Annotated in this window: 61 protein-coding genes (2 of these 61 running past the window's edge); 23 read left to right on the top strand and 38 right to left on the bottom strand. The window is 53.1% G+C overall.

Annotation, left to right across the window (positions count from 1 at the left end):
* The 15 genes from C2U53_RS18535 to C2U53_RS18470 all read right to left on the bottom strand — a co-directional run.
* Positions 1-736, bottom strand: the 5' portion of a protein-coding gene (locus C2U53_RS18535) for a phage tail tape measure protein (RefSeq protein ID WP_104446254.1). It extends 1,145 nt beyond the left edge of the window; the window shows 736 of its 1,881 coding nt (coding positions 1-736); it begins with the start codon at positions 734-736; the stop codon falls past the left edge of the window.
* The gene (locus C2U53_RS30765) at positions 733-876 is read right to left on the bottom strand and encodes a hypothetical protein (protein ID WP_371415067.1); all 144 of its coding nucleotides are present in this window, start codon (positions 874-876) and stop codon (positions 733-735) included. The genes C2U53_RS18535 and C2U53_RS30765 overlap by 4 nt, the downstream gene beginning before the upstream one ends.
* Before the next feature lie 47 nt (positions 877-923).
* On the bottom strand, positions 924-1,181 hold the full coding sequence (locus C2U53_RS18530; protein WP_104446253.1) for a putative phage tail assembly chaperone: 258 nt from the start codon (positions 1,179-1,181) through the stop codon (positions 924-926).
* The gene (locus tag C2U53_RS30350; RefSeq protein WP_104446900.1) at positions 1,168-1,401 is read right to left on the bottom strand and encodes a hypothetical protein; all 234 of its coding nucleotides are present in this window, start codon (positions 1,399-1,401) and stop codon (positions 1,168-1,170) included. Before C2U53_RS30350 ends, C2U53_RS18530 begins: the two co-directional genes overlap by 14 nt.
* On the bottom strand, positions 1,328-1,660 hold the full coding sequence (locus C2U53_RS18520; protein WP_104446252.1) for a hypothetical protein: 333 nt from the start codon (positions 1,658-1,660) through the stop codon (positions 1,328-1,330). Before C2U53_RS18520 ends, C2U53_RS30350 begins: the two co-directional genes overlap by 74 nt.
* Positions 1,660-2,001: a M15 family metallopeptidase gene (locus C2U53_RS18515; RefSeq protein WP_104446251.1), complete on the bottom strand. Its 342-nt coding sequence runs from the start codon at positions 1,999-2,001 to the stop codon at positions 1,660-1,662. The genes C2U53_RS18520 and C2U53_RS18515 overlap by 1 nt, the downstream gene beginning before the upstream one ends.
* Positions 1,998-2,291, bottom strand: coding sequence for a phage holin family protein (locus tag C2U53_RS18510; RefSeq protein WP_104446250.1), 294 nt, complete (start codon positions 2,289-2,291; stop codon positions 1,998-2,000). Before C2U53_RS18510 ends, C2U53_RS18515 begins: the two co-directional genes overlap by 4 nt.
* Before the next feature lie 9 nt (positions 2,292-2,300).
* Positions 2,301-2,756 carry a phage protein gene (locus tag C2U53_RS18505; protein WP_104446249.1) on the bottom strand — a complete coding sequence of 152 codons (456 nt, stop codon included), beginning with the start codon at positions 2,754-2,756 and terminating at the stop codon, positions 2,301-2,303.
* A complete protein-coding gene (locus C2U53_RS18500) occupies positions 2,753-3,880 on the bottom strand; it encodes a DUF2586 domain-containing protein (RefSeq protein ID WP_104446248.1) in 1,128 nt (375 codons plus the stop codon). Before C2U53_RS18500 ends, C2U53_RS18505 begins: the two co-directional genes overlap by 4 nt.
* A complete protein-coding gene (locus tag C2U53_RS18495) occupies positions 3,877-4,584 on the bottom strand; it encodes a hypothetical protein (protein ID WP_104446247.1) in 708 nt (235 codons plus the stop codon). The genes C2U53_RS18500 and C2U53_RS18495 overlap by 4 nt, the downstream gene beginning before the upstream one ends.
* The gene (locus C2U53_RS18490; RefSeq protein ID WP_104446246.1) at positions 4,581-5,093 is read right to left on the bottom strand and encodes a phage tail protein; all 513 of its coding nucleotides are present in this window, start codon (positions 5,091-5,093) and stop codon (positions 4,581-4,583) included. The genes C2U53_RS18495 and C2U53_RS18490 overlap by 4 nt, the downstream gene beginning before the upstream one ends.
* Positions 5,090-5,542, bottom strand: a complete 453-nt coding sequence (locus tag C2U53_RS18485; RefSeq protein WP_104446245.1) for a head completion/stabilization protein — start codon at positions 5,540-5,542, stop codon at positions 5,090-5,092. Before C2U53_RS18485 ends, C2U53_RS18490 begins: the two co-directional genes overlap by 4 nt.
* Positions 5,543-5,639: 97 nt before the next feature.
* Complete coding sequence (gpM, locus tag C2U53_RS18480; RefSeq protein WP_104446244.1) at positions 5,640-6,341, bottom strand: phage terminase small subunit; 702 nt, start codon at positions 6,339-6,341, stop codon at positions 5,640-5,642.
* A gap of 3 nt (positions 6,342-6,344) precedes the next feature.
* Entirely contained in the window at positions 6,345-7,367 is a 1,023-nt protein-coding gene (locus tag C2U53_RS18475; RefSeq protein ID WP_104446243.1) for a phage major capsid protein, P2 family, read from the bottom strand.
* Positions 7,368-7,427: 60 nt separating this feature from the next.
* Positions 7,428-8,228, bottom strand: coding sequence for a GPO family capsid scaffolding protein (locus tag C2U53_RS18470; RefSeq protein WP_104446242.1), 801 nt, complete (start codon positions 8,226-8,228; stop codon positions 7,428-7,430).
* A 172-nt stretch (positions 8,229-8,400) separates the two neighbouring features.
* On the opposite strand from C2U53_RS18470, the gene C2U53_RS18465 reads away from it, so the two are divergent.
* From C2U53_RS18465 to C2U53_RS18455, 3 genes are read left to right on the top strand one after another with little or no spacing between them, the layout of a single operon-like run.
* Entirely contained in the window at positions 8,401-10,176 is a 1,776-nt protein-coding gene (locus C2U53_RS18465; protein WP_104446241.1) for a terminase large subunit domain-containing protein, read from the top strand.
* Positions 10,173-11,222 carry a phage portal protein gene (locus tag C2U53_RS18460; protein WP_104446240.1) on the top strand — a complete coding sequence of 350 codons (1,050 nt, stop codon included), beginning with the start codon at positions 10,173-10,175 and terminating at the stop codon, positions 11,220-11,222. The genes C2U53_RS18465 and C2U53_RS18460 overlap by 4 nt, the downstream gene beginning before the upstream one ends.
* Positions 11,219-11,542, top strand: coding sequence for an ogr/Delta-like zinc finger family protein (locus C2U53_RS18455; RefSeq protein WP_104446239.1), 324 nt, complete (start codon positions 11,219-11,221; stop codon positions 11,540-11,542). The genes C2U53_RS18460 and C2U53_RS18455 overlap by 4 nt, the downstream gene beginning before the upstream one ends.
* A 311-nt stretch (positions 11,543-11,853) precedes the next feature.
* On the opposite strand, the gene C2U53_RS18445 is transcribed toward C2U53_RS18455, so the two are convergent.
* The 10 genes from C2U53_RS18445 to C2U53_RS18405 form a co-directional block, all read right to left on the bottom strand.
* Positions 11,854-13,878: a replication endonuclease gene (locus C2U53_RS18445; RefSeq protein ID WP_104446237.1), complete on the bottom strand. Its 2,025-nt coding sequence runs from the start codon at positions 13,876-13,878 to the stop codon at positions 11,854-11,856.
* Positions 13,875-14,678 carry a Dam family site-specific DNA-(adenine-N6)-methyltransferase gene (locus C2U53_RS18440; protein ID WP_104446236.1) on the bottom strand — a complete coding sequence of 268 codons (804 nt, stop codon included), beginning with the start codon at positions 14,676-14,678 and terminating at the stop codon, positions 13,875-13,877. The genes C2U53_RS18445 and C2U53_RS18440 overlap by 4 nt, the downstream gene beginning before the upstream one ends.
* Positions 14,668-14,997 (bottom strand): DUF3850 domain-containing protein, encoded by a 330-nt coding sequence (locus C2U53_RS18435; protein WP_104446899.1) that lies wholly within the window; start codon positions 14,995-14,997, stop codon positions 14,668-14,670. The genes C2U53_RS18440 and C2U53_RS18435 overlap by 11 nt, the downstream gene beginning before the upstream one ends.
* Positions 14,987-15,145, bottom strand: coding sequence for a hypothetical protein (locus C2U53_RS29975; protein ID WP_172740581.1), 159 nt, complete (start codon positions 15,143-15,145; stop codon positions 14,987-14,989). Before C2U53_RS29975 ends, C2U53_RS18435 begins: the two co-directional genes overlap by 11 nt.
* Positions 15,136-15,369, bottom strand: coding sequence for a DUF2732 family protein (locus C2U53_RS18430; protein WP_104446235.1), 234 nt, complete (start codon positions 15,367-15,369; stop codon positions 15,136-15,138). The genes C2U53_RS29975 and C2U53_RS18430 overlap by 10 nt, the downstream gene beginning before the upstream one ends.
* Positions 15,370-15,433: 64 nt before the next feature.
* The gene (locus C2U53_RS18425; protein WP_104446234.1) at positions 15,434-15,835 is read right to left on the bottom strand and encodes a hypothetical protein; all 402 of its coding nucleotides are present in this window, start codon (positions 15,833-15,835) and stop codon (positions 15,434-15,436) included.
* Positions 15,832-16,272, bottom strand: coding sequence for a hypothetical protein (locus C2U53_RS18420; protein ID WP_104446233.1), 441 nt, complete (start codon positions 16,270-16,272; stop codon positions 15,832-15,834). Before C2U53_RS18420 ends, C2U53_RS18425 begins: the two co-directional genes overlap by 4 nt.
* Positions 16,262-16,489 (bottom strand): phage filamentation protein Fil family protein, encoded by a 228-nt coding sequence (locus C2U53_RS18415; protein ID WP_104446232.1) that lies wholly within the window; start codon positions 16,487-16,489, stop codon positions 16,262-16,264. Before C2U53_RS18415 ends, C2U53_RS18420 begins: the two co-directional genes overlap by 11 nt.
* Positions 16,490-16,498: 9 nt before the next feature.
* Complete coding sequence (locus tag C2U53_RS18410) at positions 16,499-17,002, bottom strand: phage regulatory CII family protein (RefSeq protein WP_104446231.1); 504 nt, start codon at positions 17,000-17,002, stop codon at positions 16,499-16,501.
* A 32-nt stretch (positions 17,003-17,034) separates the two neighbouring features.
* Complete coding sequence (locus C2U53_RS18405; protein WP_104446230.1) at positions 17,035-17,256, bottom strand: regulator; 222 nt, start codon at positions 17,254-17,256, stop codon at positions 17,035-17,037.
* A 135-nt stretch (positions 17,257-17,391) separates the two neighbouring features.
* Between C2U53_RS18405 and C2U53_RS18400 the strand changes: the two genes are divergently transcribed.
* Together C2U53_RS18400 and C2U53_RS18395 are read left to right on the top strand one after the other, a co-directional pair.
* Positions 17,392-18,012 (top strand): phage repressor protein CI, encoded by a 621-nt coding sequence (locus C2U53_RS18400; protein ID WP_104446229.1) that lies wholly within the window; start codon positions 17,392-17,394, stop codon positions 18,010-18,012.
* A gap of 76 nt (positions 18,013-18,088) precedes the next feature.
* A complete protein-coding gene (locus tag C2U53_RS18395) occupies positions 18,089-19,138 on the top strand; it encodes a tyrosine-type recombinase/integrase (RefSeq protein ID WP_104446228.1) in 1,050 nt (349 codons plus the stop codon).
* 225 nt (positions 19,139-19,363) lie between these two features.
* Here C2U53_RS18395 and C2U53_RS18390 read toward each other — a convergent pair whose 3' ends face one another.
* Entirely contained in the window at positions 19,364-19,903 is a 540-nt protein-coding gene (locus C2U53_RS18390; protein ID WP_054177094.1) for a TetR/AcrR family transcriptional regulator, read from the bottom strand.
* Positions 19,904-19,984: 81 nt separating this feature from the next.
* On the opposite strand from C2U53_RS18390, the gene C2U53_RS18385 reads away from it, so the two are divergent.
* Positions 19,985-21,193, top strand: a complete 1,209-nt coding sequence (locus C2U53_RS18385; protein WP_043001242.1) for an MFS transporter — start codon at positions 19,985-19,987, stop codon at positions 21,191-21,193.
* Positions 21,194-22,006: a Cof-type HAD-IIB family hydrolase gene (locus C2U53_RS18380; RefSeq protein ID WP_043001243.1), complete on the top strand. Its 813-nt coding sequence runs from the start codon at positions 21,194-21,196 to the stop codon at positions 22,004-22,006.
* 96 nt (positions 22,007-22,102) lie between these two features.
* On the opposite strand, the gene C2U53_RS18375 is transcribed toward C2U53_RS18380, so the two are convergent.
* Positions 22,103-23,335, bottom strand: a complete 1,233-nt coding sequence (locus C2U53_RS18375; protein WP_104446227.1) for an MFS transporter — start codon at positions 23,333-23,335, stop codon at positions 22,103-22,105.
* 293 nt (positions 23,336-23,628) lie between these two features.
* On the opposite strand from C2U53_RS18375, the gene ybjG reads away from it, so the two are divergent.
* Both ybjG and deoR read left to right on the top strand, forming a co-directional pair.
* Complete coding sequence (gene ybjG, locus C2U53_RS18370) at positions 23,629-24,237, top strand: undecaprenyl-diphosphate phosphatase (protein ID WP_044264225.1); 609 nt, start codon at positions 23,629-23,631, stop codon at positions 24,235-24,237.
* 71 nt (positions 24,238-24,308) lie between these two features.
* On the top strand, positions 24,309-25,067 hold the full coding sequence (deoR, locus tag C2U53_RS18365; protein WP_043001246.1) for a DNA-binding transcriptional repressor DeoR: 759 nt from the start codon (positions 24,309-24,311) through the stop codon (positions 25,065-25,067).
* A 48-nt stretch (positions 25,068-25,115) separates the two neighbouring features.
* Here deoR and dacC read toward each other — a convergent pair whose 3' ends face one another.
* On the bottom strand, positions 25,116-26,318 hold the full coding sequence (gene dacC / locus C2U53_RS18360; protein WP_044256495.1) for a serine-type D-Ala-D-Ala carboxypeptidase: 1,203 nt from the start codon (positions 26,316-26,318) through the stop codon (positions 25,116-25,118).
* A 247-nt stretch (positions 26,319-26,565) separates the two neighbouring features.
* Between dacC and C2U53_RS18355 the strand changes: the two genes are divergently transcribed.
* Complete coding sequence (locus C2U53_RS18355; protein WP_061070336.1) at positions 26,566-27,192, top strand: glutathione S-transferase family protein; 627 nt, start codon at positions 26,566-26,568, stop codon at positions 27,190-27,192.
* Positions 27,193-27,197: 5 nt separating this feature from the next.
* On the opposite strand, the gene C2U53_RS18350 is transcribed toward C2U53_RS18355, so the two are convergent.
* Both C2U53_RS18350 and bssR read right to left on the bottom strand, forming a co-directional pair.
* Positions 27,198-28,313 (bottom strand): PQQ-dependent sugar dehydrogenase, encoded by a 1,116-nt coding sequence (locus tag C2U53_RS18350; protein ID WP_044264228.1) that lies wholly within the window; start codon positions 28,311-28,313, stop codon positions 27,198-27,200.
* 105 nt (positions 28,314-28,418) lie between these two features.
* Positions 28,419-28,802, bottom strand: coding sequence for a biofilm formation regulator BssR (gene bssR / locus C2U53_RS18345; protein ID WP_043001249.1), 384 nt, complete (start codon positions 28,800-28,802; stop codon positions 28,419-28,421).
* A 230-nt stretch (positions 28,803-29,032) separates the two neighbouring features.
* Between bssR and rimO the strand changes: the two genes are divergently transcribed.
* Complete coding sequence (rimO, locus tag C2U53_RS18340; RefSeq protein WP_043001250.1) at positions 29,033-30,358, top strand: 30S ribosomal protein S12 methylthiotransferase RimO; 1,326 nt, start codon at positions 29,033-29,035, stop codon at positions 30,356-30,358.
* Positions 30,359-30,445: 87 nt separating this feature from the next.
* On the opposite strand, the gene gsiD is transcribed toward rimO, so the two are convergent.
* The 5 genes from gsiD to iaaA are packed head-to-tail and all read right to left on the bottom strand — an operon-like array spanning position 30,446 to position 36,688.
* A complete protein-coding gene (gene gsiD / locus C2U53_RS18335) occupies positions 30,446-31,357 on the bottom strand; it encodes a glutathione ABC transporter permease GsiD (protein WP_044326543.1) in 912 nt (303 codons plus the stop codon).
* 2 nt (positions 31,358-31,359) lie between these two features.
* Complete coding sequence (gene gsiC, locus C2U53_RS18330) at positions 31,360-32,280, bottom strand: glutathione ABC transporter permease GsiC (RefSeq protein ID WP_104446226.1); 921 nt, start codon at positions 32,278-32,280, stop codon at positions 31,360-31,362.
* A 17-nt stretch (positions 32,281-32,297) separates the two neighbouring features.
* Positions 32,298-33,836: a glutathione ABC transporter substrate-binding protein GsiB gene (gene gsiB / locus C2U53_RS18325; protein ID WP_104446225.1), complete on the bottom strand. Its 1,539-nt coding sequence runs from the start codon at positions 33,834-33,836 to the stop codon at positions 32,298-32,300.
* Between the two features lie 28 nt (positions 33,837-33,864).
* Positions 33,865-35,736: a glutathione ABC transporter ATP-binding protein GsiA gene (gene gsiA / locus C2U53_RS18320; RefSeq protein ID WP_104446224.1), complete on the bottom strand. Its 1,872-nt coding sequence runs from the start codon at positions 35,734-35,736 to the stop codon at positions 33,865-33,867.
* Positions 35,723-36,688 carry a beta-aspartyl-peptidase gene (gene iaaA, locus C2U53_RS18315; RefSeq protein ID WP_043001255.1) on the bottom strand — a complete coding sequence of 322 codons (966 nt, stop codon included), beginning with the start codon at positions 36,686-36,688 and terminating at the stop codon, positions 35,723-35,725. Before iaaA ends, gsiA begins: the two co-directional genes overlap by 14 nt.
* A 184-nt stretch (positions 36,689-36,872) precedes the next feature.
* On the opposite strand from iaaA, the gene moeA reads away from it, so the two are divergent.
* On the top strand, positions 36,873-38,108 hold the full coding sequence (gene moeA / locus C2U53_RS18310; RefSeq protein WP_043001256.1) for a molybdopterin molybdotransferase MoeA: 1,236 nt from the start codon (positions 36,873-36,875) through the stop codon (positions 38,106-38,108).
* Positions 38,108-38,866, top strand: a complete 759-nt coding sequence (gene moeB / locus C2U53_RS18305) for a molybdopterin-synthase adenylyltransferase MoeB (RefSeq protein WP_054177088.1) — start codon at positions 38,108-38,110, stop codon at positions 38,864-38,866. Before moeA ends, moeB begins: the two co-directional genes overlap by 1 nt.
* Before the next feature lie 88 nt (positions 38,867-38,954).
* On the opposite strand, the gene fsa is transcribed toward moeB, so the two are convergent.
* Positions 38,955-39,617: a fructose-6-phosphate aldolase gene (gene fsa / locus C2U53_RS18300; RefSeq protein WP_043001258.1), complete on the bottom strand. Its 663-nt coding sequence runs from the start codon at positions 39,615-39,617 to the stop codon at positions 38,955-38,957.
* A 131-nt stretch (positions 39,618-39,748) separates the two neighbouring features.
* Here fsa and C2U53_RS18295 point away from each other — a divergent pair, with 131 nt between their 5' ends.
* From C2U53_RS18295 to C2U53_RS18280, 4 genes are all read left to right on the top strand, one after another.
* Positions 39,749-40,648: a glycyl-radical enzyme activating protein gene (locus C2U53_RS18295; protein WP_044264234.1), complete on the top strand. Its 900-nt coding sequence runs from the start codon at positions 39,749-39,751 to the stop codon at positions 40,646-40,648.
* 4 nt (positions 40,649-40,652) lie between these two features.
* The gene (locus C2U53_RS18290) at positions 40,653-43,085 is read left to right on the top strand and encodes a glycyl radical protein (RefSeq protein WP_043001260.1); all 2,433 of its coding nucleotides are present in this window, start codon (positions 40,653-40,655) and stop codon (positions 43,083-43,085) included.
* 146 nt (positions 43,086-43,231) lie between these two features.
* Positions 43,232-44,047, top strand: a complete 816-nt coding sequence (locus tag C2U53_RS18285) for a Cof-type HAD-IIB family hydrolase (protein ID WP_054177086.1) — start codon at positions 43,232-43,234, stop codon at positions 44,045-44,047.
* Positions 44,048-44,195: 148 nt separating this feature from the next.
* Positions 44,196-45,458 (top strand): DUF1479 domain-containing protein, encoded by a 1,263-nt coding sequence (locus C2U53_RS18280; RefSeq protein WP_043001262.1) that lies wholly within the window; start codon positions 44,196-44,198, stop codon positions 45,456-45,458.
* Here C2U53_RS18280 and C2U53_RS18275 read toward each other — a convergent pair.
* The gene (locus tag C2U53_RS18275) at positions 45,455-46,528 is read right to left on the bottom strand and encodes a LacI family DNA-binding transcriptional regulator (protein ID WP_043001263.1); all 1,074 of its coding nucleotides are present in this window, start codon (positions 46,526-46,528) and stop codon (positions 45,455-45,457) included. The two genes, C2U53_RS18280 and C2U53_RS18275, sit on opposite strands and share 4 nt — an antisense overlap.
* 285 nt (positions 46,529-46,813) lie before the next feature.
* On the opposite strand from C2U53_RS18275, the gene C2U53_RS18270 reads away from it, so the two are divergent.
* Both C2U53_RS18270 and C2U53_RS18265 read left to right on the top strand, forming a co-directional pair.
* On the top strand, positions 46,814-48,115 hold the full coding sequence (locus tag C2U53_RS18270) for an MFS transporter (RefSeq protein ID WP_043001264.1): 1,302 nt from the start codon (positions 46,814-46,816) through the stop codon (positions 48,113-48,115).
* A 17-nt stretch (positions 48,116-48,132) separates the two neighbouring features.
* Positions 48,133-50,496 (top strand): TIM-barrel domain-containing protein, encoded by a 2,364-nt coding sequence (locus tag C2U53_RS18265; RefSeq protein WP_172740580.1) that lies wholly within the window; start codon positions 48,133-48,135, stop codon positions 50,494-50,496.
* Between the two features lie 181 nt (positions 50,497-50,677).
* Here C2U53_RS18265 and C2U53_RS18255 read toward each other — a convergent pair whose 3' ends face one another.
* A complete protein-coding gene (locus C2U53_RS18255) occupies positions 50,678-52,273 on the bottom strand; it encodes an ABC-F family ATPase (protein WP_104446221.1) in 1,596 nt (531 codons plus the stop codon).
* 34 nt (positions 52,274-52,307) lie between these two features.
* On the opposite strand from C2U53_RS18255, the gene C2U53_RS18250 reads away from it, so the two are divergent.
* The 4 genes from C2U53_RS18250 to C2U53_RS18230 form a co-directional block, all read left to right on the top strand.
* Positions 52,308-53,795 carry a recombinase family protein gene (locus C2U53_RS18250; protein ID WP_104446220.1) on the top strand — a complete coding sequence of 496 codons (1,488 nt, stop codon included), beginning with the start codon at positions 52,308-52,310 and terminating at the stop codon, positions 53,793-53,795.
* 497 nt (positions 53,796-54,292) lie between these two features.
* Positions 54,293-55,138 (top strand): lysozyme inhibitor LprI family protein, encoded by an 846-nt coding sequence (locus C2U53_RS18245; RefSeq protein WP_104446219.1) that lies wholly within the window; start codon positions 54,293-54,295, stop codon positions 55,136-55,138.
* The gene (locus tag C2U53_RS18240) at positions 55,128-55,496 is read left to right on the top strand and encodes a hypothetical protein (protein ID WP_104446218.1); all 369 of its coding nucleotides are present in this window, start codon (positions 55,128-55,130) and stop codon (positions 55,494-55,496) included. The genes C2U53_RS18245 and C2U53_RS18240 overlap by 11 nt, the downstream gene beginning before the upstream one ends.
* A 264-nt stretch (positions 55,497-55,760) precedes the next feature.
* Positions 55,761-56,161, top strand: a protein-coding gene (locus C2U53_RS18230) for an IS1 family transposase (protein ID WP_223429336.1) whose coding sequence is annotated in 2 segments (ribosomal slippage) — positions 55,761-56,010 and positions 56,010-56,161 — 699 coding nt in all; it runs 297 nt beyond the window's last position. Because the reading frame shifts where the segments join, the coding sequence is not laid out codon by codon here.

Genomic DNA, 56,161 nt, shown 5'->3' with positions numbered 1-56,161 from the left:
CCGTGAACGACAGCCCCAGCTTTTTAGCGCCATCGAGCGCGCCAGTCATAAAGCCCTCGTATGCGCTGCTGGCTTCCGTTCCCAGCGTCCTGTTTAGCTGCCCCAGCACGGCCAGCTGTTCATCCAGCCCGACGCCGTAGTTAGTACCCACGCCGCGCGCACCTTCCATCAAATCTTTGATAGTGGACATTTCCGCGCCAAAGGTTTTGCGCATGTACACCATCTTGCCCGCCAGTTGTTCCGCAAACTGGACTTTGCCCAGGCGTTCCGCATCGGCGGAGAAGTTGCCAAACATCTGCCCCATAAATTCCGACGTATCGGCAGCGGTGGATTTAAGAGCAAAGGCCAGGGTATTGGCGACTTTCGTCACCTTCGGCAGCTCTTGCCCCGTCAGGCCAGCGATGGAGGCATTAATACTTTCGGTAGACTGAACAAAGTCCACTGCGCTAGCGCCGTAGGTTGTACTGAATGCCAGGGCATCGCGCTGCACCGTTTTTAGCGCGCCATCGTCAATCCCTTTTGCCGACGCATCATTAAGCGCATCAAACATTTCGATGGCTGGCGACAGCGCGCCCTTAATGGCCAGACCGACACCGACCAGCCCCAGCACCCCGCCGCCAATTTGCTTAAATGCCGCATTGGATTTATCAGCAAAGCCCGTGACATTACCCTGCACCTGTTTTAATGGGCGTGATAATTTATCAATCAGGCTTAATGTAAAATCTAACTGTTTCATTCAGTACCTTTAAATGCCTTGCCAATTCCGTTGGCGGTGGCTATGGACATATTTTCCCAATAACGATTATCCAGCCAGATGGCGGCAGCAATATCATCAATTGAGTCATTACCCTGCGGTAAATAATGGCGGCGTAAAATTAAATATTGTTCGAGCCCGTTACTCTCAAGACTCCGGACTCGATTGTTTAGTTTTTTACTTCAATTTCCAGCTCAGGCGCGTAAATTTCATTAATTTTTCCAGCAAGCTGAAGCGCTGCGCCCGGACGTTTTAAAATTTCCGCCAGCGCGTCTTTACTTTCTGGCGCAACAATACGGTTAAGGTAGTTATGCGCAGGCGACACTTTGTTATCCATCGCCATTTCATTAATGAATTTGTTGTAAGCGGTCTGGTTCGGTTCAAAAGCAATATCCACACCGCAAACTACCAGTTTAATTTTTTCCATTTAATAAATTCTCTCGTAGATTAATTTCATCAATTAGCTGGTTATGACGCGCAGCGCACTGCCCGTATATATCCAGATAAATAATTAACAGCTCTGCAGCGTCACGTCCCGTTGTTCCGGTCAGGCGCGGCAGCTGCGCGGCGCACTTAGTTTTCAGGTTTTCCTGATAACGTACGTTCGGCGCTGGCGGCGGCTTCGTTGTACATGCCGACAAACTCAGCAGACAGGCAAACGTTAGTGAATACCGGCTTAACCACTTCAGTGCGTATTTCACGCGGTGGCGCATTTTTCAAAGCCTCCAGCTGGTTTTCCAGTTTTCTCCCCGATTCGCTGGCCACATCAGCCAACTTTTTGCCGGTGGCGGTGGCCGTCTTGCTAATGGCCAGATCGATACTGTCACGCTGCCAGGTTGCCACCTTCCAGCCTCCGGCAAATGCCAGCACACAAAGCACTACAGCGACCACGGCCACACGGTTCATCAGCGCACCCCGTTATGTTCGAGGCTAAAGTGATTGCCGTCAGGGTTGGATTTAAAGCGCCCGCCCCAGCTGCCGCCGATGGATTCCCAGAACTCACCCAACGGCCGGTAATCTTCGGTGCGAGTCATGTACTGGCCATTAATGAACAAATTAAAGTCAACGGCCAGACGCTGGGTATGCAGGCTATTTGAAATACCGCTGCCCTTTTTCGCATTCAGCGCCGCCTGTTCCGGCGTTCGGTAGGCTTCACCAAACGTCAGGCGATAGCCTTTTTCTTCTGCCCAATGGATCAGATTGCCAATCATCACCGTAAACAGCTGCTGCTTTTCGCCTAACGTCATTGTTTATCGCTCCCCGTACTTTTCCCCGCCGCGCGGCGGCGTAACCACAATTCAACGGCCTGATAACCGGCAATCCCCAACGCCGCCCCCAGCCCCTGTACCGCCAGCGGACTGGCATCAGGGATCTGAATCAGCACGGCACCGGCAATCACTGCCACAAAGCTGCCCAGGATAACGCGGCTGATAAACAGGCGCGGTGTGATGGGGTCATTGCTGGCCAGCACTTTGGCCACAGCGATTAACGCGCCCATAATCAACAGCGAATAAAGGCTCTTTTCATGCTCCTGCATCCCTTCCCCTTAACCGATCAGGTTTTCAGTGGCTTCCGCTTCCAGATACGGGACACCGTTGATGTTTACGAATTTCGGACTGGTCACGAAATACTTAATTTTGTGCGTGGTGACACTGCCGCCCTTCGGATCGATATCCAACAGGTTGGACAGCTGCAGCTTATTGCCGAACGTTTCCACCTTGATTTCCTCGCTTCCAGCTTTCGCGTAAAAGAGAAAATCAACCGGCGCAATACCGCGCCACGAACCGGCTGCGCGGGCTTTTGCCGTCAGCACCTGCAGTACCTTCGTGCTAACTTCAATTTCCCCTTCTGCCGACACATCACCATCAGTGTGGCCATCAGGTACACCACGGGTCTGCGCGGCGGCGGTGTTATCGGTAATATCGAGAGAAATTTTCTCAATATGGATAAGATCGCCATCCATATAAGAGTCAAACGACTGGCCAGAAATGCGTTTGCTCATGCAGTAGCCTCCAGGCTGGCATCCAGCATCAGATTGATAGTGATCTGCAGCGGCACTTCATACGTGCGCACCACAATGTAAATATCCACCGCCTTTTTGCTCTTCCAGACAATGGTCACATCCCCATCCTGCGGCGGCTTCACTTCGCCAGGGAACGACACGCCATTTATGCTAGTGGCGGTGGACATTTCGCGCAGTGGCTTCATGAACAGCGACTGATTCGCCGCAATACTGCCCGGTGTACTGTTCAGCGCACGGTCTGCAATCTTGCTGATTGCCAGCAGGCGGATGCGGCGCGCGGCTTTATCGGCAATACGCAGCGTTTCGATGGATTGATAATCCCCGCCTTCAACGTCCAGCGTGCGGCCGTCAGCCCAATAAAAGCCGTCGTAATCCGGGTACCACATCGGCACACTGAAACGCTGCATTTCCAGCGCCTGAAGCGTGGCCAGCTCCAGCACTTCCCCTGCACCATCCACCGGCAGTTCATCACTGCCCAGGCTTACCAGCGCACCGGTTTTTACACGAGCCGGGCTATCGGCAATCGTCACAGCGCGATTGCAAAGACGGCCAGCCAGCACGGCGGGATCATTACCCCACAAACGCGGAACCAGCTGAATGGCCTTTTCTGCAATGCCATCCTGCAGCGTGGACATACGCACCAGGTAATCAGCCTGCGCTTCATCTTCCTGCATCCCCTGGATGGCGAGGATGAACCACACCCAGCGGCCGTACTTCGCAATCAGTTCCGAGCGCAGAGCAATCGCCTGGTTAATGGTGGCTTTCGTCGAAACATCGTCAGACAGCAGCACACCTTCAACAGAGCAAGACACCTGTGCTGCTCTTACCGCATCCACCCATGCATCCGGCTCCGCATCGACAGCCAGTACATGGATGAACCCCCACCAGTTCTGGCCAGCGTTCGACACTGCCGCCATCACATCGCTTTTCAGCTGGCTGTCACTTTCGCCCAGCAGCTTGTCAAAATCGCTCTGGGTGTTAACCGCCAGCGTTTTGCCTACGTTCACAGCGCCTTTCCCGACAAACAGCACACAGCGTTCAACTTCGTTAGTCTCGCCCTGCAGCTGGTTAATCTGGTTAACGCCAACAATTGGCCAGGTCATGCTTTCCCCTTAATATCCTGCGCGTTCACGTTCCAGCCGTAGCCAATGGCCTGCAGCTGCCGCGCCAGCGCTTTGTTAAATTCATCATCTGACATACCCAAAAATACGCGGGCAGGCAGATCGATAGTCCAGCTGGTTTTCACCGTTTTACCGCTCAGCTTCCTGATCAGCAGCCCCGCCTGGTCATAGGGCATTGAGGCGGTTATTTCGCCCAGGGTTGGCTTTTTCCAGCGCTTCCCCCTGCGTACCTGATACCCCAGCGCGCGCAATTTCTTTGCCTGCGCGGCCGTTGCCAGTTTTCCCGGCTGGCCTTTCTGCGACTGGCTGGCGCGGTTTACCCGCACATGCATTCCGTTTTGCTGGGCATAGCCCACGGTGCCAGCGGGTACAGGTTTTTCCCCGTTCCGATACCCACCGCCCTGCAGGTAGATTCTTACAGCCTGCATTTCCGGCATTTCCCGGATGTGCAGCAGCTTCGGCATATTGCGCAGCATCTTCCCTTTGCGCTTTGTTTTACGCCCTGGCCACGCAGTGCCATCCGGTGCGGCCTGATTGCGCACATTGCGCTTTGCTGCTGCGATAACGCCATATTTGGCCATTCGCCACAGCAGGCGCTGTCGCTTACGTGGTGGCAGCTCCATATCTGCCAGCGCCTTGCGCAGCTCAGCCAGCTGTTTTTTATTCAGCTCGCCGCCCGCAATCATTCCGCTTCACCAAGTGGCGCACCGGCCTGATCCACGGCGTACATATTGCCGGTGACTGCCGTCCAGATTTCAGTACTGGCCAGCGACCAGCGTTTACCCTCCCACGGGATAGCGCCGTTTTTGTCCTCACGGATCACCAGCTCTTCCGCCATTGGCACGGTCAGCACGATAGTGGCCGTTTCTTCGTCCTCCACCGTGACATCCCACTGCGGATCGGTTTCCGTTATCCCGACATCATCAAACAAATCGCGATCGGCCTCATCCAGCCACACGGCCATCAGCGCCATCAGCAGCTGCGGCGCGCACAGCCGATACGGGAAACGCTCCCAGCTCAGCACCGCGTCATAACGGATAACCGCCAGCCGGTACTGCTCCAGCCCCAAATCCTTAGCGGCCGGTATGAACTCCATTTCATCCAGTACGCTGTCAAAGCGCTGCATGGCCCGCCCTGGTACGCTCTGCTTAAAAAATGCGGTCAGTTTTTCAAGCTGCGTTTGTGTCTCGCTCATACCTTTTTCACCGTTGCGCGTTTAAGCCCTTTCATGCGACGGATCACCACCGAAGATTCCGCCAGCAGCCCGGCGCGGGTTTCCGGGCTTTCCTGCCCTGGATGGCTATCACGCCGCCCCACAGTGGCAAATTCCCCCATCAAATCCGCCTTTCCCCTGGCAAACACCGCTTTGGTGTACTGCGCGCACAGGCCATTCAGCCCGGCCATTTTTACCCCTGGCACATCTGCCGCCAGGGCGTAACCCTTTGCGCGCCAGCTGGCTTCAACGTTCTCCAGCTCGGCATTCACCTCCACTGCAGCGGCAAGCAGCGCCTGCGCTATAGTGGCGGCGGCAATATCAGACGGCAGTGACCGCTGTTCCTGAAAATCTTTGAGATTCAGATCTGGCCAAAAGCCGTTATTCGTTAGCGGTTCATCCTGGTAATCCAGTGGCTTGCCACTAAACATAAAATCTCCCGAAAAAGGCGGGCTGGCCGGTTTCCACGGCGCAGATGCACGGTCTGTGCGCTGCCCTCCACCGCGCCCGCCTGGCTTGCGGTAGTCGTTAACCCTGCGTCAATTTGCGCAGACGTGCGGCAATAGTCTGCCGGGCGGTTTTCACGCCAATTCTGAAATAATGCTTTTCAGCGATAGCCAGCAGCTGATCGGCCTTTTCCAGCGTTTCCACATCATCCACGGCCGCTGGCGTTTTCTGGCCATCTTCCCCGCGCAGCAGTTCCAGCCCGGCAAACTTGAACCATTTAGCTGTAACCTGCTCATGCAATCGCCAGGTATTCGCCACGCGGTCAAAGGTGCGTGAGAAATACGGTTCAATACTTTCCCCGCGCCCGGCAGACTCCTCCGCCCAGGCCAGCATCGTATCGGCCACAAACGTAGGGAAATTGCTGCGCAGCCGTTCCGGCGTGGCCTGCTGCTGGCTGATTGCGATATCAGCCCAATCCAGCGCCTTTTCCAGATCGCCCACGTCAAACAGCCAGATCACACACCAGGCCAGTATCGGGTTGGCGTAGTTCTGCTCGCTGGCCAGATAGGCTTCCACAGTAGGCATCCAGCGCGGCAGCAGCACATCACGCTTTAACACGACGCGATCAGCTATCACCGGCAGGCTTCTGGCCAATTCCACATCTTTTTCAAGCGCGGCAAGCAGTACATGCATGCTTTCGCTGCTATCCACTGCCTGGCTTTGTTTCAGGCGCTGTTCCGTGGCGATACGCTGGCTATGCCGTTGCGCGGGAGAAAGTACCATTTATCAGCCCTCCGGTTGTTCTGAGACCGTACCGATAGTTACCGCGCTTTCATCAATTGCGGCGTACAGCTCCGGCTCTTCAACCGCATAGCCTTCGTTGCGCAGATATTTGTTTTCGTACTGCTTACGGTCTTCAACAAACTCCGCTTTACGCTGGCGCGTGTTGCGCTGGGTGTAGATGTGCAGGTTACTCAGCGGCGTAACCACCATGCGTTTACCCGGCATGAACGGCGGGATAATGGCCTTACGGCCTGCAATAGTGCTGCCCAGCATCTGCGCCGCAATCTTCTCAGATGGACGGTCTGCAGCCTGATACAGTCGATACTGTTCCGCCGCCACCAGGTCAGCGCCAACCAGCACCACCAGGCGCGGGTCATTACGGAACTGTGCCGGGATTTTGGTGTTAATCAGATCAGATGCCATTGCATCAAGGCCGCGGTAGTCGCCTTTGTCGTCCAGCACAATCGGATCGGTCATAATCTGATTGCCATCGTTGAAAGACTTCATGCGGGCATGCCAGCCAATATTCACGTCCTCGCCCATCGGGTTTGCAGTCGGATCAGTGGTCTTAGCCACGCTGGTACCGTTGAAACCGATGCGCAGCATATCCAGCGCAAACGCCTGATTAGAGAAGGTCTGAACCAGGTTGAAAAACTCATTTTCTTCACGCCCGGCGTTAGCCCAAACAGAAAGCAAATCCCAGCGCAGCGCGGCACAGCTGTCAGTTTCAACCAGCTTGTAATCATTACCATCAACACCCACACGACGCATAAAACGCCCGGACTCATTACGGCCGGTGTGCAGCGCAGAAGAACCCACGGAAATAACCTGGCCGGACAACTGATCCACATCGGCGCAGGTAATCATGTTCAGGAATTCGACAGCCTCCAGCAGCGCCAGCCGCAGGCTAGTTTCTTGCGGATCGGTTAACGAAAAATAAAGGCTGGCATCTTCCTGACCGTAACTTTCAGCCAGACCGGAGCAATATTGCTTCATCAGGCTTCGTGCACGTTGATTTAAAAACATAAAACTCCCTCGCTATAACGCGATAAATTAGTTAGTCGTTAAGGTGTTACGCGTGGCGAATTAGATGTATTTGAATTTGCCTGCTTTCCCCGGAATATTGCGTGATTTATTACCACCGGGCTTTTTATCCAGAGCGCTAAAACGTTTAACGATTTCAGATGCATTATCGCGAATAGCGGAAAATTCTTCTGTATCCACGACCTCAGCAATTGTATCTACATCTTCCGATACAGAATTCAGCTGGGTTTCAATTTTACCCACGCGGCCTTCAAGCTCATTAAGAGCGCTAGCCAGTGCCTGAAGTTTATCATCACTCGCTGGCGCATCTTCCGGTGGCGTTTCATCTTCAAACTTCGGCTTAATACCAAACAATTTCTGCCAGTTCTTCATCTTCTCTTCCTGTTTAATTTTGCCATCTTGGGAAATTACGCAACTGTAATATCCCCGTTTCGATAATTTACGCCGCGTGCTAAAGCGCAGCCGTGTAGTGCCAACACTGGCGGGTGTATCAGTCACCGCCAGCCCCTTCAGGTATGTACGCCCGCTGCCGCGCCAGTTCTCTTCCGGTTCGATAGAGAAGAAAAGCAGCTGATCTTCATGATTGGCAAAAATCAGGCGCATATTCGGGCAAAGGCTTACATACAAACGAGCTAGCCCATCATCACCATCGTGCCAGGTGGCTTCCAGCACCTCACCAAAATTGCCACAATCATCTTCATGCTCTGGCCAGATTAATGCGACGTAGTGGCTATAGTCGTAGGTTTCCCCCATATCAATAATCCACTGCCGCTTAATATCCCGCCCATCAACGGTGTCCCCTTCGGTAGCAACACACAGCCAATCAGTTTTTAAATGCGACACATATTTCCTCCCCTGCCGATTTACTGAATATCCTGCTGTGAATTGAATTATTGCGAATTAAACCCGGCAGCGCATTACGCTTTATTCTGTTCAGTTCGGTTATACGCCATTACCGAACAGTCACGAATTAACCCCGCCGTTTTTTATCTCTGGCCACGGCATAATTAAATCTATGGCTAAATACTCAGAAGAATTAAAAGGCGTTGCGCGCGCTCTTTACCTGCGCCGCTATACACCTAAAGAAATTGCATCAGAATTAAATCTGCCGAATGCGCGGATCGTTTACTACTGGGCAGAAAAAAACGGCTGGGCTAATTTGCTCAGCCACGAAAGCACAGAAGAGGCGATTGAACGCCGCTACCAGCTGCTGGCCAGCCGCGACAATAAAACCGATCTCGACTTAAAAGAAATGGATTTGCTGATTGCCCACGCCACTAAGCTGCGCGCACAAAGCAATAAGCATAAAGAGAAGATGGCCACCGGCCAGGGGAACGGGCAAGCAGCTGCGCCGCGCGACTGTGACGACGACGAACCGCGCAGTAAGCGCAAATACAAGAAAAATGATATTTCATCACTTACACAGGACGATTTCGACACCTGGGCAGACGAGCATCTTTTTGGTTATCAGAAGCACCTTCGCCAGAACATTGGCCAGGCGGTGCGCAATATCCTGAAAAGCCGCCAGATCGGCGCAACCTGGTACTTTGCATTTGAAGCGTTTGAAAATGCGGTCATGACCGGCGATCCGCAAATCTTCCTGTCAGCGTCAAAAGCACAGGCGGAGGTTTTCCGCTCTTACATCGTCAACATTGCAGAGCAGTATTTTGGCATCACTCTGACCGGCAACCCGATCCGCTTAAGCAACGGCGCAGAACTGCGTTTTCTTTCCACCAACAAAAACACCGCGCAGTCATACAGTGGCCATTTGTACTGTGATGAATATTTTTGGGTGCCAAACTTTGCGCGCCTGAACGAAGTGGCCAGCGCAATGGCCACACACGACAAATGGCGCACCACCTATTTTTCCACGCCGTCCGCCAAAACGCACCAGGCGTACCCGTTCTGGACGGGTGAAGAGTGGAAACAGGGCAGCAAGAAACGTAGCGCCATCAAATTTCCGTTATTCGATGAAATGCGCAACGGTGGCCGACTCTGCCCGGATGGCCAATGGCGCTACATCATCACGATGGAGGACGCGATCGCCGGTGGCTTCAACCTGGCCAACATTGAGAAGCTGCGGAACCGGTACAACGAAACCACATTCAACATGCTCTATATGTGCGTTTTCGTGGACAGCAAAGATTCTGTTTTCAGTTTCTCCGACCTGGAAGCCTGCGGCGTTGAAATTGAGACCTGGCAGGATCACGACCCGAACGCGGCGCGGCCGTTCGGTAATCGGCCGGTATGGGGTGGCTTTGACCCGGCGCGCAGCGGTGATTTGTCCTGTTTTGTGATAATCGCGCCACCTGAACTGGCGGCGGAAAAATTCCGCGTACTGGCCGTATTCAACTGGAAGGGTATGAACTTCCGCTGGCAGGCAAAGCAGATCGAAACCCTGTTCAAAAAATACAACTTCACCTATCTGGGGGTTGATGTGACCGGCATCGGCCAGGGCGTTTTTGACAACATCCAACACTTTGCCATGCGCGTGGCCGTTCCGATTCGCTACGACCTGAACACCAAAAACCAGCTGGTACTGAAAGCCGCCGATGTGGTCGAAAGCCAGCGTATTGAATGGGATAAAAACCTGAAAGAGATCCCGGCCAGCTTTATGGCCATTCGTCGCACCACCACGCAAAGCGGCAATGCAATGACCTTTGTCGCAGACCGCAGCCCCGAAACTGGCCACGCGGAATCATTCTGGGCGATTACTCACGCCCTGCACAATGAACCGCTGAACTATGAAAATAAACCAAAATCCCGATGGGGAGTGAAGAAGGCAGCATGAAGAAAAAGAAATTTGTGAAACGCGGGCAGCGCGCCGAACCGTCAAAAAAAATGAGCATCATTTCTTTCGGCAAGCCGGAACCGATTCTGACCACCGGCACGGATTACCGTGATATCTGGTATGACAATGGCGCAGATCATTTCACCCTGCCGATTGACCGGCTGGCGCTGTCACAGCTGATTAACCTGAATGGCCAGCACGGTGGCATCATCCACGCCCGCAAAAACATGATTATGTCCGATTACCAGGGCGGCGGCCTGACGTATGACGAACTGGAAGCAGCAACCTTTGATTTTTTAACCTTTGGCGACGTTGCGATCGCCAAAGTACGTAATGGCTGGGGTGATGTTATCGGGCTGGAAGCGCTGCCCGGTCTATACCTGCGCCGCCGAAAGGTACGCGATGAAGATCGCAACCTGCCAGGTGATTACGTGGTACTGCAGGAAGGTGAGCCACTGATTTACCCGGAAGAGGACATTATTTTTATCAAGATGTATGACCCGCAGCAGCACATTTATGGCCTGCCGGACTACATCGGCGGGATACATTCCGCGCTGCTGAACAGCGAGGCGGTCATTTTCCGCCGCCGCTACTATCACAACGGCGCACACACTGGCGGCATTCTTTATACGCGCGACCCCAGCATGACAGATGAAATGGAAGAAGAGATTGAACAGCAGCTGCGAGACAGCAAAGGGATCGGGAACTTCTCCACCATCCTGGTGAACATTCCAGGTGGAGAAGGTGACGCTATCAAGTTCATTGAAATGGGGGATATTTCCGCAAAGGATGAATTTGCCAGCGTGAAGAACATCAGCGCGCAGGATATTCTGAACGCCCACCGCTTCCCGGCCGGGCTTGCGGGTATCGTTCCGCAGAATACTGCCGGGCTTGGCGACCCTGAAAAAGCAGAGCGCGTGTATAAAAAAAGCGAATCGCGCCCTATCCAGCGACGATTTGCGGCAGCAGTTAACAGCGATCCCGAAATTCCTGCGCGCCTGCACCTGAATTTTGCCGATGAATCAACTGATAAGGGTGCGGCATGAGGCAAAACAGGCTAAAATCCAGGCATAATTTGACGGCCGGAGAATGGAATATGCGCGTACTAAAAATTGAATGCCCGGAATGCGGCGCAAAGGCCATCATTCGTAAAACAAACCGGAAGCACCTGCAGATTGCGGATATTTACTGCGCCTGCTCAGATGTGGAGTGTGGGCATACCTTTGTTATGAATTTGACGTTCTCCCACACTCTTAGCCCCAGCGCTAAAACAGGTGATGCGTTGGTTCAGCAGTTGCTTAACTCACTTTCACCAAACCAAAAGCAAATGGCGCTGGACTTACTTAAAGCCGCTCCCGCTGCGTAAAACGCCCCCGCTCTGGGGGTTCTTTTCTTCATATGCATCCAATTTCTTTTGCAAGTCAGCCGTAAGCTCTCCCAGCCATTCCAACGCAACATCTTTTTCATCTCCAGAACATCGTCCCGTCGTTACCAATTTGGTGAATAAGGCAATACGCCGCAACGCTATAGCTTCAAACAATAAATCCTGCACAAGCATCCTCCCATGCAATCACTGTATGAATATACAGTATACTTTTAAGCTCTAAATGTGAAATGTAATTTTTCAAACCTTGTCTATTAATTGATATATTTCACACAGTTATACGACAAACAGGGCTATCCCCAGCCTGGCCACAGCTCCTGTGATGGTTCTCCTTTCCTTTCTTTCAGGCGCCCATTCCTGTAAATCAGCGCCCCACGGCCATAAATCAGCCCGCCGCCACGCATCAAAATGGCTATTTCATCATCAGAACCAACATAACCCCGTTTATTCAGTTCCAGTTTTAACCGCCTCCGGGCTCCACCCTCCGTACAGTTATTGACAGAACTCCAAGGGTGATTAAGGTCAAGGTCAAAACCAGCCTCCGCTGCCGCTTCGGCCAACTTCGCAACCTTCTGCCACTTCACCAGGCGCGTACAAATCTCTGAATCTGGGATATGCGGTGAATAAACACCCTGGACGCGCTGCACATCCTCTGCATACTCGTTACCCTGTTTTGTAATTTCATAAGCCAGGCGAACGGTCAGATCCTTACGCGCAACAAACGCCCCACCCTGGCATTCGGTGTATGCGCGCCAGTCTCCAACATCAGCAGCAAACCGCACGTTATCCATATCTTCCGTTGCCAGAATCTGCTCTTCCCCGGGAAGGCGGCGCAGCTCGCGCCAGACCGTTACCGGCGCGCCGCCGATTTGCTGAAACTGGCGAATGCGCCAGCGGGATGCCCATGCCGTTACAGATTTGGCCATATCACGCAGGCTTTCTCCGGTTTCATCATCTGTTTCACCGTCCAGGGAAAACCCATCAATATTTTTGGAAATGTATTTCGCGATATAACCGGTGGCCGAACCTTTTTCCGGATCGATAGGCTCAACGTGAAAACGCGCCTTAAGCGCGTGGGGTGTCTGTAACTCTTCTGAATCGGTGATTCTGGCGTAATAGCAAAGAATATCGCGCACCACATCAACATCCTGCGGACGCATAAAAAGTAGCATGTGCCAGTGTGGGGTGCCGTCATGGTGAGGCTCTACAACCCGGAAACCAAAGACATGAATACCTGCCCGGGAGATTGCCGCACGGGCTTTTGCCCATACGCCGCATAAATAGCGCTGGGTGTCCTGCGGGCTGCAGCCGTTCCACTGCGACACAAAGCCGCCCTTGCTATGTACGGCATGGAAGCGTGAAGGCGCTGTGATGGTGTAGAACTCCCCAGCCAGCCCCTCTTCGTTTGCGATATCTTCAAACCCACGCATGCGCACCATTAGTTCACAGCGTCGGATCGCCGGATTGGCCACGCTGCCATGAACCATATCGGCCAGCGATACCCGATCGCCCTGGTCATTAATCAGGTCGAATTTCTTGAAAAACTCCGCATTGCGTTTTTTCTGCTCTATCCACTCGCCCAGGGTGCTGCGGGAAACATACGCACTGGCCGCTTTCTGAACCTGGCCAACGGCGATCGCAAAATGTTCGCGCTGAACATCGCGGGCGCGCTTTAACCGCAGCCGCCACCACTCCGGGGCAATCATGCGCAAAATGCCAGATTCAGCCTTTTGCTGTTCCAGCAGACCTTTGGCCTCAAACTCTTTCCAGTACGGCGGCTGATTGTTCAGCATCAGAGAGCATTCACCCAGATTACGGTAAGCCTCCATAGTTCGCTGATACAGCTCCTTTTCATCATCCGTGCCAACTGGCAACCGGTCAGCAAATTCATACAGACATTCCGCCATCCAGCGCGATACCTGATCGGCCAGCTTTTTCAGGTCTGTGCGGTCAAGGGATGGCAAACGCCCAAGCGCTTTACCAAATGGAAGATCAGAAGCATCAGCGGCCAGGCTATAGCGAGCAGCCACTTTCCGCAGGCGTGGCAATACGTTCCCGCCGATAGTCTTGCGCAGGAACGTATTGGCACGACGACGGCCATCACGGCCAGCCAGTAGCTTTTCGTAGCGGGTGCCAAAATACCCGGCTAACCAGTCGGGTATCTCGTGAAGATATTGTGATCGCCAAGCGTAATCCTGCGGGTTTTTAGCCCACAGACGGCGCTCTGTGATTGTTGCACCTGCAGGCGTACCCGGTGCAAACGTGTCACGCCGCCAACTATCGACGGCATGGCTATTTTCATTAACGGCCAGCGTCATACGCCAGCCTTTAAAATAAGCTCAGCGGCAGTTTTCACGCTATCCGCAGCTGCGCCAACACTACGCGGCGCACTTATGCTTACAGCCTCAAAATCAGCATAAAGAGAACGCACAGTATCCAGATTACTGTTTGAAGCAATAACGCTAATTCCCTTCCCTGCCAGACGGCGGAGTTTACGCGCTAAGCGACCTTGATCCATATGGTTAAAACCGCGCTCATGGTAGGCGGTAAAGTTCCCGGATTCGGTCAAATAAGGCGGATCGCAATAAACCACATCAAACCCATCCCGAACCATATCAAGCGTTTCGGAATAATTTGCGCATACGAAAGTGGCGCGTTTTGCCTTTTCAGCAAACGCTTTTATTTCATCCTCAGGAAAGTAAGGCTTTTTGTATCTGCCATAAGGCACATTGAAACGGCCTGATTTGTTGTAGCGGCACAGGCCGTTAAAACCGTGGCGGTTCAGATAGAGAAACAACGCCGACCGCCATTCTGGATCGTCGTTATGGTTAAAAGAATCTCGGTTATCGTAATAGCCTTGCTCGTTGTTATATTTCTCAAACAGAAGCGCGGTACGGTCAATTAGATCAAACGTATTAGTGGCCGCTTCACGGTAAAACCCAATTAAATCTGGGTTAACGTCTGCAATCAGATATTCGTCATAATCGGTATTCATCATGACGGAACAGGAGCCTGCAAACGGTTCAATCAGGCGCTTACCTTCCGGCAGGTGCTGCTTTAGCTGCGGCATGATTCGGGCTTTGCTGCCAACCCACTTAAGCGGAGTTTTAACGGCCATATTCAACCCCGCTATTCAGCAAGTCAGATACGCCGCCAGATACAACATAGGTTAACGCTTCAAGCGGTGACATTGTGCGGATAGACAGAACCACCCAGCCATCAGTACCCGCGATGACTTCATTTACTGGCAAAACATGGGTAATGGCTGCAGCCCACTCCCGGCCAGTAAATTTGCCGTGTTTCCACTCGCACAGCGAAAGAAGATCGCCCACTTTGTAACCACGGTCATTCTTACGCAGTTCTGCTTTCTTCTGGCCAGCCACAACCGCGTTAAGGTATTTAGGGGCAATCTTTATGGTGTGAATTTTAATGGTCATGTTCATCCTTCCCCCCTTTAATTTCAGCATTGCGGCGTTCACGCAATTCAACCAACCCGGCCAACGTGCGTTTAAGATTCCCGTAAGCTTCCAACTGCCAAATCAAGCGGTTAAGTTCATCATCTGTAAGGCGATTGTTCAGTTCCATGCCGCACCACCTTTGCTACTGATAGCTGCCGCCTCTTCGCGAATCAGCTCAATAATTTCTACGGCGCTCAAACCTTCAATTGCGGCATGGGTGGCCAGCTTATCCAGGCGGGTAGAACACAAATCTGCTGCAGCTGCTTTGCCTTCCTGGGTGGCATTAAGCAACACTTCAAGAAAAGTGCGGCCGGTAGCGGTGTCAGGTCGGTCAGGTTGTTTTCCAAACATTCTGTTTCTCCAGGCAAAAGAATCCCCGGCCATCGAAGCGATGGCCAAAAATTCAGGTGGTTAATTAGTGAAGAAAGACGGTTTTTGTTACGGCGGTGTAGTTCGGTGCCGGTATGCGGTGCAATTCAAACGTATTGCGCCACCACTCCTGGATCAGCGCCTTAATTTCCCCGGCACCCAGCGCGCCAGCTGTATAGAAAATCGCGCGGATTCCTGCGATGGCTTCAATCTGCGATTCCTTATTTTCGGCCTCGCGGTATGCGCAGCACCAGAAGGCTGCATTGATCGCAAGCCAATGGCGCGAGTTAGTCAGGTGCTCAGTGTCATTAAAGAAGAAAGAGTGCAAACCAATGCGATCGCCCTTAACAATGCTTTTGGCCACAAAGGCCATCGCGTAATTATGGGGTACCGCCCATGCGGCAAGCTCCTGCGCCAACATCTTGCTATCAACGGATATAACGGTCATTCCTGAACTCCCTGCTGTTTTGCCAACATGTTTAACACTGCATTTGGTGCAACAACCATTTGCACCTCGCTGGTATGGATTGGATTGCACTTCTGCCGCGGCTCTTGCCGTGCAGCTGTGCGGCGGGAAAAGTCGCTATCACGTAACGAACCGAAACCCTCAAACGTAACGCGCGCATGGGAAATGCCCTGGCGCAGCTGAATCATCGCCCGATAATCGAGGCGCTCGAATAGCTCCCGCCAACTGCAGCGGCTTAATGCTGCTTTGAACACATCCGATCCGGAATTAACGCCAGCAGCGTGAAGCACTACGCCGCGCCATTCCGGTGTTAACTTGTCCCACCAATCCGCCGCTGCGCTGCTGTTACTAAAATGCTTACGGCGAATACGCGCCAGCTGCGCCAGGTTCTTTTCCTGCTGTGTCTGGTTAACGGCCATTGCGCCCCCTTGCAAAACTCAGCAGCGTGACGACCTTAGTTGAAACGAAGCGCAGGACATTGCCGCCTTTCTGTGGCAGGACTGCATCAGCATTGAATTTATAGGTGTGGCCAGGGTTCCAGCGCTGCCCGTTCGGCAGCTCCAGCCAGCCAGTGGAACCGCTGGCCAACTGCGGCGGCGGTGACTGGCGTTTGAGGTAATTAACAAATGGCTTCATGGTTATCCCTCACATCAGGCCAGGTGCACCGCTTGTCATAACTTCGACAGCAACGGTCAGAACTGACGCGGATTGGAAACGGCTTTCGACAGCATACGCCAGCACGGAAAGGCTGCGGATAGCGTCACGAGCACGATCAAGGATTTGGTTCTTACGTTCGGCGGTCATGCGTTCTTCTGATACCGCTTGCCCAGCAATCGCGCCAACGTTGGCGGTAGCTGTCAGCGCGCAATACTGCATATTTTCGCCAGTGGCGTTATTTACCGGCACAGACGGCAGGCAGTTGATTTGGCTTAACAGCCCATCAAGTAAGCGCGCATCTTCTGTAAAGTCGGTAATGGCCAGCAGCTCATCACAGGTAAGGCGATGCGGCTGCAGCGGGTTCAGCTTATTGCGGAGCATCTGCGGACGCATGCCAACGGCAGCGGCCACATCTTCCAGATTGTGTTCCAGCGCAAACACTCGACAAGCGGCATCAAAATGCGCATGTTTAGAAGTCAGGTAATCAAACATAGTCAGTACCCTCTCTGCGTTTCAAAATCGAATCAGTTAAGTACGATGTTGCAACCCGCCAGGGCGTCGATTGTCATGGCCGCGATATTAATCATCACTTTTTCTCGGCCTTTATCTTTACGTAAGCGATGGCGGGGCAAGCGGCCATCCTTCAGCATGGCATCAACGGTATCTTCAGATAACCCGGTTAATTCGATGTATTTCTCTTTCGAGATCGAAGGAACAGGCAGATTGATTGAAATGTTTGTGGCCATAGGGCAAGATTCCTCTTTTGTGCTTTAACCGTGACTAGCGGTGTTAAATGGTGAACAACCTGTTTTGAAATGTTCGCCTGCAAAATAACTTCTCAAATGCGAAGTGTCAACCAATAAGTTTCCCGAGGCGGAATTATGGATCTCAAAACCGGAGGCCAAGCCGTTATAACCAGGCTCCTTGAGGCATATGGATTTAAGACAAGACAGGCTCTATGTAATCAACTCAACGTATCGACCAGCACTATGGGTACACGCTGGATGCGCGATGTGTTCCCTGCTGATTGGGTTGTTCAGTGCTCCATTGAAACGGGCGCATCAGTTGAGTGGCTTTCTTTTGGTAAAGGCGAGATGTTCCCAAATGGAAGTAACGCAGACTCAAATGAAACAAAAAAATCCGCAAATGAAAACTTACTGAGTGATGTTGTTGCTGTACCGCGAAAGAAAATAGTTGATGGCAATCTGTACGATTCAAATTTTTACATGCTAGACAAAGCAATCATTCCTTCAAGTATCACCAAGCCAGTAGTCATTATTGATGATGGGCAGAGTTATATCGCAGAGCAAAACATCAGCGAAATTACAGATGGAACTTGGCTTGTAGAAATTGAAGGCCAGGTAAGCATCAAAGAACTGATACGCATCCCTGTAGGCAAAGTTCGCGTAACCGCATTACCTGGAAGCGCAAGCTTTGAATGTGGGATTAACGACTTAAAACCTCTAGCAAAATGCCACTACTACCTTATGACAGATGTTTAGTAACCACTTAATCAAACATTGACCCTGTTTATTTATACAGTATAAATAACCCCTATTAGTACAATTGGGGGTTACGATGACTGTACGTAAACTAGAAACAGGTAAATGGATTTGTGAATGCTATCCCGCAGGCCGTTCTGGTCGGAGGGTGAGAAAACAGTTTGCCACAAAGGGAGAGGCACTAGCATTCGAGCGCCATACCATGGATGAAACAGCAGCGAAACCGTGGCTGGGCGAAACAGTAGACAGAAGAACCTTAAAAGAGATTGTAGAACTCTGGTACAAACTACACGGTACATCGCTGTCAGCAGGTAAACACGTTTATGAAAAACTACTGCTGATAGTAGACGCGCTGGGCAACCCATTGGCTACATCTCTCACACCTAAAATGTTTGCGCACTACAGAGATAAGCGCCTTACTGGCGAAATTTATTTTAGTGAAAAATGGAAAAACGGCGCAAGCCCGGTAACAGTCAACCTTGAGCAAAGTTATCTAAGCGGTGCATACAGTGAATTAATTAGGTTGGGCGAATGGCAACAACCTAATCCGCTTGAAAACATGCGTAAGTTCACCATTGCTGAAAAGGAAATGGCCTGGCTTACTCACGATCAGATTGCAGAACTCCTGTACGACTGCCAGCGTCAGAACCAACTTTTAACGCTCGTAGTGAAAATATGCCTCAGTACCGGTGCGCGCTGGAGAGAAGCCGTAAACCTCACCAGATCTCAAGTCACAAAGTATCGAATCACTTTTACTCGCACAAAAGGGAAAAAAAACAGAAGCATCCCGATTAGCAAGGAACTGTATGAAGAAATCACAGCGGTGAAGGGCTTCAAATTCTTTGATGATTACTACTTTCAGTTCGCCTCGGTAATGGATAAAACCTCAATTATCCTGCCTCGTGGACAGCTAACGCATGTGCTACGCCACACATTTGCAGCTCACTTTATGATGTCCGGTGGAAACATACTCTCGTTACAAAAAATACTTGGCCACCACGATATAAAAATGACAATGCGCTATGCCCACCTAGCACCTGATCACCTAGAAACAGCTCTAAGGTTTAACCCACTCGCTACAATGAAGAATGGCGACAAGATGGCGGCAGCGGTTGACACTCCCTAATATTCATCACCACTTACTACCCATTTAACTTATTGATTATTATATAAGTACTTGTTTTTCATAACCCATTTATATAAATGGGTTTTTTGTTGCCTGCATTTCTCATCTCCCGTCTTTACCCCCCTCCTCAACCATACTGACTGATGATCGGCATGAAGAGCAGGATCGTGTGGCGCAAGACATTTGTGTCGCCGGGGAGACAACCACTATCGCCCTCAACGATGCTCACCCGGCGATGCGTTTAACCATCCGCAGGATCTCTTCGCGCGTCATCGGCGTCCGGTCAGTCACAAAATGCAACGTCATCCCTTCAATAAAAGCGTCCAGCGCCCGGGCGGTAATAGGATCAAACCACTGCTCAAGCGTTCTCTGACTGGTTTGCATCCAGTCCTGCATCACACTTCTTAGCGTCGGCTTACGATTCATCATCGCGTACAGCTGATACATCAGCTCCATATTATGCGGCGTCGTCACTTCTGAACTGTAAATGAGGGTGGTGATCGATTCGCAGGCCATTTCCGGACCGGTCACCCCGGCAAAAAAATCACGATATTGCTGCGCCATATCGCACGTAAAACGCGTGAACGCTTCTTCAATCAACGAGTCCATACCCTCGAAGTAATACGTCATGGATCCCAGTGGAACCCCTGCACAGCTGGCGATTTTACGATGCGTTACAGCACTGATCCCATGCTCAGCAATTGTCTCCAGAGTAGCCTGAAGTATCCTTTCCCGACGCTGCGGATCGTTTGGTCGTCTGCTCATAAATTCCCCTTCTGATTTATGTACAAATGTACACAAACTTGCTAGTGTTGTCGCTATTGTTGTACTTTTGGTGCTTCCCTGATGACATTGACTTCCTCCCGCAAAGCCCTGCAACGCCGAACCTGGGCGCTTTTTATGTTCTTCTTTTTGCCCGGCTTGCTGATGGCCTCTTGGGCCACGCGCACGCCCGCCATTCGTGACACGCTTTCGGTCTCGACGGCGGAAATGGGGGCCGTACTGTTTGGTCTCTCGATTGGTTCGATGAGCGGCATCCTTTGTTCGGCCTGGCTGGTGAAACGATTTGGCACCCGAAAGGTGATTCGCACCACCATGTCCTGCGCAATTGTAGGGATGCTGGTGCTAAGCCTGGCGCTTTGGCTCACCTCCCCGGTATTGTTCGCGCTGGGCTTAGGTGTATTCGGCGCCAGTTTTGGTTCCGCAGAAGTGGCGATCAATATTGAAGGGGCGGCCGTCGAACGTGAGATGAACAAAACCGTTTTGCCGATGATGCACGGTTTTTACAGCTTCGGCACGTTGGCGGGCGCGGGTATCGGGATGGCACTGACAGCCTTCGGCGTCGCGGCAACCACGCATATTGTACTGGCTTCGCTGGTGGCGATTGCGCCGATTTTTATTGCCATCCAGGCCATTCCTGACGGGACGGGCAAAAACGCCAACGACGGTTCTCATCACCAGGAAAAAGGCGTCCCCTTCTGGCGCGATATTCAGTTGCTGCTGATTGGCGTTGTGGTGCTGGCGATGGCCTTTGCTGAAGGGTCCGCCAACGACTGGCTACCGCTGCTGATGGTCGACGGTCACGGGTTTAGCCCGACATCCGGCTCGCTGATTTACGCAGGGTTCACGCTCGGGATGACCGTCGGGCGCTTTACCGGTGGCTGGTTTATTGACCGTTACAGTCGTGTGGCGGTGGTTCGCGCCAGCGCCCTGATGGGCGCGCTCGGTATTGGTCTGATTATTTTCGTCGACAGCGCCTGGGTGGCCGGCGTCTCTGTGATACTGTGGGGCCTGGGCGCATCGCTCGGTTTCCCGTTAACCATTTCTGCGGCCAGCGACACGGGGCCGGATGCACCGACACGCGTTAGCGTCGTGGCAACCACCGGCTATCTCGCCTTTCTCGTTGGCCCTCCGCTGCTCGGCTACCTCGGCGAACACTACGGTTTACGTAGCGCCATGCTGGTGGTGCTGGCGCTGGTGCTGCTGGCCGCCGTTGTCGCCAGAGCCGTCGCCAAACCAAATTCAACTACGCAAACTGCGATGGAGAAGGGATAAATGGGTATTAAGTTAATTGCAGTCGATATGGATGGCACTTTTCTGAGCGATCAAAAGACCTATAATCGCGAACGTTTTCTTGCACAGTATCAGCAGATGAAAACGCAGGGTATTCGTTTTGCGGTCGCCAGTGGCAATCAGTACTACCAGCTCATCTCTTTCTTTCCTGAGATTGCCCATGAGATCTCCTTTGTCGCCGAAAACGGCGGTTGGGTGGTAAGCGAAGGCCAGGATATCTTTAACGGCGATCTGGCGAAATCCGATTTTACCGCCATCGTTGATCACCTGTTAACCCGCGCCGATGTCGAAATCATCGCCTGCGGTAAGAACAGTGCGTATACCCTGAAAGCGTACAACGACGAGATGAAAGCCACCGCCGGCATGTACTATCACCGCCTCGAATTCGTGGATGATTTCAACAATATCAATGACGTGTTTTTCAAATTTGGCCTGAACATCTCTGATGACCGGATCCCGGAAGTTCAGCAAGCCCTGCACGACGCCATTGGCGATATCATGGTGCCTGTTCACACCGGCTATGGCAGCATCGATCTCATTATCCCCGGCGTACACAAAGCGAACGGGCTGCGCCTGCTCCAGCAGCGTTGGGGAATTGACGATAGTGAAGTCGTGGTGTTTGGGGATGGCGGAAATGATGTTGAAATGCTGCGCCAGGCGGGCTTTAGTTTTGCAATGGAAAATGCGGCAGATACGATTGCGAAGGCCGCGAAATATCGAGCTGGCTCAAACAACAAAGAAGGCGTCCTCGACATCATTGATTGTGTCCTGAAGAACGAAGCGCCATTTAATTAACAACGACTTGCGTTATTCACCAGGCTAAGGTGTTTACACCGCCATCCGATTTTATTGCCTGATGGCGGTGCGCTTAGCGGGCCAACAATGTCGCCATTACCCTTCCCGGGTATTCCCGGCCTGTTTATCTTTCAGGAAGATAAACATCAGCAACAGCCACAGCATGCCGCTCGCCAGATTAAACAGGCTGAACAGCCCATTCCCGCCGAGCAGATAAGCGTGCTTACTCAGTTCAATCCCGACGGTAAAGATCAGCATTTGCAGCATTCCCATCGCCGCAGAGACCGTGCCTTTACTCATGTCGCTGGCGAACAGGGTGAGGCGCACCAGTCCGGCGTTGGCCACACCGATGCCAAAGGCGTAAACGCTCAGACCAGCCGTCATCCACAGATACGCATGGGACGAGACGACGGTGGCCGCCGCGGCGATGAGCAGTCCCAGCACAATCGGCCAGCCGCCCATGATGATGAGCGAACGCACCGTACACCGAGCGGTCAGGCGCGCCAGCATCAGGTTCCCGGCGATCAGCGCGCCAAAAATCGGCACCTGTAGCAGGCCATACTCGTAGCTACTAAGTTGTTCGCCGCTGATGATAATAATCGGTGACTGGGCGATCCAGGCCAGCAACGGCAGGCTGACGAACCCCAGCGCCAGCGCGCCGGCGACAAAGCGCCCATTTTTCAGCACCAGTCTGTAATCATTACCCAGCGCCTTTAGCGATAGCGGCTCGCCGATCCGCGTGGCGGTCTCCGGCATCGCCCGCTGCAGACCAAAGAACGCGATCGCCGCCAGTGCGGCGAACAGCACAAACATGCCTTCCCACGGCAGGACATGCACCCACGCCGCTCCCACCAGCGGTCCAAGCAGTGGCTCTATCAGCGCGACGTTCGCCATCAGGGCGGTGATTTTAATACACACGGCCTCTTCAAAGGACTCCTGGATCGCCGCGTAGCCCACCGCGCCAATAAAGCACAGACTGATGCCCTGCAAAAAACGCAGCAGGGTAAATTGTTCGATGCTTTGCGCCAGCAGCGTTGCCAGGCAGGTGACAATAAACCACACCACGCCCGCTAACATCACCGGACGACGGCCAATGCGATCCGACAGTGGCCCTAATAGCCATTGCAAAAACATACCGCCGGCCAGATAGGCGGTCATGGAGGTGGGTACCCAGTCGATCCCCGCCTGATATTGTTCCACCACCGCCAGCATGCCGGGTTGGATCATATCGTTGCCAATGTAGGTGGAGAATTCGTAGAGCACCAGACAGAGAGGGAAAAGCAGCGCCTGACGTCCAAGACGGGCACCTTGTTGTAAACGGTTTTGCATGCAATCTCTTCGACAATAAAAAATCGCGCAAAGTGTAATGAAAGAGCCTCACCTGAGATAGTGAATTATGCGTGGTAAAAGCAAAATGCGCACATTTTTACCCGCTCATGAAAATCCTTCCCCGGGTTTAAGGTTAGTCTACGTTGACGCGGTTATGCTGAGTGAAAATCACGAGCGATGTCTGAAACACCTTCTTTTACAGGTAAATAAGACAATCCCTCTTTACCCTGCGGACGGACACTTTTATTCTCGGCCTGCCTGGATTTTCATTAAACGAACTGAGTCTGACTGCTATGCTGGAAAATATTAACTATTCGCTGTTCTACTTTATCAATGCCACGCCGGACTCGGCATCGTGGATGATTTCCCTCGCCATTTTTATCGCCAAAGATCTGATCAACATCGTCCCGCTGTTAGCCGTTGTTCTCTGGCTGTGGGGACCGCGTGAACAGGTTTGCGCGCAGCGGCAGTTGATCGTCAAAATGGCGATGGCGCTGGTCGTTAGCCTGCTGGTGTCATGGGTAATGGGACACCTGTTCCCACACGATCGTCCGTTTGCCGATCGCATTGGCTACAATTATCTCCAGCATGCGGCAGATGACTCGTTCCCCAGCGATCACGGCACGGTGATATTTACCTTCGCGCTGGCGTTTTTGTTCTGGCATCGTCTCTGGTCCGGCGTTCTGTTGATGGTGTTGGCCGTCACCATCGCCTGGTCCCGCGTCTATCTTGGCGTGCACTGGCCGCTCGACATGCTCGGCGGACTGCTGGCTGGGATGATCGGCTGCCTGAGCGCGCAGATGATCTGGCAAAAATTCGGTCCGGCCCTCTATCGTGGCCTGCAACACGGTTACCGCATCTGCTTCGCCCTGCCGATTCGTAAAGGCTGGGTACGTGACTAGACGAAGGAAAAAAGAGTAATATTAAGCGCACTGAAAGAGACAGAGCGCTTAATTATTCATCCAGGGGAATTATGGAAACACGTCGCGAAGAGCGTATTGGTCAATTGCTGCAGGCACTGAAACGCAGCGATAAACTCCATCTTAAGGAAGCCGCGACCCTGCTGGGCGTCTCTGAAATGACCATTCGCCGCGACCTGAATAACAACAGTGCGCCGGTAGTGCTGCTCGGTGGCTATATTGTGCTGGAACCCCGCAGCGCCAGCCACTATCTGCTCAGCGATCAAAAATCCCGCTTAGTGGAAGAAAAACGTCGTGCGGCGCAGCTGGCGGCAAGTCTGGTGCAGCCGCATCAGACGCTGTTTTTTGACTGCGGTACGACGACGCCGTGGATCATCGAAGCGATCGATAATGACATCCCGTTTACCGCCGTCTGCTATTCCCTGAATACGTTTCTGGCATTGCAGGAAAAACCGCTGTGCCGGGCGATCCTCTCCGGCGGCGAATTTCACGCCAGCAATGCGATTTTCAAACCGCTTGATGCTCAGGAAACCCTGAACAATATCTGTCCGGATATCGCCTTTTATTCCGCTGCCGGCGTTCATATCAGCAAAGGGGCGACCTGTTTTAATCTGGAAGAATTGCCGGTGAAACACTGGGCAATGTCGATGGCGCAACACCACGTACTGGTGGCCGATCACAGCAAATTTGGCAAGGTCCGTCCGGCGCGGATGGGAGATTTAAAACACTTTGACATCGTGGTAAGCGACTGCTGCCCTGACGATGAATTTGTCAGCTTCGCCAAAGCGCAGCGAATTAAGCTTATGTACTAATTGCCGTTTGCCGGACAGGCGTCAGCGCTATCCGGCAATTATCAGGACTTAAGAGAACCAGCTACCGAACCACTGATGAAATTTCATCAGTACGAAATCCCACATCCGGCCAAAGAAGCCGCCCTCTTCTACCGCCTCCATCACGATCAACGGACGCTGTTCAATCGATTTGCCGTTCAACTGGAAGTCAATCGTCCCGACCACCTGGCCCTTTTTCAGCGGCGCGGTGAGCTGCGGTTCCGTCAGCGTAAAGCTGGCTTTCAGGTTTTTCAGTTGACCGCGCGGAATCGTCACAGAACCGGCTTCGCCAGCCCCCAGATTCACCTCACTCTTGTCACCAAACCAGACGCGCTGGGTCACAAAGGTGGCATCCGGTTTGATAGGCGTTACGGTCTCAAAGAAGCGGAACCCCCAGGTCAACAGTTTTTCTGATTCATTAAAGCGGATACGGTCAGTTTTGGTGCCTAATACCACCGAAATCAGACGCATGTCGCCCTGGGTGGCCGACGCGACCAGATTGTATCCGGCCCCGGCCGTGGTGCCTGTTTTCATGCCGTCAACGTTCAGGCTGGAGCTCCAGAGCAGACGGTTTCGGTTGGGCTGGCGAATCTTGTTAAAAGTGAACTCTTTTTCTTTATGGATCGCATACTCTTCCGGCACATCGTGGATCAGTGCTTTACCCAGCAGCGCCATATCACGCGCGGTGCTGAACTGGCCCGGCGCATCCAAACCGTGTACCGTCTGGAAGGTGGTGTTCGTCAACCCAAGCTTTTTCGCATAACCATTCATCAGACCGATAAACGACTCCTGGCTCCCTGCGACATAGTCTGCCAGTGCGATACAGGCGTCGTTGCCGGACTGAATAATCACCCCTTTATTGAGATCGGAAACCGCCACCTGATCGCCGGGCTTCAGGAACATGACCGAGGAGCCGCGCAGCGCCGGGTTACCGGTCGCCCACGCGTCTTTGCCTATCGTCACCATGTCGGTCAGTTTAATTTTGCCCGCTTTGAGTGCCTGCCCCACCACATAGCTGGTCATGATTTTCGTCAGACTGGCCGGATCCAGTTTCTCATCGGCATTGCCTTCAGCCAGCACCTTACCGCTGGCGTAATCCATTAAAATCCACGCGCGCGCATCGACGCTCGGCGGTTCAATGGTCTGTTCCGCCGCCATCACTGTCGGCGCAAAGAGAAAGAGAAGGGCTGAACCCGCTGCGAAATTGCGAAGGGAAGAAACGTATTGCGTCATAAATGCCACCCGAGTATCCATTCAAAAAATATACGTCATACCACCGTATAATAAGTGCGGTGAGTAATAACGCACTAAGAAGCGTAAGTGAACCGTAAGTTGGTAAAGTTTTTAAAGTTTATGCAATAACCCCCCGCTATGCCGCAACGGAGAGGAATTTTTTGTTGGCTGTTGCGTAAATGTTAGCTTTATCTCACCATGTGGAGTGAACGCAGCCCTGAGGCTGTCCATTTTTTGAGGGGTAATTATGATTACGCTGTGGGGCCGGAATAACTCAACCAACGTCAAAAAAGTATTGTGGACGCTCGAAGAACTGGAATTACCGTTTAATCATATCCTGGCGGGAGGACAGTTTGGCCTGAACCATGATGCCGATTATCTGGCGATGAACCCGAACGGTCTGGTGCCTTTGCTACGTGATGATGAAAACGACCTGCTGCTGTGGGAGTCCAACGCCATCGTGCGTTACCTGGCTGCCCAGTATGGACAAAAACGCCTGTGGGTCGAGTCACCGGCACGTCGGGCTGAAGGCGAAAAATGGATGGACTGGGCGAATCAAACCCTCAGTCCAGCACACCGTGTGGTGCTTTTTGGTTTAGTGAGAACACCGCCGGAACAGCGCGATCACGCCGCTATCGATGCCGGGGCGAAACGCTGCGACGAGCTGTTCGCGATCCTCGACGCGGCGCTGGCCGACCAGCCCTGGTTCTCGGGAAAAGCGTTTGGCACCGGTGACATCGCCATCGCGCCGTTTGTCTACAACCTGTTCAACGTGGGACTGACATGGACACCGCGTCCGCATCTTGAGCGCTGGTACCAGCAGCTCAGCGAGCGCCCGGCGTTTCGTAAAACGGTCATGATCCCGGTCAGCTAAGCCGTTCAGGTACGCGGGCTGACTTTAAGCAACTCGCCATCGGACTCGTCGGTTAAGACATACAGATAACCGTCGGGCCCGACGCGTACGTCGCGGATCCGCTGTTTTCGCTCACCCAGAATGCGCCCCTCTTCAGCGACCGTATTGCCATTCACCCTCATCACAATCACATTCTGGTCCTTCAGTGCGCCAATGAACAGTTTCTGCCGCCACTGAGGGAAAGTATCGTGGTCATAAAAGGCCATCCCGCTAACGGCAGGTGATTTCTGCCAGTAGAAAATGGGCTGTTCGGTACCTGCCACCTTTTCGCCCTGCGCTTCCGGGATTTTCAGCCCGCTATAGTTAATGCCCCATGTCGCCAGCGGCCAGCCGTAGTTTTTGCCTTTTTCGGGGATATTGATCTCATCTCCGCCGCGCGGCCCGTGCTCATTGAGCCACAGCGTATCGCTCCACGGATTCATCGCCATCCCCTGCGGATTACGGATCCCATAAGACCAGATTTCCGGGCGCGCGCCAGGCTGATTAACAAACGGATTGTCCGCCGGGATTTTCCCCTGATCGGTCAGACGCACCACTTTCCCCTGCAGTTTGTCGAGGTCCTGTGCCGTCGGCCGCTGGTTGTTTTCCCCCAGCCCGATGAACAGATGCCCCTTACCGTCAAACACCAGTCGTCCACCGAAATGATTGCCGGTAGAGAGTTTTGGCATCTGCCGGAAGACCGTCTGGAAGTTTTCCAGCCGCGAAAGGTCGTCGCTGAGTCGACCATAGCCCACCGCAGTTCCTGCTTTTCCCTCTGCATCAGCCTGGGAAAAACTGAGCCAGACGCGCCGGGACTGGCTAAAGTCCGGTGCCAGCGCCACGTCCAGCAGACCGCCCTGCCCGTTTGCCCACACCTTTGGCACCCCAGGCAGCGGGTCAGAAAGCCCTTTTCCTGCCTGCCAGTGGCGCAACTGCCCACCCTTCAGAGTGATCAGCATGCCGTCGTCGCCCGGCAGAAAGGCCAGCGCCCACGGGTGGTCAAGTTTGGTTTGCAGCACCTCAACATTGACCGCAGGCGTTTTCGCCTGAGCAAACCAGGGGAAAATTAGCAATGTCATTACTGGGATAAGCGAACGACGCATAACGCCTCCTTGTTGACTCTGGTTAAAGCGTAGTCAGCAAAGAACGTCAGGAAGGCATTTTTACAAAAACTTAACGATGAAAGGGGGAGTCGCCTCCCCCTGGAATCAGGCATCTTCAAGCGTGGAATGAGCCTGCAAACTCTGAATGCTCAGCGTTAAGGTTGTCAGGCAGGTATTGAGTTTTTCTGCATTGACGGCAATAAAATTCGGACAGTCGTGGTGTCCGCTCATCAGGCACACCGCCGCAGCGGCGAGTGCGCCTTCGGCATGGTGCAAAGCATCCCACTCTTCCTGATCGAGATGCAGATTCAAGCGCAACGATTTATCGTGCAGCTCTCGGTTCAGTTCGAAAAAGTTCTCACGTAGATGATCATTCTCGCTGACTGACATGTATCCTTTCGCCATCCTTAGCTGCAGATACGCAGCGAGGTCGATCCTGGCGTTGATAAGCTTATTCAGCAGATCGGTTCTCAGTCTGTCAACGAACATACTTCGTTCCTCCTCTTCCAGCCATGGTGCAACATAATAGTATGGCTATTTTTTGTACAATGTGATGCCTGAGATCAATAATTCACCCGCCATTAACATAATTTACAAAGTCGCTATAAGCCAATACCGACTTTCCCGCCCTTATCGGGTGAGATAGCAATACAATTTTTGTGCGGAACTCTGTAGAATCCCTGCCCTGAACATTCCAATAACTGAACAATTTTTAAGCTATGAGCAAAGTAACCCACCAGCCGAAAATCGGCTTCGTTTCCCTCGGCTGTCCGAAAAACCTCGTCGATTCGGAACGTATCCTGACTGAACTGCGTACCGAAGGCTACGATGTCGTCCCGAGTTACGACGACGCCGATATGGTGATCGTCAATACCTGCGGTTTTATCGACAGCGCAGTGCAGGAATCACTGGAAGCCATTGGCGAAGCGCTGAACGAAAACGGCAAAGTGATCGTCACCGGCTGTCTGGGCGCGAAAGAAGATCAGATCCGTGAAGTCCATCCGAAAGTGCTGGAAATCACCGGGCCGCATAGCTATGAGCAGGTTCTGGAACATGTTCACCACTACGTGCCGAAACCGAAGCACAATCCGTTCCTGAGCCTGGTGCCGGAACAAGGCGTGAAGCTGACCCCGCGTCATTACGCCTACCTGAAAATTTCTGAAGGCTGCAATCATCGCTGCACCTTCTGCATCATTCCGTCCATGCGCGGCGATCTGGTTAGCCGTCCAATTGGTGATGTGCTGAGCGAAGCAAAGCGTCTGGTCGATGCCGGTGTGAAAGAGATCCTCGTGATTTCTCAGGACACCTCCGCCTATGGCGTGGATGTGAAGCATCGTACCGGGTTCTATAACGGTGAACCGGTGAAAACCAGCATGGTCAGCCTGTGTGAACAGCTGTCTAAACTGGGTATCTGGACGCGTCTGCACTATGTCTACCCGTATCCGCACGTTGATGACGTGATCCCGCTGATGGCGGAAGGTAAGATCCTGCCATATCTGGATATCCCGCTTCAGCACGCCAGCCCACGTATTCTCAAGTTGATGAAGCGCCCCGGCTCGGTTGACCGCCAGCTGGCGCGCATCAAGCAATGGCGTGAAATCTGTCCGGAGCTGACCCTGCGCTCAACGTTTATTGTTGGCTTCCCGGGTGAAACGGAAGACGATTTCCAGATGCTGCTCGACTTCCTGAAAGAAGCGCGTCTCGACCGCGTAGGCTGCTTCAAATACAGCCCGGTAGAAGGCGCTGGCGCCAATGCGCTGCCGGATCAGGTACCGGAAGAGGTGAAGGAAGAGCGCTGGAACCGCTTTATGCAACTGCAACAGCAGATCTCTGCGGAACGTTTGCAGGAAAAAGTTGGTCGCGAAATTCTGGTGATCGTCGATGAAGTCGACGAAGAAGGCGCGATTGGTCGCAGCATGGCCGACGCCCCGGAAATCGACGGCGCAGTCTATCTGAACGGTGAAACCAACGTGAAGCCGGGCGACGTAATCCGCGTGAAAGTGGAAAACGCCGACGAGTACGACCTGTGGGGCACCCGCGCTTAACTCTCACTGACCCAGCCGGATAAGGCATTTATGCCCCATCCGGCAATGCCTGATAACGACGCCAACGCGTCTTATCAGGCCTGTGGTTCACCCTTTTATCTTCGGGTCCAGCGCGTCGCGCAGGCCATCGCCTAACAGATTAAACGCCAGTACCGTCAGGAAAATCGCCACCGCCGGGAACAGCGCCACATGCGGCGCAATCACCATATCCGCCCGCGCTTCATTCAGCATCGCGCCCCACTCCGGCGTCGGCGGCTGTGCGCCCAGTCCCAGAAACGACAGACTTGCCGCAGAGATGATCGACGTACCAATACGCATGGTAAAAAAGACCACAATCGACGAGACGGTTCCTGGCAGGATATGACTGAAAATAATGGTCGCATCGCTGGCACCAATACTGCGCGCCGATTCGATAAACGTCTGGCGTTTCAGCACCAGCGTGTTGCCGCGCACCAGACGCGCAAATGCCGGGATTGAGAAGATCGCCACCGCGATAATCACGTTGGCAATGCCGCTACCTAATACCGCGACCACAGCAATCGCCAGCAGGATACCCGGAAACGCAAACAGCACGTCGCAGATGCGCATGATGACCCGGTCCCACCAGCCTTCATAGTAACCCGCGAGCAGCCCCAGTACGGTGCCAATAGCCGCGCCAATCAAAACTGCAAATACCCCTGCCGCCAGTGAAATTTGCGCGCCAACCAGCACACGGCTGAAGATATCTCTGCCCAGCGAATCTACGCCGAACCAGTGCATCATCGACGGCCCGTCATTCAGCCTGTCGTAATCGAAATAGTTTTCCGCATCGAACGGCGTCAGCCAGCGGGCGAAGATTGCCACCAGGATCAGCAGCAACACAAACAGGCCTGCTATCAACGCCACATGCTGACGGCGAAAACGTCGCCAGAATTCGTGCCACGGCGTGCGTACCCGCTCGGGTTTCACCATTGGCATGGCATCTAAAATCGCCTGACGGCGCCAGTTAAGTAAACGCATCCTTACTTGTACCTGATAGCCGGGTTAATGGCGGCATACAGCACATCCACCACTAAGTTGATAAGTATAAATTCCAGTGAGAACAACAGGACTTCCGCCTGAATCACCGGATAATCGCGCATCTCTACGGAGTCCACCAGCAAACGTCCGAGACCGGGCCAGTTGAAGACCTTTTCGACCACGATAGACCCGCCGAGCAAAAAGCCGAACTGTAACCCCATCATGGTGACCACCGGGATCATCGCATTGCGCAGCCCATGCTTGAGCACCACCCAGGTTTCGCTGACCCCTTTCGCCCGGGCGGTACGCATATAGTCTTCACTGAGCACATCGACAAATGAGGCGCGGGTAAAGCGTGCCATCACTGAGGCCACCGCCGCGCCAAGGGTGACAGACGGCAGAATATAGTGCTGCCAGCTATCGGCCCCGACGGTCGGCAACCAGCCTAACTCCACGGAGAACACCTGCATTAACAACATCCCCAGCGCGAACGCCGGAAAGGAGATCCCGGTAACGGCCAGCGTCATGCTGAGGCGCTCCGGCCAGCGATTACGCCATACCGCCGCGACAATTCCCGCCGCCATACCGAACAGAACGGCCCAGATCATACTGGTCAACGTCAGCCACAGCGTCGGCATAAACCGGCTGGCGATCTCCTCCGAGACCGGCCGACGGGAAACCATCGAGAGGCCAAAATCGCCCTGCAACACGTTAGTCATGTAATGACAGAACTGGACATGCAGCGGCCTGTCGAGACCGAGTTGCTGACGAACCAGCTCAATCACCTGCGAGTCGGCTTCCGGCCCGGCAATCAGTCGCGCCGGGTCACCGGGCAACAGGTGAACAAATAAAAACACCAGCACCGCAACAATGAACAGGGTCGGAATCAACCCCAGCAGGCGTTTAAGGATATAGTTAAGCATCCGATTTCCGCTGTGGCTTATTTCAAATCTGCATCATCAAAGCTGAATCCGGTATCTGGCATGATCCAGAAACCGGTCAGTTTGTTACTGTGCGCCGAGACCAGTTTTTCCACCACCAGCGGGATCCACGGCGACTCTTTCCAGACGATATCCTGCGCCGCTTTGTACAGCCGCGCTTTCTCTTGCGGATCGGTCGTTTTCAGCGCGTCGGCGAGGTCAGTGTCAACCTGCGGATTGCTGTAGAACGCGGTGTTAAACAGCGTTGGCGGCCAGTTTTGTGAGGCAAACAGCGGCGACAATGCCCAGTCGGCTTCACCGGTCGACGCCGACCAGCCGGTGTAGAACATTCTCACGCCGCTCTCTTTCTGCCCTTTGCCCTCAACTTCCGACGCGCGCTGACCGGCATCCATCGCCGTCACCTGCACTTTAACCCCCACCTGCGCCAGTTGCTGTTGGGTAAACTGCAACACTTTCTGGGCGGTACTGTGATTGTGCGATGACCATAGCGTGGTGCTAAAACCGTTTGGATAACCCGCTTCTTTCAGCAGTTCACGCGCTTTTGCCGGATCGTAAGGCCAGGGCGTGTAGCTCTGCGCATAAGCAATCAACGGCGGCACCACGCCGGTAGCCGGGGTCGCATAGCCAGCAAACGCCACTTTCACCAGCGCCTGACGGTTGATGGCGTAGTTTAACGCCTCGCGGACTTTCGGGTTGTCGAACGGTTTTTGCGTCACGTTCATGCTGATGTAACGCTGCATGATCGACGGACTGGCGACCAGCTGCAGATTTTTGTTTTTCTCTAACAGCGCCGCCTGCTCGTAGGGGATCGGGAAGGCAAACTGTGCTTCCCCGGTTTGCAGCATCGCCGCACGGGTATTGTTATCGGTGACCGGACGCCAGGTGATGCTATCCAGCTTCGGTAATCCCGGCTGCCAGTAATCGGCAAATTTCTTCACCTTCACAAAATCGGTTTGATTCCAGGTGTCCAGCACATACGGACCAGTGCCAACCGGATGAAAGCCAATCTCTTTGCCGTATTTCGCCAGCGCGGCTGGTGAGATCATCGCCGTTGCCGGGTGCGCCAGAATATTAATAAACGCGGAGAACGGCTGCTTCAGAGTGATTTTTACCGTCGCGGGATCGACAGCCTCTGTTTTGGCGATGTTTTTATACAGGTTATAACGCTTAAGGCTATTGGCGGGATCGCTGGCGCGATCGAGGTTTATTTTCACCGCCTCGGCGTTAAAGTCGGTCCCGTCCTGGAATTTCACCCCCTGACGCAGTTTAAGGGTATACACCAGGCCGTCGTCAGAGACGGTGTAACTTTCTGCCAGCACGTTCTTCAGCTTCATCTCTTTATCAAGGCCAAACAGCCCCTGATAAAACGATTTTGCCACCTGCTGCGATAAGGTGTCATTCGCATCATACGGATCGAGCGTGGTGAAGTTGGACCCCACCGCGACCACTACATCTTTCGCGGCAAACGCCGGGGACGCCGCCAGCGCGGTCGTCGCGCCTAATGCCAGCAGCCAATGTCGGGCGAGTAATTTTGTCATCTTTTTTCTCCTGAACCCTGCCTGATTGTTATAAACGCAATAGCGCATTTTCTTGTTGTGGACGCGCGACATAATGTCCGGGCCCGACTAACTGCAATGAAACCGGTGCAGGCGCTTCGCCGCGCCGGTAAATGTTGCTGGGCAGATCGTCCGACAGCAGCACCCGCTGCGGGCGGTGATGTCCGGGGTCGGCAACCGGAACCGCCGCCATGAGCTTGCGGGTATACGGATGCTGAGGATCTTCAAACAGCGCAGCGCGTGGGCCGATCTCAACAATCTGCCCCATATGCATCACCGCCACGCGGTGGCTGATCCGTTCAACGACGGCCATATCATGCGAGATGAACAGCCAGGCGATCCCCAGCTCTCGCTGCAAGTCGAGCAGCAGGTTGATAATTTGCCCGCAAATCGACACATCCAGCGCGGAGACCGACTCATCGGCAATAATCACTTTTGGATTGAGCGCCAGCGCGCGGGCAATACAGATCCGCTGGCGCTGTCCGCCGGAAAACTCATGCGGGTAACGCCACGCATGTTCAGGTTTCAACCCGACACGCTCCAGCAGCCACGCCACCCGATCGGCCGCCGCCTTCCCCTGCAACAACCCGTGGACGCGCAGTGGCTCCATGATGGAATAACCCACGGTTTGTCGCGGGTCGAGTGAGGCGTACGGATCCTGAAAAATAAACTGAATATCGCGACGCAATGGCTGCAATTGACTGTCGGACAACGTATCGATTCGCTGACCGTTGAAAATAATCTCGCCGGACTGCGACTCCACCAGGCGCAGTAGCGCACGTCCGGTGGTGGATTTGCCACAGCCTGACTCACCGACCAGCGACAGCGTCTCGCCAGGCCAGAGATCAAAGCTGACATTTTCCACCGCATGCACTTCACGGGTCACCCGATTAAGGATACCGCTACGTAACGGGAAACGAGTCACCAGATTGCGTACCTGCAAAATGGGCTCTCCCTCGACCACCGTATTTTGATCGACAGGCCGCTCACGCTTTTCCGGCTCGCTCAGAGAGATCAACGGGAAGCGGCGCGGATAAGGGAGACCTTTCATCGCCCCAAGTTGCGGTACCGCCGCTAATAATGACTGCGTGTAAGGATGCTGTGGCGCGCGGAAGATCTGTTCCACAGTGCCGGTCTCCACCCCTTCGCCCTGATACATCACCAGCACACGATCGGCGACATCCGCGACCACGCCCATATCGTGAGTGATGAAAATCACTCCCATCGACATCTCTCGTTGCAGGACTTTGATCAGTTGCAGGATTTGCGCCTGAATCGTGACGTCCAGCGCGGTTGTCGGTTCATCGGCAATCAGCACCGCCGGGCGACACGAGAGCGCCATCGCAATCATTACCCGCTGGCGCATGCCGCCGGATAGCTGATGGGGATAGCGTGAAAGGATCGCTTTCGCCTCCGGAATGCGAACCTGATCGAGCATCCGCTTCGCCTCCGCCATCGCCTCTTCCCGTCCCGCCCCCTGATGCAGGCGAATGGACTCGGCTATCTGCTCACCCACGGTAAACACCGGATTGAGCGACGTCATCGGCTCCTGAAAGATCATGGCGATATCGGCGCCACGGACCCGCTGAAGCTGCGACGTACTCTGTTCGCCCAGCTCAATCACCTCGCGGTTCCGACGACGCAGCAGCATCTGCTCGCACTGCACCTCACCACCAGACTGTTCAATCAGTCGCATCAGCGACAGCGCGGTGACCGATTTTCCTGAACCGGATTCACCGACAATCGCCAGCGTTTCGCCACGCCTGAGACGAAACGACAGGTTCCGCACCGCCTCAGTACGCTGCTGGTCCTGTTGAAAGGCTATATTCAGATTGCTGACGGCCAGCACGTCGCTGGCATCAAGCGCATCACTGTGTGGCAACGGTGTCCCCTTTTTCCCGGTAAATCCCGGTCGTTGGTGTATCCCCGGCATAACCCCAGGCGCGATACATGCCTTCGCAATTAAACGGCAAGGCCACATTCCCCTCATGATCGATGGCGATCAGCCCGCCGCTCCCGCCGAGTGCCGGTAACTTCTCCATCACTACCCGCTCGCAGGCCTCCGATAAGCTCAGCCCGCCGTAATCCATCAACGCCGCAATATCGTAAGCCGCCAGCGCGCGGATAAACACTTCGCCGGTACCGGTGCAGGAGACCGCCACACTGGCATTATTGGCATAACAGCCCGCCCCAACAAGCGGACTGTCGCCGACGCGGCCCGGTAATTTGTTGGTCATGCCTCCGGTCGACGTCGCTGCCGCCAGATTGCCATGCACATCCAGCGCTACCGCGCCCACGGTGCCCATTTTTTTGCCTTCGTCCAGCGGCGCGCCGCTGTGATCCAGCACGGTTTCGCCGCTTGAGCGCGCGACCAGCAGTTGTTGATAACGTTCAGGCGTCGAAAAGAGATCCGCAGACACCAGCGCCATCCCTTCTCCGGCCGCGAATTTTTCAGCGCCTGCGCCAATCATCATGACATGCGGGCTACGCTCCATCACCAGTCTGGCAGCAAGGATCGGGTTACGCAGATGGCTGACGCCCGCCACCGCGCCGGCTTTCAGGGTATTGCCATCCATGATGCAGGCATCCAGTTCATGGGTCTCATCACGGGTATACACCGCGCCGATCCCGGCATTAAACAGCGGACACTCTTCAAGCAGTCGCACGGCTTCAGTGACCACATCCAGCGCGCTTTCTCCCGCTTCCAGCATCTTTTGCCCGACGTCGACAATGTCGGAAAGCGCCTGGATATAGCGTAATTCCTGCTCCTGGCTCATCTGCGCGCGGGTAATCGCCCCTGCGCCGCCGTGAATTGCAATGACTGCTTTGCCCATATTTGCCGTCCGTCTTCTACAAATATCAGAATTCTGTAGAGTTATTGATTCGATTTTTGACTATAGAAAGATGCGATTAGCATGTAAAGCATTCACACCCTTCCTAAGTCCGAGGTGGCATACAGTCCCCTCGCATTTTCTGACATAATAGACGGATTCGATTTTGCCCCGCAGGAGTGTTTTCATGGAATTTACCGCCGGACTGATGCCGCTGGAAACGGCGCTTACCGAAATGTTGTCGCGTGTTACCCCGCTCACCGCCGTCGAGACGTTACCGCTGGTGCAGTGCTTTGGCAGAATTCTGGCGACTGACGTAGTTTCGCCGTTGGACGTCCCGGGTTTCGATAATTCGGCGATGGACGGTTACGCGGTACGTCTGGCCGATCTCGCCAACGGACATCCGCTGCCGGTCGCTGGCAAAGCGTTCGCCGGTCAGCCGTTCCAGGGAGAATGGCCTGCGGGCAGCTGTATTCGCATTATGACCGGTGCGCCAGTACCGCCGGGATGTGACGCGGTAGTGATGCAAGAGCAGACTGAACAGACAGACAACGGCGTGCGTTTTACCGCCGACGTTCGCGCCGGGCAAAATATCCGCCGTCGTGGCGAAGACATCGGGCAAAACGCGGTGGTTTTCCCTGCCGGTACACGTCTTACCACAGGCGAACTGCCGGTACTGGCCTCGCTCGGCATTGCCGACGTCCAGGTGGTGCGTAAAGTGCGCGTTGCGCTGTTCTCGACGGGAGATGAACTGCAACTGCCCGGTCAACCTCTCGGCGAAGGTCAGATTTATGATACCAACCGCCTGACGGTGCACCTGATGCTGCAACAGTTGGGTTGCGACGTAATCAATTTAGGCATCATCCGCGATGATCCGCACGCCCTGCGCACGGCGTTTATCGAAGCCGACAGTCAGGCGGATGTGGTGATTAGCTCCGGCGGCGTGTCGGTCGGTGAAGCGGATTACACCAAAACCATTCTTGAAGAGCTGGGCGAAATTACTTTCTGGAAACTGGCAATCAAGCCGGGCAAACCGTTCGCCTTTGGCAAACTACGCAACAGCTGGTTCTGCGGTCTGCCGGGCAACCCGGTCTCAGCGGCGCTGACCTTCTACCAGTTGGTTCAGCCGCTGCTGGCGAAACTGAGCGGCAATACGGCCAGCGGATTACCCGCGCGCCAGCGCGTCCGTACCGCTTCGCGACTGAAGAAAACGCCGGGACGTCTCGATTTCCAGCGAGGTATGCTGCAGCGCACCGCTAACGGTGAACTGGAAGTAAGTACCACAGGCCATCAGGGTTCACATATTTTTAGTTCCTTCAGTCAGGGCAACTGCTTCATTGTGCTGGAGCGCGATCGTGGTAACGTCGAAGTGGGTGAATGGGTGGAAGTCGAACCCTTCAACGCGCTGTTCGGAGGCCTGTGATGGCAGAACTCAGCGATCAGGAGATGCTGCGCTACAACCGGCAGATCATTCTGCGCGGCTTTGACTTTGACGGACAGGAAGCGCTGAAGGAAGCCAGAGTACTGGTGGTGGGCCTCGGTGGGCTGGGCTGTGCGTCCTCGCAGTATCTGGCGAGCGCCGGCGTCGGCCACCTGACGCTGCTCGATTTCGACACCGTGTCGCTGTCAAATCTGCAGCGCCAGACGCTGCACAGCGATGCGACCCTCAACCAGCCGAAAGTGGAGTCGGCGCATGCCGCGCTAAGACGAATTAATCCGCACGTCGCGATTACCCCGATTAATGCGCTGCTGGATGAGACCGCCCTTCGGGCACTCATCGCCGAACACGATCTGGTGCTGGACTGCACCGATAACGTCGCGATTCGTAACCAGCTCAATGCGGGTTGTTATGCGGCAAAAGTCCCGCTGATTTCTGGCGCGGCGATCCGCATGGAAGGACAGATCACTGTCTTTACCTACAAAGAAGGTGAGCCCTGCTATCGCTGTCTGAGCCGTCTGTTTGGTGAAAATGCATTGACCTGCGTGGAAGCCGGAGTGATGGCGCCGCTGATTGGGGTGATAGGGTCGTTACAGGCAATGGAGGCGATAAAGCTGCTGGCGCAGTATGGTCAGCCCGCGTCAGGGAAAATCGTCATGTACGATGCCATGACCTGCCAGTTCCGCGAAATGAAGCTGATGCGTAATCCGGGCTGCGAGGTGTGTGGGGAAGCATCATCCTGAGTAGATTCCGGCCTGATAAGGCGTAGCGCCATCAGGCAATGATGGCGCGAATTGCCGGATGACGACGTTGCCTTATCCGACCTACAATTTACAGCGACGTGCGCCCAAAGGCACTCTGCCAGTCGTGTTCAAACTTCGCCACCGCCGCATCAACAGCCGGAGAGCTAATCAGCTGCTGGGCAACGTCCAGCGGTAAGGTGATGGATTCACAACCCGCCAGCAGACAATCCAGCGCCTGACGCGGTGTTTTGAAACTGGCGGCCAGCACTTTGGCATGCGGCGCATGCATCGTCAGTAAATTCTGCAAATCGTTGACGGTCTGAATGCCATCGCCGCCCTGCGCATCGACACGATTCACGTAAGGCGCAACATACTCCGCCCCCGCCAGCGCCGACAGCAGCCCCTGCGCCGCCCCGTACACCGCCGTTCCCAGCGTCGGAATGCCTTCCTCTTTCAGCAGTTTGATCGCCGCCAGACCTTCCGCCGTGACCGGCACTTTCACCACGATATCAGCAATGATCCCACGCAGTTTGCGCGCATCGCTCACCATCCCTTGTGCCGTTGTCGCCATCACCTGAGCGAACAGACGCCCCTGTCCTCCCATCGCTTCATGCAATTGTGGCAATAAGACATCCAGCGGTTTTTTCCCCGCCGCCACAATACTGGGGTTGGTGGTCACGCCCGCCAGCGGGAAAACTCGCGCCAGCGCTTTCACCGCGTCAACATCGGAGGTATCCAGATAAAGTTCCATAATCATTCCTCAACGACTCGTTAGCATAAATGAAAGATACCACGGCAAAACCTTTCTGTTAGTTGACGCACGTCAACATAACTTTCATTCGAAAGTTATTTAATCTTTATACGAAACAAATGAGGCCGTTTATGATTTTCAATATTCAGCGCTATTCTACACACGATGGCCCCGGTATCCGCACCGTGGTGTTCCTTAAAGGATGCTCTCTGGGCTGTCGCTGGTGTCAGAATCCGGAAAGCCGGGCGCGCACGCAGGATCTGCTGTTTGATGCACGTTTGTGCCTCGAAGGCTGCGAGCTTTGCGTAAAGGCGGCGCCGGGCGTCATCGAACGCGCGCTGAATGGCCTCCTTATCCATCGCGAAAAACTCACTGACGCGCATCTTACCCGCCTGACCGATTGTTGCCCCACTCAGGCATTGACCGTCTGCGGCGAGGTGAAAAGCGTGGATGAAATAATGACCACCGTTCTGCGCGATAAACCTTTTTATGACCGCAGCGGCGGCGGTATTACGCTTTCGGGCGGCGAACCGTTTATGCAGCCAGAGCTGGCCGCGTCGCTGTTTAAAGCCAGTCACGAAGCGGGCATTCATACCGCAGTTGAAACCTGTCTGCATGTGCCGTGGAAATACATTGAACCTTCATTGCCCTGGATCGATCTGTTCCTTGCAGATTTGAAACACGTTGCCGACGCGCCGTTTAAGCAATGGACGGATGGCAGCGCATCACGCGTGCTGGAAAACCTGAAAAAGCTCGCCGCTGCCGGGAAAAAAATCATCATCCGCGTTCCGCTGGTTCAGGGGTTTAACGCGGATGAAGAGGCCATTAAAGCGATTACCGATTTTGCCGCCGACGAACTGCACGTCAGCGAGATCCACTTTTTGCCCTACCACACGCTGGGCATCAATAAATACCACTTGCTCAACCAACCCTACCACGCGCCGGATAAGCCGCTGGATGCACCCGATCTGCTCGCCTTTGCGCAGCAGTACGCCTGCACGAAAGGTTTGACCGCGACTTTACGAGGATAAACCCATGACCCAACTGAAACTGGATACGCTCAGCGACCGTATCAAAGCGCACAAAACCGCGCTGGTGCATATCGTCAAACCACCGGTCTGTACCGAACGCGCGCAGCATTACACTGAAATGTACCAGCAGCATCTGGACAAGCCGATTCCGGTACGCCGCGCGCTGGCGCTGGCACATCATCTGGCACAACGAACCATCTGGATCAAACACGACGAGCTGATCATCGGTAACCAGGCAAGCGAAGTCCGCGCCGCGCCGATCTTCCCGGAATACACCGTGTCATGGATTGAAAAAGAAATCGACGACCTGGCGGACAGACCAGGGGCTGGTTTTGCGGTCAGTGAAGAGAACAAGCGCGTACTGCATGCCGTGTGCCCGTGGTGGCGCGGTCAGACCGTTCAGGACCGCTGCTACGGCATGTTTACTGATGAGCAAAAAGGGTTGCTGGAAACCGGTATTATCAAAGCTGAAGGCAACATGACCTCCGGTGACGCACACCTGGCGGTGAACTTCCCGCTTCTGCTGGAAAAAGGCATTGACGGCCTGCGGGAAAAAGTCGCAGAGCGCCGTTCTCGTATTAACCTGACTGTTCTCGAGGATCTGCATGGCGAGCAGTTCCTGAAAGCCATTGATATTGTGCTGGTTGCCGTCAGTGACCACATCGCCCGCTTCGCCGAACTGGCACGTAAAATGGCGAGTGAAGAGACGCGTATCAGCCGTCGTAACGAACTGCTGGCGATAGCGGAAAACTGCGATCTGATCGCCCACCAGCCGCCGCAAACTTTCTGGCAGGCGCTGCAACTGTGCTACTTCATCCAGTTGATTCTGCAAATTGAGTCCAATGGTCACTCGGTGTCGTTCGGGCGTATGGACCAGTATCTTTATCCGTACTACCGCCGTGACGTGGAGCTGAACCAGTCGCTGGACCGCGAACACGCCATTGAACTGCTGCACAGCTGCTGGCTTAAGTTGCTGGAAGTGAACAAAATCCGTTCCGGATCGCACTCTAAAGCCTCTGCAGGCAGCCCCCTCTATCAGAACGTCACCATTGGCGGACAAAGCCTGGTTAACGGTCAACCGATGGATGCGGTCAATCCGCTCTCTTACGCGATCCTTGAATCGTGCGGTCGTCTGCGCTCCACTCAGCCTAACCTCAGCGTGCGTTATCACGCCAGGATGAGCAATGACTTCCTCGACGCCTGCGTGCAGGTGATCCGCTGTGGCTTTGGGATGCCAGCATTTAACAACGATGAAATTGTCATCCCGGAATTTATCAAACTCGGAATTGAGCCGCAGGACGCCTACGATTACGCAGCGATCGGCTGTATCGAAACCGCGGTCGGCGGCAAGTGGGGCTACCGCTGCACCGGCATGAGCTTTATCAACTTTGCCCGCGTGATGCTCGCCGCGCTGGAAGGCGGTCGTGACGCCACCAGCGGGAAAGTCTTCCTGCCGCAGGAAAAAGCGCTTTCCGCCGGTAACTTCAACAATTTCGATGAGGTGATGGCCGCATGGGATGCGCAAATCCGCTACTACACGCGTAAATCGATTGAGATTGAGTATGTGGTCGACACCATGCTTGAAGAGAACGTGCACGATATTCTCTGCTCGGCACTGGTGGATGACTGCATCGAACGGGCGAAGAGCATTAAACAAGGTGGGGCGAAGTATGACTGGGTATCCGGCTTGCAGGTGGGTATCGCCAACCTCGGCAACAGCCTGGCCGCGGTGAAAAAACTGGTCTTTGAACAGGGGGCCATCGGTCAGCAACAGCTTGCGGCCGCGCTGGCGGATGATTTTGACGGCCTGACTCATGAGCAGTTGCGTCAGCGTTTAATCAACGGCGCGCCGAAGTATGGCAACGATGATGACACGGTCGACACCCTGCTGGCTCGCGCTTACCAGACCTATATTGATGAACTGAAGCAGTACCATAACCCACGCTACGGACGTGGTCCGATCGGCGGCAATTATTACGCGGGCACCTCGTCTATCTCGGCAAACGTGCCGTTCGGCGCAGCGACCATGGCCACACCAGATGGTCGTAAAGCCCATACTCCGCTGGCCGAAGGGGCAAGCCCGGCGTCCGGTACTGACCATCTGGGTCCAACGGCGGTGATTGGCTCGGTCGGTAAACTGCCTACCGGTTCGATTCTGGGCGGTGTACTGTTAAACCAGAAGCTGAACCCGGCAACGCTGGAAAATGAATCCGACAAGCAGAAACTGATGATCCTGCTGCGCACCTTCTTTGAAGAGCACAAAGGCTGGCACATTCAGTACAACATCGTGTCGCGCGAAACCCTGCTGGAGGCGAAAAAACATCCTGATCAGTACCGTGATCTGGTGGTCCGTGTAGCCGGTTATTCCGCCTTCTTCACTGCACTTTCACCGGACGCGCAGGACGATATCATCGCCCGTACCGAACATATGCTGTAATTCTCCCCGTAGGCCGGATGGCGACACAAAGCGTCTTATCCGGCCTACTCGTCCCTCTTCACCGCTTTCATTCGAAATAAATTTGTGCTTTAGGTCACATTGTTATTAAAATGTTTCTGGTCGCAGTTTTGAGCCAGGAGCTTTATATGACCGTTAAAGTTATCGTCACCGATATGGACGGAACTTTTCTCAATGACGCCAAAAAGTACGATCACGCACGATTTATGGCGCAGTACCATGAGCTAAAAAAACGCAACATTGAATTCGTCGTCGCCAGCGGCAATCAGTATTACCAGCTCATCTCTTTCTTCCCCGAACTCAAAGACGAGATCTCTTTCGTTGCCGAAAACGGCGCGCTGGTGTTTGAGCATGGCAAACAGCTTTTTCACGGCGAACTCACGCGTCACGAATCTCAGGTTGTGATGGGCGAATTGCTGAAAGATAAACAGCTCAACTTTGTGGCCTGCGGTCTGCAAAGCGCGTACGTCAGTGAAAACGCGCCGGAACCCTTTGTCGCACTGATGTCGAAGCACTACCACCGCCTGAAGCCGGTGAAGGACTACCATGACATCGACGACGTGCTGTTTAAGTTCTCGCTGAATCTGCCAGACCAGCAGATCCCGTTGGTTATCGACCACCTGCACACGGCGCTGGACGGCATTATGAAACCCGTGACCAGCGGTTTCGGCTTTATCGATCTGATCATTCCGGGGCTGCACAAAGCGAATGGCATCAGCCGATTGCTGAAACGGTGGAACCTTTCACCAAAAGAAGTCGTGGCGATTGGCGACAGCGGCAATGATGCAGAAATGCTGAAAATGGCGCACTACGCTTTCGCTATGGCGAATGCCACCGACAGTATCAAAGCAATCGCCCGCTTTCAGACGGATGACAATAACCATGACGGCGCGCTGAACGTGATTCAGGCCGTGCTGGATAACACCGCCCCTTTCAACGTGTGACGGCAATAACCGGAACACCCTGTTCCGGTTTTATTTTCTTCCCCCCTGTTTGCCACCTCAACATTTTAAACTTGCATTAACTTTTTTATAACTTATATTATCACCTGTAAGATAAATAAGTTTCGAATGAAAGTTATGCGAGGTGGTTATGGCTTTTTCCTTCACAAGCGACACATTACCGGTCGACCATAAAGCGGCGATCCGTCAGATGAAGCAGGAACTGCGGGCGCAGCTCGGCGACGTCCAACAGATCTTCAGCCAGATTAGCGATACCATTGCCACCCGCGTGGCGGAAATCAACGCACTTAACGCACAGGGCGCCCCGGTGTGGCCTGAGCTATCGTATGCCGATATCAACGCTGGCACCGTCACGGCGCAGCAGCGCGAACAGATCAAACGTCGCGGCTGTGCGGTCATCAAAGGTCACTTCCCACGTGAGCAGGCGCTGGCCTGGGATCAGTCGATGCTGGACTATCTGGACAGAAACCGTTTTGACGAGGTGTACAAAGGCCCCGGCGATAACTTCTTTGGCACCCTCACCGCTTCGCGTCCGGAGATTTATCCGATCTACTGGTCGCAGGCGCAAATGCAGGCCAGACAGAGTGAAGAGATGGCTAACGTGCAGTCGTTCCTCAACCGTCTGTGGACCTTTGAAAGCGAGGGCAAGCAGTGGTTTAACCCGGATGTCAGCGTGATCTACCCAGACAGGATCCGTCGCCGTCCACCGGGAACCACGTCAAAAGGGCTGGGCGCGCACACCGATTCCGGCGCGCTGGAACGCTGGCTGCTGCCGGCCTATCAGCGCGTCTTCGCGAATGTGTTTAACGGCAAGCTGGCGGAATACGATCCGTGGCAGGCCGCCCATCGTACGGAAGTGGAAGAGTATACGGTGGACAACACCACCAAATGTTCAGTATTTCGCACCTTCCAGGGCTGGACCGCACTGTCGGATATGTTGCCCGGTCAGGGTTTACTGCATGTCGTCCCCATTCCGGAAGCCATGGCCTATGTGCTTTTACGTCCTTTGCTCGATGATGTTCCGGAAGATGAACTGTGTGGCGTGGCGCCAGGGCGGGTACTGCCGATATCCGAACAATGGCATCCTTTGTTGATTGAGGCGCTTACCAGTATTCCGCCACTGGAAGCAGGCGATTCCGTCTGGTGGCATTGCGATGTGATTCACTCCGTGGCGCCGGTCGACAATCAGCAGGGCTGGGGCAATGTGATGTATATTCCCGCCGCCCCGCTGTGCGAGAAAAATCTGGCCTATGCGCACAGCGTGAAGGCCGCGCTGGAGAAAGGCGCGTCACCGGGCGATTTCCCGCGAGAGGATTACGAAACAGACTGGGAAGGCCGCTTCACGCTGGCGGATTTGAATATCCACGGCAAGCGCGCGCTGGGGATGAGTTAACGATCATACAGACCTTCCTGTTCAACGGCGGTGCGTCGTTTCCCCTGACGTATCCGCCGGACCGACTCCCGTACCGCAAGCGTACCATTGAGTAACAACGAACTGACTGGCGCCTCCGGGCGCACCAGACGTTGCTGGAGCATATACACCGCCTCTGTCCCCAACTCATCCCGAGGAACATGAACTGCTGTTAAGGGGACATCCTGAATCGACGCCAGATTAAAACCATCGATACTCATCACTGAGATATCCTGAGGGACACGTAATCCCCGTTTTTGCAGCGCGCTGATGACCCCTGCCGCCATAAAATCTCCCCCGACTAAAAAGGCGGTGGGTAAATCTTGCCCTTTTCTCTCGCTGATCCATTCACTGACCAGTTGTTCTGTCTCTCTGGCGCTAAAATTTGTGGCGACCAGCAGATCGCGGTCGTCAGTGAACTTCATGTTATGTGACCGCCACGCATCGCGGATCCCTGCTAAGCGCAGCTCCATTGTGTATCGGCGCAGGCAGAGAACGTTCATCACCTCACGATGCCCCATTTCAAACAGATAGCCCGCCGCTCGTTCACCAATCGCCCGATGATCGGGTGCCACCACGGGAAGACGCATGAGCCGATCGCGACAGTTAATCAACAGGCACGGTTTTCCGACATCAACGGCTAAATCATGAATATGCGGATCGTCGATCCCCAGCAAAATAGCGGCATGCGTATCCGGTTCGTTCATTCGCGCCAGAAACAATTGCGCATCACTGTCATGTTCCTCAAGAGCGCAGTAGCGCAACCGGACTTCGTGCGAAGCCAGTCCTTTATTCACACTCTGGATCACACGGTAATAAAAGATGTCGGACCGCTCATCAAATGCCCGCTGTGGCGCAAAGATCATCAGGCTATTGAGTAGCAGACGTCCTGCCGCCATCCCCTCCATCACCCCCAGTTCACGTGCGCATTCCAGCACGAGACGCCGGGCGTTGTCGCTGGTGTTGGACTTACCCGCCAGCACACGCGAAACGGTACTGATCGAGAGCTGCGTTCGGGCGGCAATTTCCCTGATTTTTAACCTTTTATCCATTTTGTGATCTTGCTCCACTTGCCTCATGAAAAAATTTTCACGACCTGAAATTGAAGCTCTGACTCGCTTCGAATGAATAGTGGCAGATGAATGCGTGCATTGATGAGAAAGCTTGCACAAATTCTGCTATTGGTCGCCCATTTTCTCCCTTAAGGTGAATTTGTCATACAGCTTCCATACTAGTTGTATAGCAACTTCATCGCTTAACGCAATAAAAACTAAAGCGATAACCGTATGACATTTTAAACATTCATCCCCCTACCGTCCGTCTTGTGGAGACAGAAAATGAGTCAGGACATCAACAATACGGTTGCGACAAGCAAGCCCCGTCGCGTCATAAAAAATCTGCGCTGGTATGTGCTGGTACTTTTTTTACTCGGCGTCACCGTTAACTACATCACACGAAATTCATTAGGCATTCTGGCACCGGAACTGAAAGAGAACCTGGGCATCACTACCGAGCAATATTCGTGGATTGTCGGCGCATTTCAGATTGCCTACACCATTTTCCAGCCGTTATGTGGATGGCTGATCGACGTGATTGGTTTGAAAATTGGCTTCATGGTTTGCGCTGGCATCTGGGCGCTCATGTGTATTTTTCATGCCGGTGCAGGAAGCTGGTTGCATCTTGCGATCCTGCGCTTTTTTATGGGTGCCTCAGAAGCGGCCGCCACCCCGGCCAACGCGAAAACAATCGGCGAATGGTTTCCGAAATCAGAGCGTCCCGTCGCTGCCGGCTGGGCTGGCGTGGGTTTCTCGATTGGCGCGATGCTCGCGCCGCCTATCATCTACTTCGCGCACGCCTCGTTTGGCTGGCAGGGTGCGTTTATGTTTACCGGTGTGCTGGCGCTGGTGTGGGTCGTCCTGTGGTGGGCGTTCTATCACAACCCGGAACAGCATCCGAATCTGAGTAAAGATGAACTGGACTTTATTAAGCAGGATAACGAACCACCAGCCGTCAAGCTGCCTTTCCTGACAGCGTTAAAAACCGTCTCAAAAAACAAACGATTCTATGGTATCGCCATCCCGGCTTTTATGGCGGAGCCGGCCTGGGCCGTACTGAGCTTCTGGGTGCCGCTGTATCTCGCCAAAGAACACGGTATGGATCTGAAGCAGATCGCGATGTTTGCCTGGCTACCGTTCCTGGCCGCCGATCTCGGCAGCGTGGCGAGTGGCTACCTGACGCGTCTGTATACCCGCTGGTTCGGCTGCTCCCGCGTTAACTCGGTCGTAGCCAGCTCCGTGACGGGCGCGTTCCTGATGATCTCTCTGGCCATTGTGGCCATTACCCGCGACCCGTATATCACCATTGTCCTGATCTCTATTGGCGGCTTCGGACATCAGATCATCTCCTGCATGCTGAGTGCGCTCGTTGTCGAGTCGTTTGATAAAGGTCAGATGGCCACCGTTAACGGTATGCGCGGTTCGGCGGCGTGGATCGCCAGCTTCCTGTTCTCTCTTTTGATTGGTGTTACGGCTGACAAAATCGGCTTTAACCCCCTCTTCATTGCCATGGGTTTCTTTGACCTGATTGGCGCTGTTTTCCTGGTGGCATTTATTGCTGAACGTCGCGCCAAGCGCGCCTGATCGTGGATGTATTGCATATGAAAACCCTGAAAAACTGGACCCTTGATAAACAATCGGCCACTCACCTTGAACTGGTGGTGGATAAACAGCACCGTCTGTGTCTTTACGTACTGGAAGAAAATCTCTTCCGTGTGCTGATCAAACGCAAAGGTGAACTGGCGCTGGACCGAACCTGGAGCATCGCGCCTGAAAAAGACGTACCGTGGGAAGGTCGGCACCGCGACGACATCAGCGGTTTCAGTTGCCCGGACTGGACGCTTTCACAGCAGGACGATAGCGTGACGGTGTCGACCCACCAACTGCGCGTCACCGTCCATCAACCACTGTGGCTGGAGTGGGAATATCGTAACGATGCCGGCGCCTGGCAGTCGCTGGTCAACGATCGCGCCACCAGCGCCTACCTTCTGAACGCCCACGGTGACGGCGTGGCGCATTACCTGAGTCGGCGTAAAGATGAACGTTTTTACGGTCTGGGTGAAAAAGCCGGCGATCTGCAGCGTAACGATAAGCGCTATGAAATGCGTAATCTGGATGCGATGGGTTACAACGCCGTGAGCACCGACCCGCTGTATAAACACATCCCGTTCACTCTCACCCGCCGCGACGACGTGAGCTACGGCCTGTTTTACGACAACCTGAGCAGTTGCTGGCTGGATTTGGGGAACGAGATCGATAATTATCACACCGCTTATCGCCGCTGGCAGGCGGAAGCAGGCGATATTGATTACTACCTGTTTACCGGCAAACGGGTCCTGGACGTCACTAAAGCTTTTGTGCGCCTGACCGGGAAAACGCTATTCGGGCCGAAGTGGAGTCTGGGGTACAGCGGTTCCACGATGCACTATACCGACGCGCCGGACGCGCAAAACCAGCTCATGAACTTTATCCGACTGTGTGAAGAACACGCGATTCCGTGCGACTCGTTCCAGCTCTCGTCGGGATATACCTCAATTAACGGTAAGCGCTATGTCTTTAACTGGAACTACGACAAAGTGCCGCAACCTAAAGTGATGAGTCAGGCATTCCACGATGCCGGGCTGAAGCTTGCTGCCAACATCAAGCCCTGTCTGTTGCAGGATCATCCTCGCTATAACGACGTCGCGGAAAGCGGCCTGTTTATTCGTGATTCAGAAACCGATTCACCGGAACGTTCCAGTTTCTGGGATGACGAAGGATCGCACCTCGACTTTACCAACCCGGAGACCATTCAGTGGTGGCAGAACGGTGTGACGACGCAACTGCTGGAGATGGGCATCGACTCCACCTGGAACGATAACAACGAGTTCGAAGTGTGGGACGGCGAAGCGCGCTGTTACGGCTTTGGCAAGGAAATTGCCATCAAACACATTCGCCCGGTGATGCCGTTACTGATGATGCGCGCCTCGCTGGAAGCGCAACAGCGTTTTGCCCCGGATAAGCGTCCGTATCTGATTTCCCGCTCGGGTTGTGCAGGGATGCAACGTTATGTTCAGACCTGGAGCGGCGATAACCGCACCAGTTGGGATACTCTGCGTTATAACACCCGCATGGGGCTGGGAATGAGTCTTTCCGGGCTGTTCAACGTCGGTCACGATGTCGGCGGATTCTCTGGCGATAAACCCGACGCCGAACTGTTCGTAAGATGGGTACAGAATGGGGTGATGCATCCACGCTTTACCATTCACTCGTGGAATGACGATCATACGGTGAACGAGCCATGGATGTATCCGGGCGTGACGCCAGCCATTCGCAGCGCGATAGCGCTGCGTTATCGGCTGCTGCCCTATCTCTACACCCTGCTCTGGCAGGCGCATGCCGATGACGAACCGATACTACGTCCGACGTTCCTCGACCATGAGCATGACGCGCAGACCTTTGAAGAATGCGATGACTTCCTGCTAGGCCGCGACCTGCTGGTGGCAAGCGTGGTAGAAGCGGGTCAGCGCGAGCGCCGCGTCTGGCTGCCGGATAACGAAACCGGCTGGTACGATTTTTACACTCACGAGTGGTTCTCTGGCGGTCAGTGGATCACCCGTGATGCGCCGCTGGAAAAACTGCCGCTGCTGGTACGCGCCGGGGCGGGTCTGCCGTTAAGCGAGCGCATTACCCATGTGTCCGCTGAAAAAGACAACACCCGCGAGCTGAAGCTGTTTCCGGTGAAGGGCGTCGGCACGACCACCGGAATGCTGTTTGAAGACGATGGCGAAAGCTGGGGCTACCAGAACGGCAATGCGCTGTGGGTGGAGTGGGAAATGCAATGCGACGGCGCAACCATTAACCTGAAGGTGAACGCCCGCGGGGATTATCGTCCGGCGTGGAAAGCCCTGAAGGTATCGTTACCGACAGGCGAAAGACGCTCGCTGTTGGTGAATGGCGTTGAAGGGAGTGAGTGGGTGTTGTAGTGCGGGCTGATACCCTAACCCTCTCCCACGGGGAGAGGGAACAGGAGCACGCCTCCTTTCCCTAAGTATTTCGCGCTGCAGGAAGGCGGCAAACCTGTGAATCCCCGGGAGCTTACATAAGTAAGTGACCGGGGTGAACAGGTGAAGCCAACGCATCTGCAGCGTGAAAGACGACGGGAAATTAGTTGTCGATCCCTTTACTGCGCAGGTAGTCTTCGTAGTTGCCGCTGAAGTCCACCACGCGCTCTGGGGTGATTTCCAGCACGCGGGTCGCCAGCGAGCTCACAAATTCACGGTCGTGAGAAACGAAGATCAGGGTACCCTGATACATCTCCAGCGCCATATTCAGCGATTCGATGGATTCCATATCGAGGTGGTTAGTCGGTTCATCCATGACCAGAATGTTTGGTTTCTGCATCATCAATTTACCGAACAGCATGCGACCCTTTTCACCACCCGACAGCACCTTAGCTGGCTTTTTGATATCGTCCTGGCTGAACAGCAGACGACCGAGGATGCTGCGCACCGCCTGTTCGTCATCGCCTTCCTGCTTCCACTGACTCATCCAGTCGAAGACCGTCAGATCGTTTTCGAATTCATATTCGTGATCCTGCGCGTAATAACCAATGCGCGCGTTCTCCGACCATTTCACGGTACCGCTGTCGGCGTCCAGATCACCTACCAGCGTTTTCAGCAGCGTCGATTTACCCACGCCGTTGGTCCCCAGAACCGCCAGCTTTTCACCGACTTCCAGCAGCAGGTTCACGCCTTTAAACAGCGGACCGTTATCAAAACCTTTGCTGATCGCTTCCACTTCCAGCGCGTTACGGAACAGTTTCTTGTCCTGCTCGAAGCGGATAAACGGGTTCTGACGGCTGGATGCCTTCACTTCATCGAGTTTGATTTTATCAATCTGACGGGCACGAGAAGTCGCCTGACGAGATTTAGAGGCGTTGGCGCTAAAACGGCTGACGAAGGATTGCAGGTCGGCAATCTGCGCTTTTTTCTTGGCGTTATCCGCCAGCAGACGTTCGCGCGCCTGCGTCGCGGCGGTCATATATTCGTCGTAGTTGCCCGGATAAATTCTCAATTCGCCGTAATCGAGATCCGCCATGTGCGTGCACACCATGTTCAGGAAGTGACGGTCGTGCGAAATGATGATCATGGTGCTGTCACGTTCGTTCAGCACCTGCTCCAGCCAGCGAATGGTATCGATGTCCAGGTTGTTGGTCGGTTCGTCGAGCAGCAGAATATCCGGATTGGAAAACAGCGCCTGGGCCAGCAGTACACGCAGCTTCCAGCCAGGAGCGACTTCGCTCATCGGACCGTAGTGCTGTTCTACCGGAATACCAACGCCAAGCAGCAGTTCACCGGCGCGCGCTTCAGCCGAGTAACCGTCCATTTCGCCGTATTTCACTTCCAGATCGGCCACCTTGTAGCCATCCTCTTCGCTCATCTCCGGCAAGGCGTAGATACGATCGCGCTCCTGCTTCACTTCCCACAGTTCACCGTGGCCCATGATCACCGTATCGAGCACCGTGAACTCTTCAAAAGCAAACTGATCCTGGCGCAGCTTACCGATACGCTCGTTGGGATCGAGAGAAACGTTACCCAGCGTCGGCTCAAGGTCGCCGCCGAGAATTTTCATAAAGGTGGATTTACCGCTACCGTTGGCGCCAATCAGGCCGTAACGGTTGCCGCCGCCAAATTTGACGGAAATGTTTTCGAACAGCGGCTTACTGCCGAACTGCATGGTAATATTGTTGCAAAGAAGCAAAATTGATACTCTCTTGTAAGTTACTGAGGTGATTATGAAACAAAACGGACAAGCTTACTCTTACATAAGATTCTCATCAAAGAAGCAAGAGCAAGGCGACTCTGTAAGACGCCAAACCGAGCTTGCAGAACAGTACGCACATGCGAATAACTTGATTCTATCAGATAAGAACTTTCAAGACCTCGGAATCTCAGCATTCAAGGAGGGTAACAGACCTTCACTTGGTGATATGCTCGAAGCAATAGAGAAAGGTCAGATTGAACAAGGCTCAACTATCATCATTGAATCGTTAGACCGCCTGAGCCGCCGAGGTATCGATGTGACTCAACAGATAATTAAGTCGATTCTGCAACACAACGTCTTTATCGCTTCATTGGTCGATGGTCTATTACTGAACCGAGAATCCGTCAACGACCTCGTAAGTGTTATCAGGATAGCTCTAGCAGCTGACCTTGCATATAAAGAGTCCGAGAAAAAGTCGCAACGTCTGCGAGAAACAAAAGGACAACAGCGACAACGAGCGTTAAACGGTGAAGTTATCAACAAAATCCTACCTTTCTGGTTAGAACGAAAACAGGATAAAATTGTTTTTAGTGATAGATTGGATACAGTCAAAAGGATTATAGAGTTACGACGAAAAGGATTTGGAACAAATAAAATCGCTAGAACGTTAAATGATGAAGGGCATAAACCATTACGTTCTGCTGGTTGGAATCATACAACTGTTGGAAAGACAATCAACTCAGTTGCACTTTACGGTGCATACCAAACATCAGAGACGACCAAAGACCGGAAAGTCATTCTGCTTGATATCATAGAGAATTATTATCCTGCTGTTATCAACAAAGATGAATTCATACTTTTACAGTCTGATCAGAAACAGAACAAGCCTGGATATAAGTCTGAACACAATGCCTTCACAGGCATATTAAAACACGAATGTGGAGGAGCCCTTGTCAGAAAATTCCATGTCGTTTCCGGAAAAACATATCAATACCATGTTTGTGCTAACGCAAGAGATGGAAAATGTAACGTAACAAAGAACTTTAAAAATATTGAAGTAGCACTCTATCGGATAATGAAAGAACTTAAAGTCGAGAAAAACACCAATTTTGATCAAACATTACTAGCAGAACGAGATGCAATAAAGACGAAGATCCAACAGTTAAACGATGTGCTTATGGAGCTATCGGAATCGCCTAAAAGTGTAATACAAACAATACATACTTTAGAGAAAAAAGGAGAGGAGCTTGAAGCAAAAATCAAGATGCAGAATAGTATGATAATATCAGAGCAAGCTTTTGATTTTAATTTATTGCAAGATATTCAAGAGCCCCAAGAACTGAACATGATGCTTAAGCGAATCATAGAAAATATCACCATCTATAATATAGGGAGAAAATGGAGAATAAAAGTTTTATACAGAAATAGACACGTTCAGAGCTTCATTTGGGATGGTGAAAAAATGAGCTTTGTTTCTGATACTAAAAAAACATTAGATCTCATTAATTCCTGGGGCTAAAATGGGTGTCTATCCATGGCCTTATCACCCTAAATCGCTCTATATTCTTTCAGAGCGATTAATGCATCGTCCAATACAAATAGACATAAAACTCGATACAGCTCAATTTAGAGCAAACACTCTATTTTACTTCGTATCCATTATGTATACAAATATAATGCATTACCACGCTTCTTATGGAGACACCTTTATGGACCCCGGAAAACCTATAAGAAGTCGAAGGGAATTCCTTCCAGTCACAATACTCAAGACTAACCGTAGCCCTGCCCTACATTAGCATCAAGCATATAAGTCATTAAATACAATAGCATTCTAAGCCTTCCCCCCCTCTTTTCCCTGTCACAATCGATCGTCTTTATAGATCAATTTCTTAATATTGTTAGATTTTACAGATCAATGTAAAATCGGGTTTTCTAACCAGACCTTGGTTCAAAACCAACCAATTTACGGTTTCTGGAGAATCACAGTTTTTCGACAGCACAAGGAAAGACTTAGACATGAGGCAAAAAAAACTCATTAAGATCATCGTGTTGAATGCATTTATGATTTCAAGCACCGCTATAGCAAACCCCGATAACCGCATCAGCTTCCAGAACATTGATACCGTAGATGAGCTGCTAGCACTCCCGGCAAGTGAGCTTTGCCTCAATGGCGGCCCGACGTCAGATGACATAGAACTCATATTGCTAAATGGCCCTATGGCACTTCCAATGTACCAAAATGATCCCACAACAGCCCGTATGCTGATTAATGAACAGTCCGCAAACATTAAAACTAGAATCAAAGAAAGATGTTCAAATTCAAATACCCCCACACGTAAGTTAACGAAAGGAATGTTTAAGAACGAAGATGACGTGTGCAAACGTGGGGCACCAACGAAAGAAGAAGTTAAAGTTTACATTAAAGAATCTGGCGACCCTTCATTCAATATCGATAAACAATTACAAACCATCCCTTATGAGTATCGCTTGATAATGGAAGAAGGTGCAAAACTAAAAGGATATACACTTCGTGAAATGATGATTGAGGACATAGCAACAAAAGTCTCAAAAAGTTGGGAAAGAGCGTGTGCTGATAAATCATATTTTCAGAATAAAGCAAAGAATATCACAACCGATCATGACACGCTAACAACACCAGTTTCCTCTGAAGAGGAGTATCGTATTGCAGATAAAAAACTAAATGATACATGGAAAAGCCTTAGCCCGGAGACACGAAAACGCTTACTCCCATCCCAAAGAGAATGGATAAAGAAAAAGTCCGACTGCAAGAATGAACAGAAATGTCTTGTTGACATGACGAACAATCGCATTCGCGAACTGGAGTCTGAACATGGAAAATAATGCGTTGACTTTAGTTTTAAGAAACGATTGGGTAGCTTCACCTTCTAGTAATGCCTATACCGGAAAATACACGGTTGGACGATTCCACCTGACAGATACGTTTATTATTGGGTATATGAAACTGATACATGGAATAGAAATACCTGACTCATGGGTCAGTAGAATCCACACTAACATACCAGATACCGATACCCGTAGAGTTATGTATATGGAAGGCAGTGATATGTTATCGAAAGATACAATAAACGAGATTCGTAACGCAGTAAAATCCCCAACTAACAACGTTAAAATATACCGAAATGGCAATCATGTCACCAAAATAGAACTCATGGAGGAACGGAATGAAAGCACCTTATGAAGGTTATATTCAAAGATCAGTCATAACCATCACAATAGCTTACGACATCTATCTCCTTTGCTGGCTTGCAACCCATAAGCTAAAAGAGAATAGATAAAGAAATTCGCGGTAGCGAATATATTCAGCATCTTCGGCATAAACGAACGAAGCCGCTTTTTGCAGAGGAATGATAAATGGATATGCAAGTAAACAAGTTATATAAGAAAATCGGTGATGCTGCCAACTTACTGATTTAGTGTATGATGGTTTTTTTGAGGTGCTCCCGTGGCTTCTGTTTCTATCAGCTGTCCCTCCTGTTCAGCTACTGACGGGGTGGTGCGTAACGGCAAAAGCACTGCCGGACATCAGCGCTATCTCTGCTCTCACTGCCGTAAAACATGGCAACTGCAGTTCACTTACACCGCTTCTCAACCCGGTACGCACCAGAAAATCATTGATATGGCCATGAATGGTGTTGGATGCCGGGCAACCGCCCGCATTATGGGCGTTGGCCTCAACACGATTTTACGTCACTTAAAAAACTCAGGCCGCAGTCGGTAACCTCGCGCATACAGCCGGGCAGTGATGTGATTGTCTGCGCTGAAATGGACGAACAGTGGGGCTACGTCGGGGCTAAATCACGTCAGCGCTGGCTGTTTTACGCGTATGACAGGATACGGAGGACG

The organism is Citrobacter sp. CFNIH10 (genome assembly GCF_002934585.1).
Taxonomy (GTDB): Bacteria; Pseudomonadota; Gammaproteobacteria; order Enterobacterales; family Enterobacteriaceae; genus Citrobacter_A; species Citrobacter_A amalonaticus.
This window is presented reverse-complemented; position numbering and strand designations above follow the sequence as displayed.

Coding starts and splice junctions, on each gene's coding strand:
- C2U53_RS18530 (WP_104446253.1), bottom strand. CDS start 1,181: ATGGAAAAAATTAAACTGGTAGTTTGCGGTGTGGATATTGCTTTTGAA.
- C2U53_RS18520 (WP_104446252.1), bottom strand. CDS start 1,660: ATGAACCGTGTGGCCGTGGTCGCTGTAGTGCTTTGTGTGCTGGCATTT.
- C2U53_RS18515 (WP_104446251.1), bottom strand. CDS start 2,001: ATGACGTTAGGCGAAAAGCAGCAGCTGTTTACGGTGATGATTGGCAAT.
- C2U53_RS18510 (WP_104446250.1), bottom strand. CDS start 2,291: ATGCAGGAGCATGAAAAGAGCCTTTATTCGCTGTTGATTATGGGCGCG.
- C2U53_RS18505 (WP_104446249.1), bottom strand. CDS start 2,756: ATGAGCAAACGCATTTCTGGCCAGTCGTTTGACTCTTATATGGATGGC.
- C2U53_RS18500 (WP_104446248.1), bottom strand. CDS start 3,880: ATGACCTGGCCAATTGTTGGCGTTAACCAGATTAACCAGCTGCAGGGC.
- C2U53_RS18495 (WP_104446247.1), bottom strand. CDS start 4,584: ATGATTGCGGGCGGCGAGCTGAATAAAAAACAGCTGGCTGAGCTGCGC.
- C2U53_RS18490 (WP_104446246.1), bottom strand. CDS start 5,093: ATGAGCGAGACACAAACGCAGCTTGAAAAACTGACCGCATTTTTTAAG.
- C2U53_RS18485 (WP_104446245.1), bottom strand. CDS start 5,542: ATGTTTAGTGGCAAGCCACTGGATTACCAGGATGAACCGCTAACGAAT.
- gpM (WP_104446244.1), bottom strand. CDS start 6,341: ATGGTACTTTCTCCCGCGCAACGGCATAGCCAGCGTATCGCCACGGAA.
- C2U53_RS18475 (WP_104446243.1), bottom strand. CDS start 7,367: ATGTTTTTAAATCAACGTGCACGAAGCCTGATGAAGCAATATTGCTCC.
- C2U53_RS18465 (WP_104446241.1), top strand. CDS start 8,401: ATGGCTAAATACTCAGAAGAATTAAAAGGCGTTGCGCGCGCTCTTTAC.
- C2U53_RS18460 (WP_104446240.1), top strand. CDS start 10,173: ATGAAGAAAAAGAAATTTGTGAAACGCGGGCAGCGCGCCGAACCGTCA.
- C2U53_RS18455 (WP_104446239.1), top strand. CDS start 11,219: ATGAGGCAAAACAGGCTAAAATCCAGGCATAATTTGACGGCCGGAGAA.
- C2U53_RS18445 (WP_104446237.1), bottom strand. CDS start 13,878: ATGACGCTGGCCGTTAATGAAAATAGCCATGCCGTCGATAGTTGGCGG.
- C2U53_RS18440 (WP_104446236.1), bottom strand. CDS start 14,678: ATGGCCGTTAAAACTCCGCTTAAGTGGGTTGGCAGCAAAGCCCGAATC.
- C2U53_RS18435 (WP_104446899.1), bottom strand. CDS start 14,997: ATGACCATTAAAATTCACACCATAAAGATTGCCCCTAAATACCTTAAC.
- C2U53_RS29975 (WP_172740581.1), bottom strand. CDS start 15,145: ATGGAACTGAACAATCGCCTTACAGATGATGAACTTAACCGCTTGATT.
- C2U53_RS18430 (WP_104446235.1), bottom strand. CDS start 15,369: ATGTTTGGAAAACAACCTGACCGACCTGACACCGCTACCGGCCGCACT.
- C2U53_RS18425 (WP_104446234.1), bottom strand. CDS start 15,835: ATGACCGTTATATCCGTTGATAGCAAGATGTTGGCGCAGGAGCTTGCC.
- C2U53_RS18420 (WP_104446233.1), bottom strand. CDS start 16,272: ATGGCCGTTAACCAGACACAGCAGGAAAAGAACCTGGCGCAGCTGGCG.
- C2U53_RS18415 (WP_104446232.1), bottom strand. CDS start 16,489: ATGAAGCCATTTGTTAATTACCTCAAACGCCAGTCACCGCCGCCGCAG.
- C2U53_RS18410 (WP_104446231.1), bottom strand. CDS start 17,002: ATGTTTGATTACCTGACTTCTAAACATGCGCATTTTGATGCCGCTTGT.
- C2U53_RS18405 (WP_104446230.1), bottom strand. CDS start 17,256: ATGGCCACAAACATTTCAATCAATCTGCCTGTTCCTTCGATCTCGAAA.
- C2U53_RS18400 (WP_104446229.1), top strand. CDS start 17,392: ATGGATCTCAAAACCGGAGGCCAAGCCGTTATAACCAGGCTCCTTGAG.
- C2U53_RS18395 (WP_104446228.1), top strand. CDS start 18,089: ATGACTGTACGTAAACTAGAAACAGGTAAATGGATTTGTGAATGCTAT.
- C2U53_RS18390 (WP_054177094.1), bottom strand. CDS start 19,903: ATGAGCAGACGACCAAACGATCCGCAGCGTCGGGAAAGGATACTTCAG.
- C2U53_RS18385 (WP_043001242.1), top strand. CDS start 19,985: ATGACATTGACTTCCTCCCGCAAAGCCCTGCAACGCCGAACCTGGGCG.
- C2U53_RS18380 (WP_043001243.1), top strand. CDS start 21,194: ATGGGTATTAAGTTAATTGCAGTCGATATGGATGGCACTTTTCTGAGC.
- C2U53_RS18375 (WP_104446227.1), bottom strand. CDS start 23,335: ATGCAAAACCGTTTACAACAAGGTGCCCGTCTTGGACGTCAGGCGCTG.
- ybjG (WP_044264225.1), top strand. CDS start 23,629: ATGCTGGAAAATATTAACTATTCGCTGTTCTACTTTATCAATGCCACG.
- deoR (WP_043001246.1), top strand. CDS start 24,309: ATGGAAACACGTCGCGAAGAGCGTATTGGTCAATTGCTGCAGGCACTG.
- dacC (WP_044256495.1), bottom strand. CDS start 26,318: ATGACGCAATACGTTTCTTCCCTTCGCAATTTCGCAGCGGGTTCAGCC.
- C2U53_RS18355 (WP_061070336.1), top strand. CDS start 26,566: ATGATTACGCTGTGGGGCCGGAATAACTCAACCAACGTCAAAAAAGTA.
- C2U53_RS18350 (WP_044264228.1), bottom strand. CDS start 28,313: ATGCGTCGTTCGCTTATCCCAGTAATGACATTGCTAATTTTCCCCTGG.
- bssR (WP_043001249.1), bottom strand. CDS start 28,802: ATGTTCGTTGACAGACTGAGAACCGATCTGCTGAATAAGCTTATCAAC.
- rimO (WP_043001250.1), top strand. CDS start 29,033: ATGAGCAAAGTAACCCACCAGCCGAAAATCGGCTTCGTTTCCCTCGGC.
- gsiD (WP_044326543.1), bottom strand. CDS start 31,357: ATGCGTTTACTTAACTGGCGCCGTCAGGCGATTTTAGATGCCATGCCA.
- gsiC (WP_104446226.1), bottom strand. CDS start 32,280: ATGCTTAACTATATCCTTAAACGCCTGCTGGGGTTGATTCCGACCCTG.
- gsiB (WP_104446225.1), bottom strand. CDS start 33,836: ATGACAAAATTACTCGCCCGACATTGGCTGCTGGCATTAGGCGCGACG.
- iaaA (WP_043001255.1), bottom strand. CDS start 36,688: ATGGGCAAAGCAGTCATTGCAATTCACGGCGGCGCAGGGGCGATTACC.
- moeA (WP_043001256.1), top strand. CDS start 36,873: ATGGAATTTACCGCCGGACTGATGCCGCTGGAAACGGCGCTTACCGAA.
- moeB (WP_054177088.1), top strand. CDS start 38,108: ATGGCAGAACTCAGCGATCAGGAGATGCTGCGCTACAACCGGCAGATC.
- fsa (WP_043001258.1), bottom strand. CDS start 39,617: ATGGAACTTTATCTGGATACCTCCGATGTTGACGCGGTGAAAGCGCTG.
- C2U53_RS18295 (WP_044264234.1), top strand. CDS start 39,749: ATGATTTTCAATATTCAGCGCTATTCTACACACGATGGCCCCGGTATC.
- C2U53_RS18290 (WP_043001260.1), top strand. CDS start 40,653: ATGACCCAACTGAAACTGGATACGCTCAGCGACCGTATCAAAGCGCAC.
- C2U53_RS18285 (WP_054177086.1), top strand. CDS start 43,232: ATGACCGTTAAAGTTATCGTCACCGATATGGACGGAACTTTTCTCAAT.
- C2U53_RS18280 (WP_043001262.1), top strand. CDS start 44,196: ATGGCTTTTTCCTTCACAAGCGACACATTACCGGTCGACCATAAAGCG.
- C2U53_RS18275 (WP_043001263.1), bottom strand. CDS start 46,528: ATGGATAAAAGGTTAAAAATCAGGGAAATTGCCGCCCGAACGCAGCTC.
- C2U53_RS18270 (WP_043001264.1), top strand. CDS start 46,814: ATGAGTCAGGACATCAACAATACGGTTGCGACAAGCAAGCCCCGTCGC.
- C2U53_RS18265 (WP_172740580.1), top strand. CDS start 48,133: ATGAAAACCCTGAAAAACTGGACCCTTGATAAACAATCGGCCACTCAC.
- C2U53_RS18250 (WP_104446220.1), top strand. CDS start 52,308: ATGAAACAAAACGGACAAGCTTACTCTTACATAAGATTCTCATCAAAG.
- C2U53_RS18245 (WP_104446219.1), top strand. CDS start 54,293: ATGAGGCAAAAAAAACTCATTAAGATCATCGTGTTGAATGCATTTATG.
- C2U53_RS18240 (WP_104446218.1), top strand. CDS start 55,128: ATGGAAAATAATGCGTTGACTTTAGTTTTAAGAAACGATTGGGTAGCT.